Source organism: Rhodovulum imhoffii (genome assembly GCF_003046545.1).
In the GTDB taxonomy this organism is placed as follows: Bacteria; Pseudomonadota; Alphaproteobacteria; order Rhodobacterales; family Rhodobacteraceae; genus Rhodovulum; species Rhodovulum imhoffii.
Genome location: NZ_QAAA01000015.1, coordinates 1 through 55,352, shown reverse-complemented (window position 1 = coordinate 55,352; position 55,352 = coordinate 1). Strand labels below are relative to the sequence as shown.

The window sequence follows — 55,352 nt, the reverse complement described above, 5'->3', positions numbered from 1 at the left end:
GTCTTTGCTAATGCCGTCATCATCGATGTCGATGGCAAAATCATCATCATCGACGAGGTCTTCATCGTCATTGAAAGGAAGTTCGAGCCGCTCATCGAGGATTTCCAGCACTTTTGGCGCGAGCTTTCCGAAAGCGGCGTTGAGGCGGTAGACGCGCCCACTAATTTTATCTCGGTTCTCGTAGATCGACCAGGCAATCGCGCGGCTAGCATTCTGGAGATTGACGTCTTTTTTGGCTATGGCCTTCGGGAGATCGCCAAAGATTTGTTGCCCGTCTTGAAGCAAATCGTACTCGCCAGGTTTCTTGACCCACTCGCTCAAATACAAATCTGCCTCATCGAGAGCTTGCAGGACGTTCTCGATGTCAGGCTTGCTTCGGCGCAGGCGGTCGGCGACCTCCTTGGTGGAACGACCTTTTCCCACCTGGCGGCGGATCAGGCGTGCATCACCGATCCAGTCGTAGTCGAGCTTGGTCTGCGGACGAGCCTGGAGGTCAGCTTCGATGTCATCGATCTCATCTCGCGTCACGTCAGGGGGTAGGACGGCGCATTTGATGTTTGTAAAACGTTCATCGACCGCGCCGTCTTTGCGGGTCTTGAGTTCGCGCATAGCGGCAAGCCTGCGGTTGCCATTGATCACGACACCCGTGCTTGTGATGAGGATAGTCTCGCGCTGTCCATCTTTTTCGAGAACCGAGATGATGGGGGTAACGGACTCCGTCCCTTGCTTGGCAAGTTTGGCAAGAATTTCATGCTGTGCCTGCTGGGCCGTCGTTAGTTCCTGCCCCTTTTCAAAGAAGTCTTTTGCCAGACCCTCGCGCGCGATCTCGGTTTGTTGCGCGCTGAATGTGCGGCAGTTTTCCATCCGATAGACAGGCACGTCTATTGGTAGCGAGATGACCTTGGGCGTGAATGACCCGCTGCGAAAATCGTAAATCGTCTCGCCAAATTCATCCGAGGCTTCAAGGCGCTTGGCGATCATGGCTTCGCGTTCGGCGCGGGGTTTGAGAGTAATCTTGTAGGTCATAGAAATCCCCTTCACTGAAATGCGACGACGAGGATCGGTACTGTGATTACACGGTCGAACAGCTCCAGTTCCTTGATGACGCGCTCGGCATTGGCGATGTTGTCTCCAATTATCTTCGCAGCTTCCCTCGTCGGCAAAGCGAGCGCGGCAGCCTCAATGCGCTCGCTCTGAAAGAGGTATTGAAGCTTCAGAAGATCATACGGCGCGCGACTCATGTTTCCGGTCTGAAGTTGAAACGCCAGATCGTCCTGCATGGCAAAAACACTCAGACCGTGCGCCTGATCGAGATTGACGTTTAGCGCCCATCCCTCGTTAAGGAATTCGTTTTCAACATGCTTTCGTATCTGCGGCGTACAGCGTGGCTCAATCTTTACGGCCGGCGCTTCGAAGACGTCAGTGAGCCACTCCTTTAGGTCGCGCCGTTCCCATTCGGCTCCTGCGCTATGATGATCTTCGTATGTGTAGGCAAGCTTCATAGATCCCCCTATGCTTTGGGATCATAGACAGGTTTGTTCATAGGGCGGGTTCTGAGTGTGCCGGCGCGTAGCTCGTGAATCCGCCTCCAGGCAATGTCGATGTAGGCCCTGTCAAGATCGCATCCGTAGGCGTGGCGGCCATGTTTCAATGCCGCGATCGCAGACGAGCCCACACCGAGATATGGATCAAGCACGCTCTCACCTTCATTCGTCAACGCCAAGACCAAGCGCTCTACAAGTCCTATAGGGAACTGGCAGGGATGATCAGTCTTTTCCACGTGGTTGGATTTGACGTTGGGAATGTCCCAGACATCGGAGGGATTCTTCCCGAGGGGATTGCTCGATAGCTCCCCCTTGTTGGGCCCTTTAAAATGCTTCTTGTTTGGATACTTTGATGGGATGCGAACAGGGTCTAGGTTGAACGTATAGTCCTCAGATTTTGTAAACCAAAGAATTGTCTCGTGCCGGCCCGAGAATCGCTTCTGGCAGTGCAAGCCGTGACCGAATGTCCAGACGATCCGGTTGCGAAGCTGAAGCCCGTGGTTTTTGAAGAGCGGGTAAAGTAGAATATCGAGCGGGAATATCTCGCCGCTATCGATGTGATTGCCAACTTGCCAGCAGATGGATCCCTTAGGCGCGAGGAGGCGAACTGCTTCTGCGATGCACGCGGCTTGGTCTTCGACGTACTTGTCCTGCGACGTGCGCTTCTCGTAAGCCTTACCAATGTTGTATGGCGGGGACGTGACTATCAAGCTCATGGACTCGTCCGGCAGACGACGCATGAACTTCAGATTGTCCTCGCAGGCAATCTCGGCGTTACAGTCCCTTTGTAGGCGATGAACGTCGCTGCCACGATCGTCATCTGTATGAAGCACAGCGATGGCGTTATCTTGCATCATAGAAGAAGTCTCGGTGATTTTGGGCCGCAGCGATGCTGTGGCAAGACGTCGATGTGGGCAGCATCGTCATGATATCTGGTGCCACCCATGAAGAGCAACCCTAGATATGGCGCGGGTTAGGGCGCGCGGGGCCATCGAGAGGACACCCAAACATCCTTAACAGCGCCCAAACAGTGAGGAAGCACTCCTGCCGCACGTGATGATGTGGTTTTGCGGAGTGAGAACGAGGCGCGCACCGTACTGAGTTCAGCTGGTGCCATCGTGCTGCCGCGCCCAGTCGGCTGGAAAGGGTTCAAGCAGCCGCCCCAGTGTCACCTCCGGTCCCTGCTTCCCGTCCAGGATCGCCTCGACGATGCGAGGCGCGAGCAGCGTGAGCCGCAGAACGCGGGTCGTGTAGGAGGGCGCTATGCCCTCCCGTTCGGCCAGTTCGGCGATGGTGGCGTATTCGCCCGATTCGAGCATCCGCTTCCATCGGAACGCACGGGCCAGCGCTTTGACCAGCGTGTTGTCAGTCCGCTGCGATTGCGTGGCGCCGTCGGGCAACTGCATCTCTTTCTTCCCGCCACGCTTCACGATCCGGAACGGAACGTGGAGCGTGACCGTGTCGGGGACCGGGGCCCCGCGGGTCATGCCGCTGCTCCGATGCTGCCAGACAGCATCTCGCGCGCGAGCCCTCCGAGGCCGTCCATCCGGAGCCGGACGTTCAATCCGCCTGTGCCGACGTCGACGCGCTCGACCAGCAGCGCCGCGATGCGGGCCTGTTCTGCGGGGAAGAGTTCGTCCCACAGCGGGTCGAGTTGCTGCAGGGCCGCACGGGCGTCGGCCTCGGTGATGTCGTCTGCGTGGGCGCGCGCGGCCTTCCATGTCCCAGCCACGATCTCGGGTTGGCGGAACACGGCGCGCAGCTGGTCGATGACGGCCGCCTCGATCTCACCGGCCGGCACGCGGCCCACCGGGCACGAACCGGCACCATGTTTCAGCACAGTCTGGCTGACGTAGTAACGGTACAGCCGCCCGCCCTTGCGGGTATGCGTCGGCGAGAATGCTGCACCATCGGGGCCGAACAGCAGCCCCTTCAGCAGCGCGGGCGTCTCGGCGCGGGTGCGCGCGGCGCGCTTTCGCGGGCTCTCCTGCAGGATGGCGTGGACGCGATCCCACGTCTCGCGGTCGATGATCGCGTCGTGCTCGCCGGGGTAGCTCTCGCCCTTGTGGACCGCCTCGCCGATGTAGGCGCGGTTGTTCAGCATCCGGTAGAGGTATTTCTTGTCGACCCGGTTGCCGCGGGGCGTGCGGATGCCGCGCTTCGCGACCTCCCGCGCCAGTTCCGTCCCGGAGCCGATCTCGAGGAAGCGGGCGAAGATCCAGCGGACGTGTTCGGCGTGCTCCTCGTCGATCACCAGCTTCCGGTTCTCGACGCGGTAGCCGTAGGGCGGCACCCCGCCCATCCACATGCCCTTCTTCCGACTGGCGGCGACCTTGTCGCGGATGCGCTCGGCCGTAACCTCCCGCTCGAACTGGGCGAAGGACAGCAGGATGTTCAGCGTCAGCCGCCCCATGGAGGTCGTCGTGTTGAACGACTGCGTCACCGAGACGAAAGTTACGCCGTTCCGGTCAAACACCTCGACCAGCTTGGCGAAGTCCGCGAGCGATCGGCTGAGGCGGTCGATCTTGTAGACCACCACCACATCTACCAGCCCGTCCTCGATGTCCTCCAGAAGGCGCTGAAGGCCGGGCCGGTCCAGCGTGCCGCCCGAGATGCCGCCGTCGTCATACTGATCGCGGACCAGCACCCAGCCCTCAGAGCGCTGGCTTGCGATGAACGCCTCGCAGGCCTCACGCTGGGCGTGGAGCGAGTTGAACTCCTGCTCCAGTCCTTCCTCGGAGGACTTGCGCGTGTAGATCGCGCAGCGCAGTTTCCGGACGATCGGTTTCGTCATGTCCGCGCCCTCCGGTTCTTGAGGCCAAAGAACACCCAGCCGTTCCAGTGCGTCCCGGTGATGGCGCGGGCAATGGCGGACAGCGACTTGTAAGGCCGTCCCTGCCATTCGAAGCCGTCCGAAGTGACGGTGACGACATGCTCCACGCCCTGCCATTCGCGGATCAGCCGCGTGCCGGTGATGGGCATCGTGTCGGCGCGGATGCGGCTTTTCTTCCGGTCGCCGCCATCGAGGTCTTCGCCCAGCCGCTCCAGCCGCCGGATCGTCTCGGGCTTCAGCCCGCCATAGGCCAGCTCCTGGATGCGGTATGCCAGCCGGCTTTCCAGGTAGCGGCGGTTGAAGGGTGGCGGTTCGCTGTCGAACAGGTCGCGCCACTGCGCCTTCAACTCCTGCGTCGTGGCGGTCTTCAGCGCGGCCAGGCGCGCGGGGATGGGATCATGGGTCGTCATGCGGTTCTCCGGTGAGTTGGAGTTGCATGACGGCATGCGCTCGCCGGAGAGTGTAGGCGATTTTCTCCAGTATCATCAGAAGGTTCGCCGCGCTCGCGTAGCTGCAACCGGACCAGCCCGAGCGCCAGCAGGCCGCACAGTTCGGCGCGGCGCTCGGCGGGAGTCATCTGGTCGGGTGGTAGAGGATTGGGGCGTTTCATGAAGGGCGGGTCCGTGAGGTCTCGCCCTTCTCCTACTCACCGCATTCGCGAACCGTCCCACGTGGCCGGGACAGGCACGGGTGGAGGCGCCATGGACTCGACTCTCGGTTGTCCCGTCGGGTAGAACATTATCGGAACACAGATCGCGCTCGCGCGGTGACTCGGTAGTATCGCTTCGGCCAATTTCGGCAGCGCATCGCATCGCGCAAGATGAAGCGGATCGCCGGAAGGCGTTCGGGCTTCCGCCCGTCCGCAGGACCTTCAGGACCAAGAGGAGATAATATGCCGAAGAGGATCAGAAATTTCGTCGATCGTGCTTTTTCGAGAACCGTGGATATCGAATTGCTCCACCGACTGCTGAGCCCCTATTTCGGGCAGATCGAATTCGATTGGAATGAGCTTCCCGACGATGACAAGAAACGCCGCGAGGCGATCTTCAACCTCTTCGCGAGGGCAGACACGCGGTTTCCGGCCAAGCTGCAGTTCGCCCTCTACAACATTTCCACCTTGTCGACCGATGCCGGCGCCCGGATCATCCTGGAGATCGCCACGGAGGCCGGGGTCGACGTTCTGGCGCCCCATCGTGTCGAAGGCGGCGACGACGATTTGCGGTTCACCCCTCGCTTCATTGCGCTGGTTACATGGCTTGATCACGGGGCGATCTTCGATCGGGCGCTCAGTGCCGCGGCATTCCTCGCACATTCCTCCAAGCTCGAGCGCGATGCCGACCGCGAGGATGTCGAGCCGCGCCATCACGAGGCCGGTGTTCAGAGCGACTTCACCGAGGCCGTGCGGCGGCATTTCGCGAGCCGCTACAACGGCCACTATTGCGACGTGCGGTGGTTCGAGGAGGAGGATCTGCTGCGCGTCCTGATCCTGCACGGCTCCAAACCGGAGACGAAGAACGTCGACCAGGAGGGAATCGAGGACACGCTGAAGTTCCGCGAAATCGTCCAGTCGACCATCGAGTATGATCCCCGGCAGGGCTCCATCGCCGTCGGCTCGAAATCGGCCGCCGATGCCAAGAAGCTGGTCAAGTTGTTCGGAGAGCATGTCCTGGGAGACAAGGACATTTTCGAGGCGTCGGCGAAGGAGCAGCTCTACACGCTCGAGCCGCTGCAGAAGTTGGGCGCCGCGTTCAGGTTCCACTTCGACCCCGATGGAGATATCACGCATGTCGCCTTGCGTGAGGTGCGCGTCGACGAGGCCCAAATCACGACGACGGGGCGTTTGCGCCGCTCGCCATGGTTCCTCACGCTTGGCGATTCCCAGAATGCCCTCAAGCGTTTGAAGGACGTCGCGTCGGACCTCGACATTGCCGACCTGCGGATTGTGCATGCCAAGGTCGATGTGACCATCGAGATGGACGACGCGGAGGTGGTGGTTCCTGTCACCATCCGGCCGCCGCGCACCGTCAGCATGCGCGACCATTCCCACGAACGGCTCATTCTCGAGATGCTGGAAGACAATGACATTCGCAAACGCCGCAGAACTGGTCAGGCTGCTGCTGCGGCAGAGTGATCGTCATCCGATCCGCGCCGTCGGCGCTGCCGACCTGAAGCACTACGAGCCCGGTATCGTCCGCTCGCTTCGCAACCGCGGGATCCTCGTGGAGCGGGAGGACCTGCGCGACGACGGCGCTGTGGTCTTCCATGTCGTCGATGATGGGCTGGTCGTCGTCGATCCGGAAACCAGCGAGTGCGAACGCTACGAAGATGCGCTGGATGTCCAGACCTTCGACATCGACATCGCCGCGCTCTGCCGTGCGATCCGCGAGCAGTCGGGGCTGGGCGGGCCCGGCCCAGCGGCGCTCTCGGCCCGGGTCTGGCGGCTCGGCAGGCATGAGGGCCACGGTCGCGCTGCAGAGATCTGCCTCGTGCGGCGGTTGCGCGAGGACGCCGCACAGGAGATCGTTGATCACGTGCGCGGCGCCATCGACGGCGAATCCCCCGTCGCCCTCATCAGTCTCGGCAGTTGCGATCTGCCCACGGCAGTAGCCCGTCAGCTCGAGGCTCTGCGCATGACGGTGGCCCGTGCCGAGGACCTGCTCCGCGACGATCCAGATCTTCCCTTCGCGCTCGATCTCGGCCGGATCCGTGTGCCTACGGGATCGCAAGCGTCGGATGCACGCCTCCAGATCGACCGTATCGGTCGCCGTGTGATCTTCGAAGGCATCGAACTCGGCGTCGAGCCGCGGGACTTCGACGCGTTCGTAATGCTCGCGGAGGAGGCCGTGGCTGCCGGCGGCTGGGTGCCGAAGGACAGTCTCTCGGCCACGCTGCAGGCCAGCACGGGACGGGAGAGCAATCCCGAACAGGTCGACCGCTGCATGAACAGGCTACGCGATGCCTTCCGGAGGAACACGCGTCTGACTGCGGTTCCGGACAACGGGTTCATCGAGCGGAAGTCCAAGGTCGGCGCTCGTCTCACCCTCTCGCCGTCCGAGATCGCGTTCATAGCGTAGACCCTTTCTCCGGCGCCGGGAGGTTTTCGGGAGGTTTTCAGGAGAAGTCCGAGAGATAAACGATTTCAGCATGTTGCACGGTCGGGTCGTGAACGGAAACGACCAGGATCGAACGACATGCACCCACCGATTTCCCCCTCCGACCTTGCCACGCTGATCGACGAGACAGACGTTGCGGCGCGGCGTCTGCACCGTAAGCTGGCGCTCCCTGCCGCCGACCTCGATGATCTCCGCCAGGACCTCCTGATCGATCTGATCTGTCGGCTGCCGGGCTTCGACAAGCGCCGCGGCGCCATCGGCGCCTTCGCCAACATCGTGCTGCGCAACCAGTGCTCGCGCCTCGCGATCCGGCACCACCGGCAGCGCCGAGCGCAGGGCGGCACGATGCTTTCCCTCGACGCGCCTATCGCCGGCTCGGTCGAACCGCTGGGCTGCATCTTGGCGGAATCGGATGGGCTGACCGCCTGGCACGGCCAGGACCGCGATCCGCAGGCGGACATCCAGACCCGCGAGGCTGTGCAGTCCGCACTGGCGCGGTTGCCCGAGGCCGACCGCCGGTTCTGCTGCGCGCTCGCCCATCGGTCCGTGACGGCGCTGGCCTCCGAGGGCTTCGGCAGCCGCTCGGCGCTCTACCGGCGCCTCGCCGATCTCCGTCACGTCCTTACCGCCTACGGGCTCGGTCCCTCCTGGGACGATCTCGCTGCGGCGTGAGTAGAGGCGAAAGGAGGAGATCATGTTCATGGGCAACACCCCCTTCATCACCGTCCGCGCCAGCCGCCCGCTGAGCGAGATCGAGTTCTGCGCGTGGGTGGCGCAGGCCGCGCCCGGCGACCGGCTCGAATACCATCGCGGTTTCCTCGTGCTCGACATCTTCCCGATGCTCGGCCGCCTCGCGGACCGCGAGCGGGAGGAACTGTCGCGGCTCGGATCGCGCGCCTTCTGGGCCGCCGAGCAGGGCCTCGTCCACCTCGTGCAGGAGCGCGTGGGCCCCGACCGCTTCGCCTACATCGCCGTCGCGCGCCCGAAGCCCAAGCATGCCGCCGCTTCGCTGTCGGCGCGGCTGCTCGAGGAGCAGGCGGCGTGACCTCCCACATCCAGACCCCATTCGCCGATCACGGAGACCCGTTCATGCCCTGGCCGAACAACAGCCCCACGCCCGAAGACCTGCCGGGCATCCCCGACGCCGAACTCGCGCAGTTTCCCGTCGAACTGCTCGCCATCCTGCAGCGCGAGACCGAGGAGGCGCTAATGCGCGCCAGGGCGGCGAAAGCCCGGCTCGATGCCGCGCTGACCGTCCGATACGCCACCCGCGCCGCCGAAGAACGGCAGGTCCGCGCCAAGGACACCGGCACCGTCCGCTTCGACGACGGCGATTTCACCGTGGTGGCCGATCTGCCGAAACGGGTGGATTGGGACCAGGACCGGCTCAGCGAAATCGTCGAGCGCATCCGGGCCTCGGGCGACGACCCCGCCCAGTATGTCGACATCGCCATCAAGGTGCCCGAGCGCAAATACGCCGCCTGGCCCGACAACATCCGGGCGGTGTTCGAGCCCGCCCGGACCGTGCGCACCGGCGCGCTGAAGGTCGAGCTTCTGCCGCAGGGAGGCGCGGCATGAGCCTCCGGATCGTCACCGCCGACGAGCGGCTGCGCGAGGCGCAGGGCAAGACCACTATGGCGCTGTTCGGTCCGAGCGGCGCCGGCAAGACCACGCTGCTGAAGACGCTGCCGGCCGAGGAGACCGTCTGCCTCGATCTCGAAGCCGGGCTGAAGTCGGTGCAGGACTGGCGCGGCGACAGCCTGCCGATCCGCCGCTTCGCCGACGCTGTGGACATCGCCTGTCTGATCGGCGGCGCAAACCCCGCGGCCCAGCCCGACGAGCATTTCTCGGAGGCGCACCATGCGCATCTCCGCGGACAGCACCCGGAACTCGCTGCACGGCTCGACGCCAAGCGCATCGTGTTCGTCGACAGCATCACCGACCTCACGCGCCAGGCAATGGCCTGGGCCAAGACCCGGCCCGAAGCGATGTCGGAGCGCACGGGCAAGCCGGACACGCGCGGCGCCTACGGGCTGCTCGCTCGCGAGGTGATCGGGCTCCTCAAGCACCTCCAGCACGCGCCCGGCCGCACCGTGATCTTCGTCGGCATTCTCGAGCGGATCACCGACGAGATGAACCGGACGATCTGGCAGCCGCAGATGGAGGGCGGGAAGGCCGCGCGCGAGCTGCCCGGCATCGTCGACCAGGTGATGACCCTCGGCCTCTTCAGCCCCGAGACCGGCCCCGATGGCGCCACCGCCTGGCGGCACGACCCCGAGAAGGGCGAGACGCGTCGCCTCGTCTGCCGCTCCGGCAACCCGTGGGGCCTGCCCGCGAAGGACCGCTCGGGACGCCTCGACCTGACCGAGCCGGCCGATCTCGGCGCGCTCCTCTCCAAGATCAACCACGCATCGAAAGGATGAACGAGATGACCTTCGACATGAACGACGTGGCGCCGCAGCAGTCCGGCGACCTGATCCCCGACGGCACCTTCGCCAAGGTGACGATGTCCATCCGCAAGGGCGGCACGGACGGGGCGAGCGAGGTGGACTGCGGCCTCCTGAAGCCCTCGAACCAGCCCGGCAGCGACGTGCTGATGCTCGACGCCGAGTTCACGGTGGCCGAAGGACCGCATGCCCGGCGCAAGTTCTGGCAGAACTTCACCGTGCAGGGCGGCAAGCTCGACGAGCAGGGCCAGTCGATCGGCTGGAAGATCTCCAAGAGCCAGTTCCGGGCCATGATCGACAGCGCGCTCGGCCTGAACCCGGAGGACATGAGCGAGGCGGCCAAGGCCAAGCGCGTCCTGCGCGGGCTCGCCGATCTCGACGGGATCACCTTCGTCGCGAAGATCCAGATCGAGCCGAACCGCAACCCCGCCTACAAGGACGCCAACAAGCTCGACCATGTCGTGCTGCCCACCGCGCCCGAGTGGCAGAAGGTGATGGCCGGCGAGACGGTGCCGGCGCAGCCCTCGAACAAGCCCCGGCCGGCCGCCGCGCCCGCGCAGCCCGCAACCCCCGCCTGGGGCCAGTCGCAGCCCGCCGCGGCCCCGGCCGCGCCCGCGTGGTCGTCGCCGGCCTCCCAGCCTGCCGCCCAACCTGCGCCCGAGCCCGCCGCGCCGAAGGCTGCGGGCGGCCCGGCCTGGCTGAACCCGTGAGCCCGGACGAATGGCAGGCGCATGTCACCACGGAGGCGGCCCTTGCGATGGGGCGCTGGCTCGAGGCGCGGGGGCGGCTCGACCGCCCCATCGCGAGCCTCACCCGGCGCGACCTGGAATGCATGGCCTCGAACGCCATCAGCCGCTTCATTGTGCTGGCCTCCGAGCGCCGAACCGCCGCGCCCGACGAGGAGGAGCGAAGCGCGCTCGACCTCCTGCTCATGGGCTGACCCGGGCCGAACTCTGCCGCCGCGTGCCTTGCGCGCTCTGCGGCCGGGAGGCCCGGGGCTTCGGCTACTGCCACGGCCTGCGCTGGGACCGCCACCCCCATCACCGCTTCTGCTCCATGGCCTGCCTCACGGCGGGTTCGGCCAACGCCAAGAGGAACCACGGCATGATCGACAAGACCGACATGGAAACCCGCGCGATCCGCGACGCGCGCCGCGAGCTGGCCGAGGCGCTGACGGAGATGGGGCTGATGGAGCCCTTCTTCGACCGGCCGGCCGAGGACATCGACCGCCTGATCGAGGCCTGCGTCGACGGATTTCAGGCGTCGATGCAGCGCCAGTCCGACGCCGGCGACGTGCCGTTCTGAGGGGGGCGCGGATGCTGGTCGATCTCAACCACCGCTCAGGCTTCGTCTACGGCCGCGCCGCGGATGCCCCGCCGCCGCTCGGCGCCCGGATCAATACGCTGCTCGATGACGCGCTCGTGGCCGAGCGCGCTGGCCAGCGGCCCCGTGACTATCTCGGCGCCAGCCGGATCGGCGAGCCCTGCGCGCGCCGCCTCGTCTATGAAGTGACCCATACGCCGCCCGATCCCGGCAAGGAGATCGAGGGGCGCAGTCTGCGCATCTTCGCCGCCGGCCATGTCTTCGAGGATCTCTCCATCCGCTGGCTGCGGCTGGCCGGGTTCGACCTGCGCACCCAGACCCGCGAGGGCGGCCAGTTCGGCTTCGAGACTGCGGGCGGCCGGATCCGCGGCCATGTCGACGGCGTCATCGTCGCCGGCCCGGAGGTGGGCATCGCCTGGCCGGTTCTCTGGGAGCACAAGGCGCTGAAGGCGTCATCCTGGTCGGACACCGCGAAGAAGGGCGTCCGGCTCTCAAAGCCCGTCTATTTCGGGCAGATGCAGATCTACATGGCCTACATGGGCCTCGGTTCGGCGCTCTTCACCGCGCTGAACAAGGACAGCTGCGAACTCTACCAAGAGCACGTCCACTTCGAGCCCGCGACCGCGCAGGAACTCTCCGACAAGGCGGTCGCTGTGCTGCGCGCCGCGGATGCGGGCGAGCTGCTGCCGCGGATCGCCACGCGCCCCGACTTCTATCTCTGCCGGTTCTGCCCGTTCTCGGCGCGTTGCTGGGGTGAGCCGCGTCTAGGAAACGCTCCGGTGGAGCGTTTCAGCGGCGAACGGCCGGAGGCCACAGCATGACCGTCACACTTTCCGACATGCAGAGCCGCACCATCGCGGCGATCCGCGACTGGTACGAGACCCGCCGCCACGAGCAGCAGGTGTTCCGCGTGTTCGGCTATGCCGGGACCGGCAAGACCACGACCACCGCGCAGGCGATCGAGGCGCTGGAGCTGGCGCCGATGACTCCCGGCGCCCCGGGCGGCGTGCTCTTCGGCGCCTTCACGGGCAAGGCCGCGCTCGTCATGACGCGCAAGGGCACGCCCGCGCAGACGATCCACAGCCTGATCTACCGCGTCTCCGAGGCGACGCCGGAAGAGATCGAGCGGGTGACCGAGGACCTGGCCGAGTTGCGGCGCGAGCTACCCCGCATGGGGCCGGCCGAGCGCGACTTCGCCATGACCCGGATCGCCCAGCTCGAGATGCGGCTTGAGGACATCCACCAGCCGAAGTTCCTGATCAACGAGCAGTCGATCCTGCGCGACGCGGATCTCCTCGTCCTCGACGAGGTGTCGATGGTGGGCGAGGACCTTGGGCGCGACCTTCTCGCCTTCGGCAAGCCCATCCTGGTGCTGGGCGATCCGGGCCAGCTGCCGCCTGTGAAGGGCGCCGGCTTCTTCACCGAGGCCGCGCCGGACGTGATGCTGACCGAGGTGCACCGGCAGGCCGAGGACAGCGCCATCCTGCGGCTCGCCACGCTCGCGCGGCAGGGCGCGCCGATCCCGATGGGCGCGCATGACGACCACGTCTGGAAGATGTCGCGCTTTGATGTCGGCCCGGCACAGATGCTGCGCGGCGGACAGGTGCTCTGCGGCACCAACGCGACGCGGCGCTGGCTCAACACCGCCATGAAGCGCGCGGCCGGGTTCGAGGCCGACTATCCGACAGGCCACGGCGAGAAGATCATCTGCCTGAAGAACCGCCACGATCTCGGGCTGATCAACGGCATGTTCCTGACGCTGAGCGACGTGCGCCAGGATCCCGACGACGCCTTCGCCTTCAGCGCCATGGTCGAGACCGAGGACGGTGAGACCATCGCTGGACGGCAGAGCTTCTGGCGCGGCGAGTATGCCGACCACATCGCCTACAACCCCGAGCGCGGGCGGCGGGAATGGCAGATCAAGCGCGGCCTCATCGAGAGCAGCTGGGGCTACGCCATCACCTGCCACAAGGCGCAGGGCTTGCAATGGGAGAACGTGGTCGTCTTCGACGATGGCTTCGGTCGCTCGGCGGCCGACAGGAACCGCTGGCTCTACACCGCGATCACGCGGGCCGAGCGGGGGCTGGTGATCCTTGCTTGACCTCAACGACGCCCTCCCGCCCGCAACAGAGGCGCCGCGCTACGATCTCGACCTGATCGTCGAGCGCCTGCGCGAGACCGCCGCGCACTGGGTGCCCGACCTCTTCCCGCGCGGCCGCCGCTCCGGCGACGAGTGGCGGCTCGCCAACATCCGGGGCGACGCGCCACGGAACACCGGCTCCTGCGTCATCACGCTGCGCGGAACGCATGCCGGGGACTGGATCGACTTCGACGGCAACCATGGCGGCGGGCCGATCAGCGCGATCGAGGAAGCGACCGGGCTCGATGGTCGCGCACTGATCGCGCGCGCTGCGGAGATTGCGCGCGTCACCCCCGGCGCGCCCGAGCGGCGGGCGCCAGCAACGCCGCCGACGCCGAGGCGCGACGCCACCCGAGAGGTCGCGCATATCCTGTCGTCGGCCCAGCCGCTCGCGGGGACGCCGGCTGCGAACTACCTCGCGGGACGCGGTCTGGATGTCCCCACTGGGGCTGATCTGCTCTTCCATCCCGACCTGGCGCATTACGAGACGAAGGCTGGCTATCCGGCCCTCGTGGGCCAGGTGCGCGACCGGAATGGCGACGTCATCGGGCTGCATCGGACGTGGCTCGCGGCAGACCCCGACGGCGGCATCCGCAAGGCGCCGCTCGACAAGGCGAAGAAGATGCTGGGCCGCGTGGCCGGTGGCGCCGTGCGGCTCGCGCCCCTCGGCGACGGCGAAAGGCTGGCGCTCTCGGAAGGCATAGAGACCGGCCTCGCGGCCATGACCGCCTGTCCCGATCTGCCGGTCTGGGCCACGCTCTCGACCTCGGGCCTCGAGCAGGTCGAGCTGCCGCCGGCCGCCACGCGCATCGTGATCCTCGCCGACAACGACGCCTCGGGCGCCGGCCTGCGCGCCGCGGATGCCGCTGCGCGACGGCTGCGCGCGCAGGGGCGCGACGTCGCCATCGCCGTGCCGCCCGAAGAAGGCCAGGACTTCAACGACCTCCTGCTGAGCGACGGCCCCGCGGCCGTGGCGCGGGTGATCGCCGCCGCGGAGTCGGTCGTCGAGGCCGAGACGGTGATGCAGATCGGGCAGCACCGCCCGCTCAACTATCAGGGCTCGGGCGACACGGTCCCAACGCTGCGCGCCGACGAGGGCGATCTGGCGCGTGCGAACGAGCAGGTCTGGAGCCTGCTCATGGCCTCGAACCGCTGTCCATGGCTCTTCCGCCTGGCAGGCCAGCCCACATGGGTCGTCCCCGACGACGAGGGCCGGCCCGTCGCCACCGCGCTCAACGAGGAGAAGCTCCGCCACATGCTTGCGCGGCTTGCCCGCTGGGTGCGCGTGAACGCCAAGGGCGAGCCGATCCCGGCGCCGCCGCCTTTGCCAGTGGTCAAGTCGGTCCTCGCCACGCCCGATCCCGCGCTTCCCGTGCTGACTGGCATCGTGAACACGCCGGTCTTCGGCCGGAACGGCACGCTGCTCACCACTCCCGGCTATCATCCTGACGCGCGGCTGCTCTACGTCCCGGCGCCCGGCTTCGCAGTGCCGGACATCCCCGCCAAGCCAACCCCGGCCGAAATCGCCGCGGCGCGCGCGCTGATCTGCGAGGATCTGCTCGGGGACTTCCCCTTCACCGGCGATGCCGAGCGCTCCCACGTCGTGGCGCTCCTGCTGCTGGGCTTCCTGCGCGGCATGATCGACGGGCCCACGCCGCTGCACCTGATCGAGAAGCCCGCGCCCGGCACCGGCGCCACGCTGATGGTCGACGCCATCACGGGCATCCTGACCGGCGCGGGCGCCAGCGTCATGACCGAGGGGCGCGACGACGAGGAATGGCGCAAGCGCGTGACCGCGAAGCTCCGCCAGATTCCCTCCATCGTGCTGATCGACAACCTGCGCACCACGCTTGACAGCTCGGCGGTCGCCGCGGCGCTCACGGCGCCCTTCTGGGAGGACCGCATCCTCGGCCATTCCGAGATGGCGCGCTTGCCGATCCGCTGCCTCTGGATCGCCACCGGCAACAACCCGGAGTTCTCCAACGAGATGGCCCGGCGTCTCGTGCGCATCCGGCTCGATCCGCACACCGACCGCCCCTGGCAGCGCTCCGACTTCCGCCACCCCGACCTGATGGTCTGGGTGCGCGCCAACCGTGCCCGGCTCGTCGCGGCCTGCCTGACGCTCTGCCAAGCGTGGATCGCCGCCGGCCGGCCGCGCGGCGGGCGCAGCATCGGCTCCTTCGAGAACTGGGCGCATGTGCTCGGCGGCGTGCTCGAGGTCGCAGGCATCCCCGGCTTCCTCGGCAATCTCGAGGAGATGATGGAGTCCTCCGACAGCGAGGGCTCCGCTTGGAACGCCTTCATCGGCGCCTGGTGGGACAGGTTCGGCACCGCCGAGGTGACGGCCGCCGAGGTCTACGACATCGCGCTCTTCTGCGATCCGCCGCCGCCGATGAGCGGCGCCAACGAGCGGGCCCGCAAGACGAGCTTCGGGATGTCGATCGGGCGCATGCGGGACCGCGTGTTCCGGCTCGGCGATCTCCGCGTCCGGCTGGTGAAAGCCGGCACGTACCGGCGCGCCACGAAGTGGCAGCTGAAGGTGACCGAGGAGGAAAGATCCTCGGCAGCAGCCCGCCGCAGCGCCGAAGCGTGTGAGGCTCGGGCCGGTGGTGTGAGCCTCGAAAACGAAGGCTCACACGCGCAAGGCCCTGATACCAAACAGAAATGTGAGCCTTGTGAGCCTTGTGAACCTTTTTCCACCCTTACGCGTGCGTGCACGCGCGTGCGCACGAAAGGAGATGCCGGAAAAGGTTCACAACCCTCACAAGGTTCACAAAGCGGCGTCGTTTCAACGGGTTGCGGGTGTGAGCCTTCATGTGAGCCTTCCGCGGCAGGCTCACAGGCCTCACCGCGCCCCGACTGGCTGCGGGAGCTCGACCGATGAGCCTCGCGCGCCGCCCCCATCCCTCCATCGAGCAGCAGACAGGAAAGGAGCCCCCGATGGCCCATGCATCTCTCACCCCATCGCCCGCGATCACGCCTGCCGGCGGCACGCCGGTCCTTCTCGCCCTCGACCTTGGCACGACCACGGGCTGGGCGCTCCGCGCCGCGGACGGGCTGATCACCAGCGGCACGGTGTCGTTCCGGCCGAGTCGCTATGACGGCGGCGGCATGCGCTATGTCCGTTTCCGCGCCTGGCTGGAGCGTCTGGCCACGGATGCCGGGCCCATCGGCGCGATCCACTTCGAGGAGGTGCGCCGGCATGTGGGGACGGACGCGGCGCATGTCTTCGGTGGCCTGCTCGCCACCCTGACCGCATGGGCCGAGACGGCTGGGGTGCCCTATCAGGGCGTCCCGGTGGGCACGATCAAGCGCCACGCAACCGACAAGGGGAACGCGCCGAAGGAGGCGATGATCGCGGCGGCCCGCGCCCGGGGCTTCAGCCCCGCGGATGACAACGAGGCTGACGCCATTGCCATCCTGTTCTGGGCGATCGAGACGGCGGGAGGCGTGGCATGAGCAGGATGCGCTACACGCCAAAGGGCTATGGCGGCCGCCGCCGCGACCCGGAGCAGGTCAAACGCGAGGGCTGGCACGAGCAGCGGATGCTGGCGGTCTCGCTGGACGACCAGCGTCTCACCTGGCCGGAGCGAGAGTTGATCCGCCAGCTCGGGGACAAGCTCTACGGCAAGCCGCCCGCGGTTCGGGAGGTGCGCCATGACTGACTGGACCACCGCGCAGCTGCAGGACCGTCTCGAACTCGCGGCCGACGTCTTCGCCCAGATGCCCGCGGTGAAGCCGCAAGGCTACTTCAACGCCTGGCCCGAGTACTTCCACAGCTTCGCCGATCAGGTCGGCCAGGAGCCGCAGATGCGCCGGCCCCGGCCGAGCCCACGCCAGATCACCGAGGCCGAGGAGGCGATGCTGTGGCTGCGCTGGCTCGAGAAGGACGATGCACGCCTCGTCTGGCTGCGCGCCAACCGGACGCCGTGGAAGCCCATCTGCTGGGAGTTGGGCATCAGCCGCGCCACGGCGAACCGGCGCTGGCAGTACGGTATCGCCGTGATCGTGTGGCGGCTGAATGGAAAGCGCGTGCCCCGGAATAGGTCGATGGCCCACGTGGTTGATGGCGCTCCAGGCGGTGCCCGCCAACAATAACTTTGGCCGCCGTTCTAGTAGTCGAAGATATCGTCGAGATCGGAGTAGAAACCGTATTTTGGAGCTTCCACATTCTCGAGGCCGAAAGTGTAGAAGTGCTTTCGGGCGGCGCGCCAGCCGCGAACGAGGCTGGGCATTCTCGCTTCTGGCTTTGGGTCACCCCTCCACGCAGCGGGATCCAACCATTCGCCGGTTGCGAGCTGCCGATTTGAAGGTGTTGGGCAGTTCAAACCGTACTTCGAAGACAGGATGTGGTTGCGGGTTCGCGTGGCGCGACGAACCATGCTCAGTATCCAGCCATCCATTTGCTTCAGCGGGGCGGGGTCGTCGAGCAGGCAATAGAAACCCATCAATCCTTTCATCTTCGGAAGACGCTTCCCCTGGTGGATGAAGGCCTCAATCTCTGCTTCCGCCAGTCCGCCGTAGAGCGAGCGCCGTAATTCATAGATCAGGCCGAGCAGATCCCAGTCATAAACCGGGGCACTGGTGCTGCACCTACTCTTGTCAAAACCCGCAGCCAGATACTGGATGAGATAGATGTTCGCCAATCGCGAAACACGCGTCTTGAGCCGTTTGATGGTCTTCTCGGGAACGGTCAGTCCAGCGGGCGCGAACCGATAGCCAAGGTAGTCGAAGTGTGGGAGTGTCCTAACCTCCTGCGCTCTTTCCGAAATCACGGCAATACCAGGCGACTTCTCGGAGTTCACCTTGAGACCGCTGATCCTGCAATGGTCGAAGAAGCACTTCTCGATCAATTGGGCCTGCGAATAGTCGGAACAGAGTGCCACGACGTCGTCCGCAAATCGCACAAACCGTCCGGCCGCTGCGGTCAGTTCGACATCGAGGTCGTGGTTGGCGAGGTTCGCCAAGAGCAGCGACACGGATGATCCCTGCGGAGTACCCTTGTGTCTTCGTTGAAATTTACCCGTTCCATATTGAGCATGGTCCGCAAACTGGTGGTGCATGAAACGCTCGAAGATATGCCGCTCGTGCGGCGTAAGGCTAACTTGCCCCGAATCCGCAACCTTTCCCTTGAGATAGCCTGCGGGAATATTGTCGAAGTACTTCTCGAAATCGATCTGGACGGCAAAGAGCTTCCCGCGGTGGTCGAACTCACGGAGCGCGAGAATGGCATCGAAAACGTTCTTGTCAGGGTGATAAGCGAAGGACGCAGGAGACAGTCGTTTCAGATTTCTGTCACGCGCTCGCCGGAGCACCACGTTGGCCAACGCGGCGTCGGGGATCGCGAAAGCCATCACCTCACGCTTGGAGCCGTCAGGTTTCGGGATCTGGTAGCAGACGGCCGGAATGGGTTCGTAACAGTTGTTCAGCACCTTGTGCCAAATGGTCTTGGCAAGGAAGTTCGCGTTCCTCGAGCAGTACTTCGGGTCGAAATGCTTTGAAATTGGAGCCTTCGGTTTCCTCGAGGAAGGACCTGCTGGGAGCCCGGTACGTTTCGTGAAGCGCTGCTGATACTGCGCTTCGAGTTTCTTCGACTTCTCTTCCTTTTCAAACGCTCGCTTCGCAAGCCTTTTGATTTCAGCCTTAATCGCGTTCTGCATCAATCTTCCCGGCTAGGTCGGCGGCGAGGGCGGAGAGTCAGGGAGTCCGACAAGAAGATCGATCCCATCGTCGCGCTCATCTCTGCTGTCTTGGACAGGAAATTTGCACGCCATCAGCGACACGGTCGCCCGGTACTTTGCCCTCGCCGCCTCGGCTACTACGCCAGTACAGCAAGGGTTAACTGCCGATCGAAGCAGCGTCAACGTCGAGAGGATTGCGCGGTGCGATTTTTGACAGACCTGTCAAGGCCGTATGGCTCTGTGAGACAAATTCTTGCGAGACACCGGACGGCGAGACGGATCGCACTTCTGAAGGTATCCATGACGATATACTCGGGGTCGTGCGCTCGGGCGAACCGACGCTGATCTCGAGGTGGCCACCGGGGCTGGCTTCCGGGGTCCAGTCGGGGTCCATACCGCCAACCCATTGAATTCAATGGTTCCTTCCTGGCGACTATGTATGCTGGCGGGCTTGGCGCGATAATTCGCCAGCGACAGGGTCGAATTTTTGGGAAGCCACCCGGACCCCGGATCCACCCGAACCCCGCGCAAAACCCAATGAACGCTGGCCTCTGGGCCGGATGCCCCGGACGTCGCTGGACCCCGCCTGGAGTCCAGCGCGGCATCCGGAGTCCGGACTCCGGCCGGCATCCACCTCATCGACGGAAACCACCCGCCCATGACGCTGAGCTTCGCCCCCGAGCGGATCGAGACCTGGCCGCTGGCCAAGCTCCAGCCCTACGCGAAGAACGCGAAGGTGCATGGCGCGGACCAGGTGGCGAAGATCGCCGCCAGCATGGCTGAGTTCGGCTGGACCGTGCCCTGCCTTGTCGGCGAGGACGGCGAGCTGATCGCGGGCCACGGGCGCGTCCTGGCTGCGACGCAGCTCGGGCTGACCGAGGCGCCGGTGATCGTGCTGGGCCATCTGACCGAGGCGCAGCGCCGCGCCTACCGGATCGCGGATAACAAGCTCACGGAACTCGGCAGCTGGGACGAGGCGCTGCTCTCGGCCGAGCTGCAGGACCTGCTCGCGGACGACTACGACCTGTCGCTGGTCGGGTTCTCGGACGGCGAGCTGGACAAGCTGCTGGCCTTCGATCCGGACGGGGGCGGTGAAGAAGAAGGTGGCGCCGGGGGCTCCGTGCCGCCGGTGACCATCCCCGAACCGCCGCGCAACCCGGCGTCGCGCACCGGCGATCTGTGGATCCTCGGCGACCACCGCCTCCTCTGCGGGGACTCGACCTCGCATGACGACGTACGTCGCCTGATGAACGGCGAGCGGGCGGTGCTCTTCGCGACCGACCCGCCATACCTCGTCGACTACGACGGTTCGAACCATCCGACCCGGAACAAGGACTGGAGCCAGTCCTACGGCGTCACCTGGGACGACAGTTCGCAGGGCGCGGAGCTCTACGACGGCTTCATCTCGGCGGCCGTGGCGGAAGCCATCGCCGAGGATGCCGCCTGGTACAGCTGGCACGCCTCGCGCCGCCAGGCGATGCTGGAGGCTTGCTGGGAGAAGGCGGGCGCCTTCGTCCATCAACAGATCATCTGGGTGAAGGACCGGGGTGTCCTCACCCGGTCGCATTACCTGTGGAAGCACGAACCTTGCTTCATGGGCTGGCGTCGCCCGAACCGGCCGCCGAAAGTCGCCGAGCAGACGCTGCCCTCGACCTGGGTGATGCCCAGCTTCGCCAAGGACGAGCGCCCGGACCACCCGACGCCGAAACCGCTCGATGCATTCGGCATCCCGATGCGCCAGCACGTGGCGCGCGGCGGCCTCTGCTACGAGCCGTTCTCGGGATCGGGCTCGCAGATCATGGCGGGTGAGGCCAATGGCCGGCGCGTCTTCGCGATGGAGATCAGCCCAGCCTATGTCGATGTCGCCGTCGAGCGCTGGCAGGCCGGGACCGGCCGCGAGGCGATCTTGGACGGCGATGGCCGGACCTTCGCCGAGGTGAAGGCCGAGCGGCTGGGCGAGCCCCCGGCGGCGGCCGAGGGGGCCCACGCGGCCTGACGACGTGGATGGCGTGGCTCTATTTTCCTCCGGCCTGCCTGCCGGGGACGACGACGCGTGCCTCTTCGGCCTCTCGCTCTGCTCCGGCGCCGGTGGCCTCGACCTCGGGCTGCACCTCGCGCTCCCCGGATATCGCACTGTGGGTCATGTCGAGCGGGACGCCTACGCCGCGGCCATCCTCGTGGCGCGGATGGAAGACGCGGCCCTGGATCCGGCGCCTGTCTGGGACGACGTTGCCACCTTCGACGGCCGCCCTTGGCGCGGCGCGGTGGATATCGTCACTGCGGGCTATCCGTGCCAGCCGTTCTCCGTCGCTGGCAAGCGCCGGGGCGCGGACGACCCGCGCCACCTCTGGCCCCATGTCGCCCGGATCGTCGGCGAGATCGATCCGCCCTTCGTGTTCCTCGAGAATGTCGCCCATCATCTCCGCCTCGGCTTCCCCGAAGTCGCCGGCGGACTGGTCGGCATGGGCTACAAGCTTGCGGCAGGCCTCTTTACGGCGGCGGAAGTCGGCGCGCCCCACAAGCGCGAGCGGCTCTTCATCCTCGCCCACCGCGAGCGCGACCACCTGGCCGACCCCTCGCGCCTGCTCGGGGACGCGCTCGAGTGGCGGGAACCGGACGGAGATGATGCGTCTCTGGCCGACGCCGCTGGCCGGCGACAGCAAGGGGACGCGGAACCGGACGAGCCATCGCAGCGCGACGGCGCGCCCGCGCAACGACGGGTCCACGCTCTGCGACGCGACGCGGATGTGGATGACGCCGACGGCGCGGGATCACAAGGATGGCGCGACGAGCCTCGCGAACACGCCGGTGAACGGGCTGCTTGGCCGCCAGGTCCTGGTGACGCCGATGGCTGGCGAGAATTCCTGCGACACGCCCCGGACCTTGAACCCAGCCTTCGTCGAGGCGCTGATGGGCTGGCCCACCGGGTGGACCGGCTTCGGCTCTGTGGCAACGGCGTGGTCCCGCTGGTCGCAGCGCATGCGCTCCGAACTCTCGCTGCTCAACTGTTGGCCGATGGATGAGGACGTGGCATGAAGCAGAGCCGGGGCATGTCGCTGGTCGAGGCCGCCGCCAACGTGGCGGTCGGCTATGGCGTTGCGGTGGTGACGCAGATCCTGATCTTCCCTGTCTTCGGGCTGCACACGACGCTGGCGCAGAACCTGAAGATGGGCGCGGTGTTCACGGTGGTGAGCATTGCGAGATCCTATCTTCTGCGACGACTGTTCGAAGCGATCCGGGTCGCGTCGAGGAACGACCGAGCCACCTAGCGGGGAGCCGACGGTCAGTTTCGAAGTTGTCGCTATCCCGTTCATATCCTATGGTTTCTCGAAGTGTAGGATGGGCATGAGGAACAGTTTCCCGTCCAGGCCAATCGACGGGATCGAGATCTTGAAGGATACAGACGACCAGACGCCGAATACCGACACCTTGCCGGATGGCCTTGAGGCCCTGCGGCGGGAACTGAGCTTGTCGGACGTGATGGGTCTGATCGAGCGCACCGCGCAATGGGTCGACCTGAAGACGTTCAGGTATCTTCCAGTCTGGTACCCGGAGCATGCGCGACGTGCGCTGTTCTACAAAGCCAACTGGTCCGAGCCGCAGATGAACCGAAACCGCCAGACCGGTGTCACTATCCACAAGTCCGAAGGAAACGTGCATGCGAACAAGGCGCTGACGCTTGCCCTCGGCCTTCGGGCCGGAGAACGGCCAAACTGGTCGTGCTGCCATATCTGGGGCATCGACGACGCCTTCTACCAGGTCAGCAACGCAGTGGTTCAGGACCGACGCTTCTTCTCCTGCGTCGCGAACATGGTTCTGCTGCCGACGCCCTTGAAGGCGTTCACGGACGTCATGACCGACGTAAAGATGATGCTTCGCGTCTGTGCGCTGCACCTCTACGGCTGGTCCTGCGACCACGACGACGTAGCGGACATCGCGGGTCAGGTTGCCGACTGGGCGAATTGGGACGCCTATCCGGAGAGCTGGCCCAAACCGGGTCGGACGACGCTCCCGCTGGGCACGGCCAAGTTCTCGCCTCGGGTCAAGGCGGCGGCAGACCGCAGGAAGGCCGCAATTCGTAAGGATCTGGCATCCGCTGGTCCGCACTATCCGCGGGAAGAGGTCCGCAAGGTGTTCGATTACTGGAACATCTCGCTCTGAGAGAAGGAAGCCGCCGCCCCAAGCGGGACGGCGGCATCGGGCCGTGGTGTTCTGCGGCTCTAGTCGCTGGGCAGGCTGTAGACCCGACCGCGGCCCTCGACCTTCTCCGAGGTGACTTCGAGTCCGAGCTTCTTCTTGAGCGCGCCGGCGAAGGCGCCTCGGACCGTGTGCGGCTGCCAGCCCGTTGCGGCCACGATCTCGTCGATGGTCGCGCCGCCGTCGGCGCGGAGCATTTCGATCAGCTTCGCCTGCTTCGTGCCCGTGCGCGGCGTGCGCGCCTTGGGCGCGCGGTCGTCCCCGGCGGGGGTGTCTAGCGGGGGCTCTGCACTCGGCGCCTCGTCGGCGCCCGTGGGCGCGCTGTCGCCGCTCTCCGGCTCGACCCCGATGGCGGCGAGGCCCGCGTCCGTGATGTGCAGGAGGATGGCCCGCCCGTCCTCATCGTTGCGCCAGACGCGGTTGAGCGCGGCGTCGGCCTTGGCCCGGCTGTCGGTGATGGTCTCGGCGATCAGTCCTCGGGAGAGCAGCGCGCCGACCACCTTGGTGGCGGCGCCGCCGCGGAGCGAGCCGGGGAGCGGCAGAACGTTGCGGTCCTCGTTCTGGGCAGCGCGTGACAGGATGATCGTCTGGGTGTCGGAAAGCTTGGTCATGGGGTCGTCTCCATATTCGGGCCCGCGACATGCGGCGCCTTCTACGACCCCGAGCCGCGCAGTGCGCGCGGCGGGAGTTCCGGCAGTGCCGGAGATCAGCGGGCGTGTTCGCCCTCGCCGAAGGCGCTGTCGGTGATGCGCTTCAGGAGGCTCGCGTAGTGTTCGAGGGTGCCGACATGGCCCCAGTCCACGTCGTCGGGATGGCAGTTGAAATGGTCGTCGCTGAGCGCCTGCAGGCGGGCGAGCATCGCGTCGATCTCGGCCTTCTTACCGATGAAGGCGCTCAGCGCGGCTTCCTTGTTGCGCCGGGCCTTCTCGGCGCGGAGTTCGTGGCGCGGGGTGGTGATCGGGTTCAGGCGAGTCGTCATCGTTGTGGCTCCGTGGTGAGTTGCATCGTCCTTGTGGGAGGGACGTTCGCTCTGTCGCGGAGGCTTATCAACTCGATAAGCACCTGACTTTGAATGATAATCGGGGCTGGCGATGCAGGGCATGAGCGAGCGCCAGTACGCTGCCCATGTCGGGCTGTCGCGCGGCGCGATCCAGAAGGCGAAGGCCGCCGGCCGACTGGTCATGAACGAGGATGGTAGCATCGACGCCGCGGCCTCGGACCGGCTGCGCGCGGAAGCGACCGATCCGTCGAAGACCAGGAAGGCGCCGAAGGAGCCGAAGCTCAAGCCCGTGCCCGAGGCGGCTGTCTCGGCCGTCGGCGACACGCTGCGGGAACAGGGCATGGCCGCGCCGGTCACCGGCGGCGGCACGACCTTCCTGCAGGCGAAGACGGCGCACGAGGTGCTGAAGGCGCAGGAGCGGCGCATCCGGCTCGCGAAGCTGAAGGGCGAACTGGTCGACCGCGACCGCGCCACGGCGCTGGTCTTCCGGCTCGCGCGCGAGGAACGCGACGCGTGGGTCAACTGGCCGGCGCGGGTGGCTGCGCTGATGGCGGCGGAGTTGGAAACGGAGACGGCGGCCATGCAGAAGGTTCTGGAGGCCCATGTCCGCGCCCATCTCGAGGAACTCGCCCAGCCCCGGATTGCCCTCTGAGGATATCGCGGCCTTCGATGGGGCGGAGGCGCTGCTCCGGGCTTGGGGCCGCGGCCTCACGCCCGATCCCTGGCTGACCGTCTCGGAATGGTCTGACACGCACCGCTGGCTGAGCTCGCGCGCGAGCGCCGAGCCCGGCCGGTACCGCACCGAGCGCACGCCCTACATGCGCGCGATCATGGACGCGCTCTCGCCCGGCGATCCGACGCAGCGGGTGGTGTTCATGAAGGCCGCGCAGGTCGGCGCGACCGAGGCGGGCAACAACTGGATCGGCTTCGTGATCCACCACGCGCCGGGGCCGATGCTCGCCGTCCAGCCGACGGTGGAACTGGCCAAGCGAAACTCGCGCCAGCGGATCGACCCGCTGATCGAGGAGAGCCCGGCGCTGAAAGAGCGTGTCCGCCCGGCGCGGGCGCGCGACAGCGGCAATACGCAGCTGTCGAAGGATTTTCCCGGCGGCGTCCTGGTGATGACCGGCGCCAACTCGGCCGTGGGCCTGCGCTCGATGCCCGCGCGCTACGTCTTCCTCGACGAGGTCGACGCCTATCCGGCCTCGGCAGACGAGGAAGGCGACCCGGTCGGGCTCGCTGAGGCGCGCTCGCTGACCTTCGCGCACCGGCGGAAGGTGTTCCTGGTCTCGACGCCGACGATCCGCGGCGTCAGCCGGATCGAGCGGGAATACGAGGCGAGCGACCAGCGGCGCTTCTTCGTGCCGTGCCCGCATTGCGACACGATCCAGTGGCTGCGGTTCGAGCGGCTGCGCTGGGAGAAGGGCAAACCGGAGACGGTGGCGTACCACTGCGATTCCTGCGAGGAGCAGATCGAGGAACACCACAAGCCGGCGATGCTGGCCGCGGGCGAATGGCGGGCGACCGCAGAGCCTCGCGACGCGCGGGCGGTGGGGTTTCATCTCTCGGCGCTCTATTCGCCGCCGGGGTGGAAGAGCTGGGCCGACATCGCGCGCGACAAGGAGACGGCGGCGGGGTCGGACGAGGCCGAGCGGGTGTTCCGCAATACCGTTCTCGGCGAGACCTGGACCGAGACCGGCGATGCGCCGGACTGGCAGCGGATCGCCGAGCGGCGCGAGGACTGGCCGGCGGGGACCGTTCCCGCGGGTGGGCTGTTCCTGACCGCCGGCGCGGACGTGCAGAAGGACCGGATCGAGGTCGATGTCTGGGCCTGGGGCCGTGGGCTGGAAAGCTGGCTGGTCGATCACGTCGTGATCGAGGGCGGCCCGGCGCGCCCCGAGGCGTGGGAGGCGCTGACCGATCTGCTCGGCCGCGGCTGGCGACATGCCGGCGGCGCGGAGTTGGGCCTTGCAAGGCTCGCCATCGACTCGGGCTACGAGACGGCCGCGGTCTATGGCTGGGCACGTTCGGTCGGCTTCGCGCAGGTGGCGCCGGTGAAGGGACTCGAGGGCTTCAACCGTTCGAGCCCGGTGTCGGGGCCGACCTTTGTCGACGCGACCGCGGGCGGCAAACGCCTGCGCCGGGGCGCGCGGCTCTGGACCGTGGCCACCTCGACCTTCAAGGCCGAGACCTATCGCTTTCTGCGGCTGGCCCGGCCGACCGCGGAAGAGCTGGAGGAAGGCGCTGCGTTCCCGCCTGGCACGGTGCATCTGCCCGGCTGGGCGGACACCGAGTGGATCCGGCAGCTGACGGCCGAGCAGCTGGTGACGGTGCGCAACCGCCGCGGCTTCGCCAAGCTCGAATGGCAGAAGCTCCGCGAGCGCAACGAGGCGCTGGACTGCCGGGTCTATGCCCGCGCCGCCGCCTGGATCGCGGGCGCGGATCGCTGGCCCGAGGCGACATGGGCCGATCTGGAAGCGCAGCTGGGCGTGCCGAGCGGGATGGACAGTCCGGCCGGTCTGATCGGGCGGCCCGAAGCGGGCCCGCAAGGCAAGCGCCGCTCCGACTGGCTCGGGCGGCGGGAAGGATGGTTCTGAACATGGCGGACTGGACGGAAGCGGAGCTCGCGGCGCTCAGGCGCGCCTATGCGAGCGGCACGACGCGCGTCAGCTATGACGGCAAGACCGTGGACTACGGCTCGGCCGAGGATCTGCTCGGGCGCATCCGCACCATCGAGCGCCAGATCGCCGGGACCACGGCGCGGCCCATCGCGGGCTTCGCCGGCTTCTCGCGCGGGGATCGCTGATGGTCTCGTGGCTCGACAGGGCCATCGCGAGCGTCGCCCCGCGCACGGCCACGCGTCGCGTACTGGCGCGGCAGGCTTTCGAAGGGCTCGCCCGCTCCTACGAGGGTGCGGCGCGCGGCCGACGCACCGATGGCTGGCATGCGCCGGGATCGTCGGCCGACGCCGAGATCGGCCGTGCCGGGGCGCTGCTGCGGGACCGGATGCGGGACCTGGTTCGGAACAACCCGCATGCCGCGAAAGCGGTCTCGGTGCTCGTGAACAACATCGTCGGCGCGGGCATCATGCCGCGCGCCGCGAGCGGCGACGCCGCCCTCGACCGCGAGGTGGACCGGCTCTTTGAGATCTGGGCGCGGGGCTGCGATGCGGACGGGCAACTCGACTTCTACGGGCTGCAGACCCTCGCCTGCCGCGAGATGGTGGAGGCCGGCGAGGTGCTGGTCCGCCGCCGCCCCCGCCGCCCCGGCGACGGAATCATGCCGCCCGTCCAGCTGCAGCTGCTGGAGGCCGACTTTCTCGACGCGACCCGCAACGGCGCGCTCGGCGCGGGCCAGGCGGTGCAGGGCATCGAGTTCGACGCGCTCGGCCGGCGCCGGGCCTATTGGCTCTTTGGCGCGCATCCGGGCGACGCGAGCCTCAGTCTGACCGGCGGTCTCACCAGCCGGGCGGTGCCCGCGACCGAGATCGCCCATGTCTACGAGAAGCAGCGCACGCAGGCGCGGGGCGTGCCCTGGGGCGCGCCGGTCATCCGTGCCTTGCGCGATCTCGACGACTACGAGGTGGCGGAGATCGTGCGGAAGAAGACCGAGGCCTGCGTCACCGCCATCGTCTTCGGCGACGAGGAGGCGCAGCAGGGCATCGCGCCCGCGGTGGTCGACGCTGACGGCAACCGCGTCGAGCAGTTCGAGCCGGGCCTCATCGCCTATGCCCGCGGGGGCAAGGACATCCGGTTCAACCAGCCGGCGGCCACCGGGGGCTATGGCGAATACAAGCGGGCAAGCCTGCACACGATCTCTGCCGGCTTCCGGGTGCCCTACGAGCTGCTGACCGGCGATCTCAGCCAAGTGAACTACTCGTCGATCCGCGCCGGCCTCGTGGAGTTCCGCCGAATGATCGACGCGGTGCAGTGGCAGCTCTTCATCCCGATGTTCTGCGCGCCCGTCTGGCGCTGGTTCACCGAGGCCGCATGGGCGGCAGGCCAGATCCCAACGCCAGACGTACCGGTCGAATGGTCGCCGCCGAAGTTCGAGGCTGTCGATCCGCAGAAGGACGCCATGGCGAACCTCTTGTCGATCCGCTCTGGCACCATGACGCTTGCAGAGGTGATCGCGCGACAGGGGCGCAACCCCGACGCCGTGCTGGCCGAGATCGCCGCCACGAATGCCAAGCTCGACGATCTTGGTCTGGTGCTCGACAGCGATCCACGGCGTGTCACCAAGACCGGCAGCACGCAGACAAGCGACCCGACAAACGAACCGGCCGACGACGAGCCCACCGCCGATCCGGAAACCGACCCGGCACAGGCCGAGCCCGACCAACAGGACTGACCCATATGGACACGATGATCGAAATCCCGGCCTTGCGCCGGATGGCGGAGCTTGCGCCGAACTCAGCCGATATCGACGCTCGCACCGTCGAGGTGATCTGGTCGGCGGGTGCACGGGTCCGCCGGTCGACCCTGTTCGGGGAACCCTATGACGAGGAACTGAGCCTCGAGCCAGACCATGTGCGGCTCGACCGTCTGAACGCCGGCGCGCCGTTTCTGAAGGTGCATGAGGTCGACACGCTGGATGCCGTTATTGGCTCGGTCGTTCCCGGCTCGGCCCGCATCGAAAACGGTCGCGGCGTTGCGCAGGTGCGCATCTCTGAACGCGCCGATGTTGAGCCGATCTGGCGTGACATCCAAGCGGGCCACATCCGTGCCGTGTCAATCGGCTACCAGGTTCACCGCTTCGAGGTGTCGAAACCAGAGGCCGCCCGCGAGCTTTGGCGCGCGGTGGATTGGACGCCCTTCGAGGTCTCCGCCGTGCCCGTTGGCGCGGACCCCGCCGCGGGCTTTCGCGCGCAATCCCCCCTTCACGACTGCGTCCTTTATCGCCGGGACGTCCCATCCACCCAAACAGGAGCCATCCCGATGACGGACAAATCCAATGATCCGGCGAGCGACGCCGAAACCCAAGCGCAAAAGCCGACCGAGCCAGTTGAAACCGAGGGCACCACGATGACTGAACCGAAACCGGCTGCGCCTGATCCGAAAGACGCTGCCGCCCAGACCCGCGCGCAGCCCAAGCCGCAGAAACCCGATGTCGCTCCTGCACCCGACACCGAAGCGGTCGCGACCCGCGCGCGCGAAACCGAGCGTGACCGCGTTTCCACGATCTACGATCTGGCGGGTCGCCTGAACCTCGAGCGCAGCTTTGCCGAGGAGCTGGTGAAACGCGGCACGGACGTCGATGAGGCCCGTCGCCTGATCCTCGAGCAGGTCGCCGCCAAATCCGAAGAAACCCGGACCTTTAGCCAGGTGTCGATCCCGCTCGGCGGCCGCGATGAGCAGGTCACCCGCCGCGATGCCGTCGCGAACGCGCTGCTGCACCGCTACAGCCCAACGCTCTTCCAGCTGGAGGATGCAGCCCGGCAGTATCGCGGCATGACACTCATGGAACTGGCCCGCGAAAGCCTCGGCAATGCGGGCGTGAACACCCGCGGCCTGTCGCGCGACGAGGTGGCCACGCGGGCGCTACACTCCACCTCGGACTTCCCCGAGATCCTCTCGGCCGTCACCAACAAAACCCTGCGACAAGCCTACGAGGCCTATCCCCGGACCTTCATGCTGTTCTGCCGCCAGGTGCTCGCCACCGACTTCAAGGCCATGCATCGGGTCCAGCTCGGCGAAGCGCCGCAGCTGCTGGAGGTGAGCGAAAGCGGGGAGTTCAAGCGTGGGACGCTCGGCGAGAGCAAGGAGAGCTACCGGGTCAAGACCTATGGCCGGGTGGTCGCGATCACCCGCCAGACGCTGATCAACGACGATCTCGACGCCTTCACGCGCATCCCGGCGATGTACGGCAACTCCATCGCACAGCTGGAATCCGACGTGGTATGGGGCATCATCACAGCCAACCCGGCGATGGCCGACGGCAACGCGCTCTTCCACAACAGCCACAAGAACCTGGCCGGCACCGGCGCCGCGCTCGATGTGACCAGCGTCGGCACGGCCCGCGCCGCCATGGCCAAGCAGACCGGGCTCGACAAGAAGACGGTGCTCAATGTCCGGCCCGCCTTCCTGATCGTTCCCGCCTCGCTGGAACTGAAGGCCGAACAGCTGGTCGCCCAGAACCTGGTGCCCGCCGCGACCGCGAGCGTGGTGCCGCAGTCGATCCGCACGCTCGCGCCGATCAGCGAGCCCCGCCTCGACGCCGCCAGCGAGACCGCGTGGTACCTGGCCGCGAGCCCAAACCAGATCGACACCATCGAGTACGCTTATCTCGAGGGCCAGCAGGGTGCCTACATCGAGACCCGCAACGGTTTCGATGTCGACGGCGTCGAGATCAAATGCCGCCTCGACTTCGGTGCCAAGGCCATCGACTGGCGCGGCCTCTATAAAAATCCTGGGGCATAGGATCGGCGACCCCCATGACGATCGATGATCGACAGGGCGCTGTGCCGGTGCCGGGGTTCCCCGGATATCACATCAACCGCACCGGTCAGGTCTGGAGCGCGCATCGCAAGGGTAGGATCCCACGCGGTGCGCGCTCTCGCTGGCTGGACCAGAAAGACTGGACTGTTCGACAGCCGTGGTGTGACCCCGAAGGCTATCTGCACCACACACTGGTGCGTGGCGGCAGAGGTGCCCGGCAGCGGATTGCTCTGCATATTCTCGTCGCGGCTGCCTTTCTGGGGCCGCGACCAGACGGGCTGGTCGTCGCTCACCTCGATGGCGACAAGTCGAACAACTGCGCCCAGAACCTCGCCTATGTTTCGCAGCGCGAGAACATCGAACACAAGCGTGAGCACGGCACGATGCTGTGCGGAGATCGCTCGCATCTGTCCCGCATGACCGACCACCAATGTCTGCGCATGCTTGATTGCCTGGACGTTGGCTATTCCCGGCGAGAGGTCGCCGGGGCTTTTGGCGTCAGCGTCGCGCATGTGGCCGCGCTGAAAACCGGCCGCATTCGAAAACACCTCAGAGCCAAACGGCACCTATGAGAAAGGAAATCTCCCATGGCCAAAAACTACGTCCAGCCGGGCAACACCATCACCCTGACCGCGCCTTATGCCGTGACCTCCGGCGACGGCCTGCTCGTTGGCTCCATCTTCGGCATCGCATCCGGGGACGCCGCCCTCGGCGAGCCCGTCGAGACCTCGCTCGTCGGCGTATTCGACCTCACCAAGGTCGGTTCGCAGGCCTGGACCGTCGGCGCCAAGGTCTATTGGGACGACACCAACAAGCGCACCACGAGCGTGGCCACATCGAACACGTTGATCGGCGTGGCGACCGAAGCCGTGGCAGGCGGGGCCGGTGACACCATCGGCAGGGTGCGCCTGAACGCGGCGTTCTGATGACAGCGTTTGACGCCATCGTTGATACGCTCTTTGCCGATCCGAACATCGGTCGTGAAGCAGTCTACATCGCTGATGGCGGCGCGCCTGTCCTAATACACGTCGTCTCCCGTCAGGCGGATGCGATTACCGACTTCGCCGATGCCCGGCTCTGGTCCGAGACCACTCGGATTGACCTGCGCGTGGCCGATGTCGCGAACCCGCGCCCCGGCGACCGCTTGGAGATCGACGGGGACGCCTTCCTCATACATGGCGAGCCCGTTCGCGATCGCGAGCGGTTGGTCTGGACTGTGGACCTGCGCCCAGCATGAAACTCAAGCTCGACATCACACCCGATCTCATCGCCGCAATGGCCGCAGAGGTGAAGGCGGGCGAGAAGGCCGTCACCGCCGCCATGCGCGAGGCCGGGACCGGGTTGAAGTCTTCGTGGCGCATGCAGATCACCGGCGCGGGGCTCGGGAGACGGCTCGCCAACTCGATTCGCAACCAGACCTTCCCGCGCGCAGGCGAAAGCCTCGATGCCGCCGCGCTGGTCTGGTCGAAAGCGCCGGTCATCGTCGGCGCCCACGACACTGGTCCGCTGATCCGCTCGAAAGATGGGTTCTACCTCGCGATCCCGACCGAAGCCGCGGGCCGAGGCCTGCGCGGTCGCCGGATCACCCCGGGCGAATGGGAGCGGAGGCGCGGGCTGCGCCTGCGCTTCGTCTATCGTCGCCGAGGACCCAGCCTGCTGGTCGCCGACAAGGCCCGCATCAATAAGCGCGGTCAGGCGGTGGCATCGCGCTCAAAGACCGGCCGCAACCAGGTCACCGCCCCAATCTTCTTGCTGGTCCCGCAGGTCAAGCTGCCGAAGCGCCTGGACTTAGATCGCGATGCCGAGCGGGCCCTCGATGGCGTGCCGGGGTTGATCGTCGCGAACTGGGTGGAGGTGCGGACTTGATGCCGATTGGCTCTTCAGCCCAGCGTTGCGCGCACATTCGCCATTGGGATGAAGACGCGCTCGGGGTTTTCAGGGTCGCCGAGCGGCTGGAAGCCGAGTTCTTCGTAGAAGCTCCAGCGGCGTTTGAAGTGATCGTCCTTGAGCACATCGAGGACGATGGCTGCGGCTCCCATCTCCTCAGTTATTTGCAAACTGCGCCGCATGGCGTCGACAACAAGGGCGGTTCCGAGCCCTTTGCCTTGCATGTCTTCGCGCACGGCAACCGCGCGGATGTAGATGACCGGGATGTCGGGCACACAGGCGCGCTGCCACTTCTTGGGTCCAAGATCCGCTCGGACGGCCATCGCGCCGAGAGTGTAGAAGCCCAACACGGCAGGATCGTCGCCAGCTGTGGCAATCCATGCGGCGACCATTCCGGTCTTGATCTGGTCCGAGAGTGACGACTTCAGGAAGTTATCTATTGGGCCAAAGCCACAAGAGAAGGCGCTGCGGTCATGCAGCGCCTTGTCGAATTTGGCGATTGTGAGGGCGGGCGTTTCCGCCCCCGTTCTGTCAGCGGTCTCAGTCGGCATCCTTCAGGAGGCCCTTCGACGCTTCCGCAGCACGTGCCAGACCGGGCACAACCTTTCCCGGTGCCTCTACAGCGGCCTTGAAAGATTCAAACGCGTCGATGGGCAGAATGGAGAGAGACATGCGCTGTTCCACTTCATGCGCGCGCGCGAGCGCCGCCTGACGAATGAAGTCAGCTTCCTGCAGGCCAGTGGCAGCAGCTGCAGCCTTGATGCGCTCTTCATCAGCACGGTGCATGCGCAACTCTTTGCGCGCTTCCATCTTGCCCGGCGTAGGTGCGGTGGTTTCGATCGCAAACATAATCGGTCTCCTTCGCCGATTTATGTACGGTATAACGCCGTACATGTCAATGATCATCCTGGGGATGATCAGCATCGGTCGCACCGGAAAGATCATGTTCACCACGATGATCAACATGATGATGATCGCCTCGATCATCCCAAGAAAGCCCGAATAGCATAATGCCCACCCCCCGCGAAACCATCCTCGCCGCGCTGCACGCACGGCTCTCGGCGCTGGCCGCTAAAGTCCTGCGGGGCGACGTACTGCCCGAGCGCGTCCCGGCCGACGGCCTGCTGATCCTGCGCGATGGCGAGCCGGGGGAGCCGGAAGTGACCCTCTCGCCGCCCGCCTACCACTACGAGCACCGGGCGGAGATCGAGGCGGTCGTCCAGGGTGATGACCGCGATGAACTGTTCGACAATCTCTGCGCCAGCGTTGGCGCGGCGCTCGCCGCTGACCGCACGCTGGGCGGGCTCTGCGACTGGGTCGAAGCGGAAGCGCCGCGGCCGGTGGACTTGGCCGTAGAGGGCGCAGCGAGCCTCAAGGCGGCGGTCATTCCTGTCGTCTTGCATTATTCAACTGACGACCCGCTTGGCTGACGCCACCGCCGTGCGGGTGCTGCGTTCGGCGGGACGACAGTCCACTGGACTGTCGTCTGATCCGCCTCACTCCACGGCCGACCCGCTCGGCTGATCCCGACAACCCGAGGAGAACACCATGGCACGAGCCCAGGGGGCGCGGGCGCAGATGGCGCTTGCGTTCGAGACAACCTATGGAACACCGCCGGTGGGCGGTTTCACCAAGATGCCCTTTGCCAGCACCTCGCTCGGCGCAGAGCAGCCGCTGCTGAACTCGGAGCTTCTCGGCTACGGCCGTGACCCGCTGGCGCCGATCAAGGACGCGGTCACGGCCGACGGCGATGTCGTCGTGCCGCTCGACGCCGAGGCCTTCGGCTTCTGGCTGAATGCGGCCTTCGGCGCGCCCACCACCACGGGCACCGGCCCCTGGACGCACGAGTTCCAGTCCGGTGCGTGGACGCTGCCGAGCCTCTCCATCGAGACCGGCATGCCTGAGGTCCCGCGCTACGCGATGTATTCCGGCTGCGTTCTCGACCAGATCACCTGGCAGATGCAGCGCTCGGGGCTCCTGACCGCGACCGCCCGGCTGGTGGCGCAGGGCGAGACGGTGGGAACAACCACAAATGCCGGCACCCCGGCTGCGCTAGAGCTGAAGCGGTTCGGCCATTTCAACGGGTCGATCACGCGCAATGGCTCGGCCCTCGGCAACGTGGTCTCGGCCGAGATCACCTATGCCAACAACCTCGACCGAATCGAGACGATCCGCTCGGACGGGCGCATCGATGGGGCGGATCCGTCCATTGCGGCGCTCACGGGTAGGATCGAGGTGCGCTTCGCCGACCAGACGCTGGTGACGCAGGCGATCAACGGCGAGGCGTGCGAGATGGAATTCGCCTACGTCCTGCCCTCGGGCGAGAGCTTCACCTTCACCGTGCACGCCGTCTACCTGCCGCGCCCGCGGATCGAGATTTCCGGGCCGCAGGGGGTGCAGGCCACCTTCGACTGGCAGGCCGCCCGCGACAGCGTCGTCGGCCGGATGTGCACCGCCACCCTCGTGAACGATGTGGAGACGTATTGATGCTCACGCTCGATCTGACCAACGCGCCGCGCTGGCTTGACCTCACTCCCGGTGTCCGGGTGCAGTTGCGCCCGCTGACCACCGCGCTGATGGTGGCGACGCGCAGTGATCCGGCCCTCGAGGCGGTACCGGAGGACGCCTCCGACGAGGAGCGCGCCGTCGCTTTCGCGAAATCACTGGCGCGGCGTGCCGTGCTCGCCTGGGACGGCATCGGCGACGCCGACGGCAACCCCATCGACCCAAGCCCGGAGGCCATCGACGCGCTGCTCGACGTCTGGCCGATCTTCGAAGCCTTCCAGTTGACCTATGTCTCCAAGGGCCTGCTGCTGGAGCAGGAAAAAAACGCCTCCGCGCTCTCGCCGAATGGTCCTTTGGCGGGGGCGAGCGATACTGCCAAGCCTGCGCGCAAGCGTGCAAAGACTGCCCGGCGCGGCTGAACCGGCCACTGACCCATGAGGGCTGGCAGGTCTGGGACCTGGTAGGCCGCCTCGGCGGTCAGCTGCGTGTGCTGCCCGGCGCGGTGATGGGCTGGGACATGTCCGCCGCGCTGGCGCTCGGTGACGCCCTCGGCGTGCCGCCGCTCGCCACTGCCGAACTGCTGCCCGTCATCGAAGCGGTGATGGTCGCAAAACTCAACGAACAGATGGAACGCCCCAATGGCTGAAAAGCGTGTATCCGTCCGCCTCGCCGCGGTCGGCGGGCGACAGGTGCGCGCCGAACTGGAAGGCGTGGGCGAAGCTGGGTCGCGCGGTTTCGGAAGGCTGAGCCGGGAGATGGAAGCGGCCAACGCGAGGCTCGTAGCCTTCTCGCGGCGTGTGAGGGTCGCGGCAGCCGCGGCCGTCGCCGCAGCCACGGCCGCGGGCGTCGCCATGGTGCGTTCCGGCCTGCAGACGGTGGATGCGCAGGCAAAGCTCGCGCAGTCGCTTGGCACCACCGTCGCTTCGATCCAGACCCTCGAGCGTGCGGGCGAGCTGGCGGGCGTGTCGATGTCCGGCATTGAACAGGCCACCAAGGATCTGACGCGTCGTCTCAGCCAGGCGGCGGCCGGGACCGGTCCCGCTGCCGACGCGCTGGATCGGCTGGGTTTGTCAGCGAGTGACTTGATTGCCCTGCCGCTGGACCAGCGCGTGGCTGCTATCAACGCCGCTATCGAGAGCTTCGTGCCCGCCGCCGAGCGCGCGGCTGTCGCGGGCCAACTCTTCGGCGAGGAAGGCTCCATCGCCATGAGCCGGATCGACACCGCGACGTTGCGCCAGGCGACGGAGGACGTGCGCGCTTTCGGTGTGGTCGTCTCCGAACAGGATGCCGACCAGATCGAGCGAACCAACGATGCCATCTCCCGGCTCGGGCTGATCTGGCGCGGGCTGTCCAACCAGCTCGCCGTCGCAGCGGCGCCTGCGCTCGAAGCCGTCGCCGACGCCATGGCGGCGGTCGCCAGCCGGACCGGGCCCCTCGGCATCGCGATACGCGGTCTCTTCGACAACATTGGCCGCCTGACCACCTACGCCGCCACCTTCACGGCCTTCCTCGCGGGACGCTGGGTCGCCGGGATGGCCGCTGCCGCGCTCTCCGTCCGTGGCCTCGCCACCGCTCTCGTCGTCCTGCGTGGCGCATTGATCCGCACCGGCATCGGCGCGCTGATCGTTGGTGCGGGAGAGCTTGTCTATCAGTTCACCCGCCTCGTCTCCCGCGCGGGCGGCTTCGGCGAAGCCATGTCGCTCCTGAAGGACCTCGCGGTCGAGGTCTGGGAGCGGATCAGGATGGGCGCCGCTGCAGCGGGTGCCGCGGCCACGGCGATGTTCTTCGACCTGAAGGCCGACTCCGCATCCGGCATGCAGAGCGCCATCGAGAGCGTCGTCGGTTTCGGCAATACGGCGGCGAACACGTTCGAGGGCGCCTACGAGGCGATCAAGGCGATCTGGGGTCTGCTGCCCGCCGCCATCGGCGATCTTGCGTTCCAGGCGGCCAACAGTCTGGTCGACGGTGTCGAGGCCATGCTGAACGGCGTGGTCTCGCGGATCAACACGTTCATCGGCGGGATCAATCAGGGCCTGGAAGCGCTCGGGTCTGAACGAAGGATCTCGATTATCCCGGATCTTGAGCTGGGCCAGATTGAGAACCGGTTTGAGGGAGCCGCGACCGCCGCAACGACAGCCGCGCAGACGGCGTTCGACCGGGCCTTCGAAGACAACCCGCTGACCGCGCCCGATCTCGGGCTCACCCAGGCGGCCAATACTGCACTGGCCACAGCCAACAGGTATCGCGGTGCCGCACGGGATTTGGCCGAAGGCGCGCGTGCGCCACTCGCGAGCTGGCAGGCCCTCCGTGATGCGGTGCAGGGTAGCGCCGAGGGTGGCGCAGACGCGCTGACTGAGGCCACGACCGCGGCGGAGCGGTTCGAGACCGCGCTTGATGGTGCCGGACAGGCGGCGACCGATGCCGGCGCTGCCGCCGGGGCTGCAGCTGCTGCGGCCGAGCCCAATGTGGAGACCGCAGTCACTGGCTGGCAGGCGGTCACGGCCGCGCTGTCCGACTACGCCAGCAAGGCGCGTGAGATCGGCGGTGATATCGGCCAGAGCCTCGTCGGCGCCTTCCAGTCCGCCGAGAACGCCGTGGGCGAGTTTGTTAAGACCGGGAAGCTGAACTTCCGCGACCTCGTCACCTCTCTGCTGGCCGATCTCGCCAAGCTGGTGGCGCGGCGGTTCATTCTGGGACCGATCGCCAATGCGCTTTCCGGCGCGCTTGGGGGTGCGGGCGGGATTTTCGCGAACATCTTGCATGCAGGCGGCATGGTAGGTGCCTCCGCGCCAGGCCGGATGGTCCCGGCCATGGCTTTCGCCGCTGCGCCTCGGATGCATGGCGGCGGTATGGCTGGACTTCGCCACGACGAGGTGCCCGCGATCCTGCAGCGCGGCGAGCGCGTGTTGTCGCGCCCTGAGGCCCAGAGCTACGGCGCGGGCGGCGGGGTCAACGTCACTATAATGGCGCGCGACGCCGAGAGCTTCCGGAAATCGCGCACGCAGGTTGCGGCCGACATCGCCCGCGCCGTGTCGCTCGGGCGGAGGGGCATGTGAGTGCGACCCCGCAAGTGGGAACCGGTTGCGGGTGCCAGAGCACGAACCAAGGAGAAACTTGATGGCGTTTCACGAGGTCCGGTTTCCCGACAATATCAGCCGGGGCGCACGCGGCGGGCCGGAACGCCGCACCCAGATCGTCGAACTGGCCAGCGGCGACGAGGAGCGCAACGCCAGCTGGGCCAACTCGCGCCGCCGCTACGATGTCGCTTACGGCATCCGCCGCGCGGACGATCTCGCGGCCGTCGTGGCGTTCTTCGAGGCGCGGAACGGCCGCCTGCACGGCTTCCGGTTCAAGGACTGGGCCGATCACAAGTCCTGCCTTCCCTCGGGCACGCCGTCGCCCACCGATCAGTCGATTAGTACAGGCGACGGCACCACGACCGCCTTCCAGCTGATGAAGCACTACACGTCCGGCGCGCAATCCTGGACGCGCGCCATTGCGAAGCCGGTGGTGGGAACCGTGCGTATCGCCCTCGGTGGCGTCGACCAGCCCTCGGGCTGGTCGGTCGACACCACGACCGGCGTCGTCACCTTCAGCGCTGCGCCGGGCGCTGGCATCGCCGTCACAGCGGGCTTCCAGTTCGACGTACCCGTCCGCTTCGACACCGACGTGCTCGACGTGACGCTTGATCTCGAGCGGCTGGGCTCGATCACCTCCATCCCGCTTCTGGAGATCCGGCGATGAAAAACATCAATCCCGATCTGCAAGCGCATCTCGACGATGGGACAACAACGCTCGCCTGGTGCTGGCGGATCCTTCGCGCGGACAGCGTGACCTTTGGTTTCACAGACCACGACCGGACACTCAGCTTCGATGGTAGCGACTTCGAGCCGGAAAGCGGCCTGACCGCGTCCGAGGTTCGCTCCGGCTCCGACCTGTCGGTCGACGCGCAGGACGCGGAGGGCGTGCTGACCTCGGACCGGATCACCGAAACCGACATACTCGATGGCCGCTGGGACAACGCCGAGGTCGAGGTCTGGCGGGTCAACTGGGCCGACACCGGCCAGCGCGTGCTGATGCGGCGGGGAGCCATCGGGCAAATCCGGCGTGGGCGTCTGGCCTTCGTCGCCGAGGTCCGCTCGCTCGCGCATGTGCTCGGTCAGACAGTCGGGCGGACCTTCCAGGCGACCTGCGACGCGGCGCTCGGGGATCCGCGATGCGGCGTCGATCTAGAGGACCCCGCGTATAAGGCGACGGGCGCCGTGATCGACCTACTGCGGAATCGGGCCTTCACCGCCTCGGGGCTCAGCGGCTTCACCTCCGGCTGGTTCACCTTCGGCACCATCGAATGGACGAGCGGCGCGAACGCGGGGCGTCGAGCCGAGGTTCTCGGCCATGACGTGACCGACGGCATCGCAGTCCTCACACTGCTCGAAGCCCCGGTTCGTGCGATCGTCGAAGCTGACGCATTCACCATCCGCGCGGGCTGCGACAAGCGGATCGAGACCTGTGGCGCGAAGTTCGCCAACACCGCCAACTTCCGCGGCTTCCCGCACATCCCGGGCCAGGACGCAGTTCTCCGCTACGCCACGAAGGATGGCGGCCACGAGGGAGGTGTGTTGTGACGCAACTCCTCGCATCGGCCGACCCCGCAAGCGTCGTCGCCGTCGCACGCTCCTGGCTCGGCACGCCGTACCACGACCAGGCGAGCCTGCGCGGCGTCGGCTGCGATTGCCTCGGGCTGGCCCGGGGCGTCTGGCGCGAAGTGGTCGGACCCGAGCCGTTCCCGATCCCGCCCTACAGCCGCGACTGGGGCGAGACCGGCCCGCGAGAGGTGCTGGCGGAAGGCGCGCGCGCCCTGATGATCGAGGTACCTTCCGCAGATGCCGGTCCCGGCGCGCTGGTGCTGTTCCGCATGATGCCGCGCGCCATCGCCAAGCATGTTGGAATCCTTACCGGCCCTGACAGTTTCCTCCACGCCTACGAGCGGCTCGGCGTGATCGAGGAACCGCTCACCCAATCCTGGCGGCGGCGCATCGTCTTCGCCTTCCTGTTCCCGCTGCGCTGAGACCCCGACATGGCCACCCTCGTTCTCGGTGCCGCAGGTGCCGCCATTGGCGGCAGCATCGGCGGCGCAATCCTTGGCGTCAACGCTGCCACCATTGGTGGCTTCATCGGCTCCACCATCGGATCGGTCGTCGACAGCTGGATCATCTCGTCACTGGCGCCGACCCAACGGATCGAAGGCGCGCGGATGGACAATCTGCGCATCACCTCGGCCACCGAAGGAGCGGTGATCCCGCGCCTCTATGGCCGCATGCGGATCGGCGGCAACATCATCTGGGCGACGGATTTCCGCGAAGAGACCAAGACCACCACGCAGGGGGGCGGGAAAGGCGGCGGGGGTGGCGGCAAGGTCAAAACCACCGAGTATTTCTACTATGCTAGCTTCGCGGTCGCACTCTGCGAGGGGCCGATCACCGGCATTGGTCGGATCTGGGCCGACGGCAAGCTGCTGGACACCGCCGGGATCACCTGGCGCTGGTATCCGGGCGACGAGAGCCAGACTGCCGATCCGTTTATGTCCGCGAGGATGGGCGCGGCGAATACACCAGCCTATCGCCGCACCGCCTATGCAGTGTTCGAGGATCTGCCGCTCGGCAACTACGGCAATCGCATCCCGCAGCTGAGTTTTGAGGTCTTCCGCCCGCTCGCCGATCCAGACACGGCAGAGGGCCTGACGCGAGCGGTCACCATGATCCCGGCATCAGGTGAGTTCGCCTATGCCACGCAGGGCATCCGGAAGGGCGGCGGCGGGTCGTCCGAGCCCGAGAACCTCAACGCACTGACTGACACCGCCGACATGGTGGTGGCGCTGGACCGACTGAAGGCCATGGCCCCAAAGGTCGAAAGCGTTTCGCTGGTCGTGGCTTGGTTCGGAGACGATCTGCGCGCGGGAAACTGCAAGGTGCGGCCCGGCGTCGAGGTGACCGCGAAATCGACCACGCCGTCGACCTGGTCCGTGAATGGCGTCAGCCGGGCGAAGGCCTTTCTGGTCAGCCGCGACGATCAGGATCGCCCCGTCTATGGCGGCACGCCCGCTGATTTCGCGGTGGTCCAGGCGATCCAAGAGATGAAGGCGCGCGGGCTGCGGGTCACTTTCTATCCGTTCATCCTGATGGACGTTCCGCCGGACAACGCGTTGCCGAATCCGTATTCCGACAATGCCACCGAGACCGGCCAGCCCGCGTTCCCTTGGCGAGGCCGGATCACCTGTTCCCCGGCTGCTGGCTACACCGGGACCGTGGACAAGACTGCCACGGCCGCAAGCCAGGTCGCGGCTCTGTTCGGCGCGGCCACGCCCGCGAGCTTCAACGTTTCGGGTCAGTCGGTTTCGTGGACCGGGCCATCCGACGACTGGGGTCTGCGCCGCATGGTGTTACACTATGCTCATCTCTGCGCGGCGGCGGGCGGGGTCGACGCGTTCCTGATCGGCACCGAAATGCCTGGGCTGACGACGATCCGCTCGGGCGCGGCCACCTATCCGGCCGTGCAGGCATATCGGGACCTTCTCGCGGATGTGCGGTCGATCCTTGGGTCCGGCACGAAGATCGGCTATGCGGCCGACTGGTCGGAATACTTCGGGCACCAGCCGGGTGACGGCAGCGGTGATGTGTTCTTCCATCTCGATCCGCTCTGGGCCGATCCGGAGATCGATTTCATTGGGATCGACAATTATATGCCGCTGTCGGACTGGCGGGACGGGTTCGAGCATGCGGACGCGGCCGAGGGCTGGCCCGCGATCTACGACCGGGCCTACCTGCAGGGGAACATCGTGGGCGGCGAGGGCTTCGACTGGTTCTACGCCAGCGCGGTCGACCGCTCCGCGCAGGTCCGTACGCCGATCACAGACGGTGCGGCCAGCAAGCCGTGGGTCTTTCGCTACAAGGACCTCCGCGCCTGGTGGTCGAATGCGCATTACGATCGCCCCGGTGGGGTGGAGAGCGGCACGCCGACGGCGTGGGCGCCGCAGTCCAAGCCGATCTGGTTCACCGAGCTGGGCTGCCCGGCCATCGACCGCGGCACGAATCAGCCGAACGTCTTCTTCGATCCCAAGTCGTCGGAGAGCTTCACGCCGCATTTCTCGCGGGGCTGGCGCGATGACGCCATCCAGCGCGCCTATCTCGAGGCGACATACCTCTGGTGGGGCGAGGCTGCGAACAACCCGGTCTCGTCCGTCTACGGCGGGCGCATGGTCCATGTCCCCGAATGCGCCGCCTGGACCTGGGACGCGCGGCCCTATCCGTTCTTTCCGGCGCTGACCGACGTCTGGACCGACGGCGCGAACTGGCGGCTGGGGCATTGGTTGACCGGACGCCTCGGGGCAGTGTCTTTGGCGGCGCTGGTCCGGCATCTCTGTCTGCGCGCAGGATTGCCCGAGGAACGGATCGACGTTACCGGCCTCTGGGGCGCGGTCGAGGGCTACGCCATCGGCGCGCTGGAGAGCCCGCGGGCCTCGATCACCACGCTGTCGCACCATTTTGGCTTCGACGCGGTCGAGACCGAGGGCGTGATCCGCTTCGTCATGCGCGGCAGGGCGGCGGTGGCGAGCGTTTCGCCGGACGATCTCGTCGCCGCGCGCGAAGGCGAGGTTCTCGAGCTGACCCGTGGCCAGGAGACGGAGCTGCCGCAGGCCCTGAAATGGAAGGTCGCTCGCGCCGACGAGGATTACGAGGCCGCGCAGGTCGAGGCCCGGCGCATCACGGTCGACACGAAGCGGATCGCCTCCGAGTCCTTCCCCATGGCAGTGCCGCCCGAGGAGGCCGAGCGCCGCTGCCGCCGCGCGCTGATGGAAGCGTGGACCGGGCGAGAAACAGCAGCGTTTCGTCTGCCGCCGTCGCGACTGGCGCTTGATCCGGCCGATGTCGTGACGCTCGCCCATGACGGGCAGCACACCCCGCTGCGGTTGGTCTCCATTGCGGATGCTGAGGCGCGAGGCATCGAAGCCGTCCGCCAGGATCGCGAGGCCCACGACCTGCCACCCGGATCGCCAAGACCGTCCTCGCTCTCAAAGACCGTAGTGTTCGGCGCACCCGAGGTGCTGTTGATGAACTTGCCACAGCTCACGGAGGATCAGCCCCAGCACCGGCCGTTGATCGCTGCCCATGCCGTTCCCTGGCCGGGCGAGATGGCCGTGTTCCGCAGTCCATCGACGGACGGGTTTGAGCTGCTGACCACATTTGGCGGTCGTGCCCGGATGGGGACACTGGTCTCGGACTTCTACGCAGGGCCGACGTCGCGCTTCGACCTCGGCAACGTGCTTAATGTCGATCTGCTCACCGGCACGCTGGAAAGCGTCACTGACCTGACCCTGTTCGGCGGGGCGAACGCGCTCGCCATCGAGAGTGCGTCAGGTGTTTGGGAGATCGTCCAGGCAGGCGCGGCGGAACTGATCGGCCCAGGCCGGTATCGCCTGACCAGACTCCTGCGGGGCCAGCGCGGCACCGAAGGCGCCATGGGAAATCCGACGCTCGCTGGGGCGCAGGTGGTAGTACTCGACGACAGCCTTGCCTCCTTGCCGAGCGCCGAAGCCGATCTCGGCATCCCGTGGAACTGGCGCGTCGGCCCCGCAAGCCGGTCGGTCAGCGACGAGACCTATGTCGCGCAGGCCTTCGCGCCGGCGGGCATCGGGCTGCGGCCGTTCTCCGTCGCCCATGTAGCGCAGCCTTGGCGCACGCCGCACTCGCCCGGCGATTTCACCATCCGCTGGACACGCCGGTCTAGGGCTCTTGCTGCCGACAGCTGGGGTGCGGTCGAGGTGCCGCTGGCCGAGGAATCCGAGACCTACGAGGTCGAGATCCTCGACGGCGCTGCCGTGAAACGGCCGCTGAGCACCGCCACCACCAGCGCCATTTACACCGCCGCCCAGCAGACCGCCGACTGGGGCGCGCTGCTCCATGCCGGCGACACGCTCGACATTCGCATCTTCCAGCTCTCCGCCCTCGTCGGGCGAGGCGCGCCCAAGACCGTGACGCTGAGCTTCTGAGGTGGCGCAATGAGTTCTGGCCGGTTGCGCACTCTCCGGCGTAGGCTCGGGACATGCGCCCCGAAGACGAAGACAGGATTGCCGCCCAGCTTGCCAGAGTGATGGCCGTGGCCTGCGTGCGCAACACACAGCTCGAGACCCTGCATGCCGGCCTGACGCCGGTCTCGCAAGCTGGTGACGGCAGCGACGTTGTCGTGGTGGACGCTGCAGGAAGACGCATTCCGTGGTCCGAGGTCTCGCGGATCAGTGACGACGAGATGCGCGCGCTGATGCGCGAGATCGTGGACCGGCTCTACACCTTCCATCTGCGGATCGACGATCCCGCTTTTCGGGCCGAGATTGATCGCTGGGCCGCGATGACCGCGAAGTGGGACGCGCCGAAGCCTGACCCGGTTCTCTCGGCCATTCCGGCAGACAAACCCGAACGCGGGTAGCCCACCACCGCCCGCCGCCGCGCCACTGTTCGCCGCCTGCCATGCAGGCGGCGTTCCTCGTTCTGGAGACCGCCCATGTCCGACGCCACGACCCATCTCCTGCTGCCCTACATCCTGGCGGCGCAGGCCCAGAAGCATGTCACCCACAACGAGGCGCTGCGGCTGCTCGACGGGCTCGTCCAGCTTTCCGTTCTCGACCGGGACCTGACCGCGCCGCCCGGCTCGCCCGCCGATGGCGACCGCTACATCGTCGGGTCGGGCGCGACCGGCGACTGGGCGGGCTGGGACCTGAACGTCGCGCTCTGGACCGACGGCGCCTGGCTGCGCCTGCCACCGCGCACCGGCTGGCGGGCGTGGGTCGAGGATGAGGGCCTGCTGCTGGTCTACGACGGCGCGGGCTGGATCGGGACCACGCCCGCGGCGCTGCAGAACATGGCGTTAATGGGGCTGGGGACGACGGCAGATGCGTCGAACCCGTTCTCGGCCAAGCTGAACGCCGCGCTCTGGACGGCGAAGACCGTGGCTGAGGGCGGGACCGGCGATCTCTTCTACACCATGAACAAGGAGGCTGCGGGCGACGATCTCGGCCTGACGCTCCAGACCGGCTTCGTGACCAAGGCGCTGGTCGGCCTCTTTGGCTCGGACAGGTTCCGGCTGGCGGTCTCGGCCGACGGCAGCACCTTCTTCGACGGGCTCAGTGTCGACAACGCCACCGGCATCGTCGACCAGCCCCGGCTGCCCCGGTTCAAGGCGTATACCAACTACGACAACTACGTCGGCGTCGGGACGTGGACGAAGATCGGGCTGAACAACACCGACTATAACGATCAGGGGGCGTTCGACGCCGCGAACAATCACTTCGTCGCCCCAGTGGACGGCACCTACCTCTTCGGCGCGACGCTGCTCTACAAGATCAACGCCAGCGCCACGGCCCGCATGCGCGGGCGGCTTGTGCTGAACGGCACGACCGAAATCCGCGGCTCCCTCGGCGAAATCTCCGCCACCCATGTCTCGCTCGCCACCGCGATCTGGCTGCAGACGATGGTCCCGCTAACAGCGGGCGATACCGTCGAGCTGCAGGGGTATTTCCGGGTCGCGGACGGCTACTTCGCGGCCGACCACACGTCCTTCTGGGGCTGCAAGATCGGCTGAGCGGCGGAAGGAGAATCCCGATGACACCACCCCGATCCGAGGGCTTCGTGCGCATGCCGGACGCCGAGTTCGAGGCGATCCTGACGAGGGCGGCCGAGGAAGGCGCGAAGCGCGCGCTCGCCGATGTCGGCCTCGACGGCGACGAGGCCGCGCTCGACATCCGTGATCTGCGCTCCCTGGTCGACTGCATCCGCCTGGTGCGCCGCACCGCCATGCAGACCGCCGTCCGCATGATCACCACCGGGGTCATGCTGGCGCTGCTCGCGGGCATCGCCATCAAGCTCAGGATCTTCGGCGGCGGCCCGTAGTCGCTCACCATTCCGCATTCATCAATTCATCAGCCCGCAATGACCCGCCCTCGAGGCGGGTTCTTTGTTTTCGGAGGACCCCGTGAACACGACCTTCCACCGTCACTGGCGCGACGTGCCTGAGGGCACCTGGCGCTGGCCCAACTTCTCCCCCGCCGAGATTGCCTGCCGGGGCACAGGCAAGCTGCTCGTCAACGGGCCCGCGCTCGACAAGCTGCAGGCGCTGCGCGACCGGCTGGGCAAGCCGCTGATCGTCCGCTCCGCGTATCGCAGCCCCGAGCACAACCGCGCCGTGGGCGGCGCGACCCGCTCCAAGCACCTTGACGGCGCAGCCTTCGACATTGCCATGGCGAACCACGACCCGGTGGCGTTCGAGGCTGCGGCGCGCGAGGTCGGGTTCCTCGGCTTCGGCTTCTACCCGCGCTCGGGCTTCATGCATGTCGACCTCGGCCCCGCGCGGCAGTGGGGCGAGCGGTTCCCGGTACGGGCGACCGCATTTGCATCCGAGACGCCGCCCGCGCGGGAGGTGCTGGCCGACAGCCGCACGATGAAGGGGGGTGGCGCGGCGGGTGTCGCGACACTGGGTGCCGCGGGTGTTGAGGTCGCGCAGAGCTTGTTGGCCGAGACCCAGACCGCCATCCTGCCGCTGGTGCCGTATCTCGACACGTTGCGCTGGGTGTTCATCGCGGTGGCGCTCGGCGGGATCGGGGTCGCCATCTACGCCCGGCTCGACGACTGGAAGCGGGGGCGGCGATGATCGGGGGGCTCCTCGCCGGGATTGCCGCGAGCCCATGGATGCGGGCGGCGCTGCGTTACGGAGCCATCGCGCTTGCAGTGCTCCTGTTCCTGCTTTCGCTTCGGCACTCCGGGGAGCGAGCGGGACGCCTCGCCGAACGCCTTGAAACCATGGAGAAGGCCAATGACGTCCAACGTCGGATGCTGGAAGCGGCGGCTCGCCGTCCTCGCGATCGCAACGAGCTTGCTGAGCGGTTGCGGGACGCTCGGTTTTGAGCCCGGCGTTGCTGCCGTTTGCCCGCCCGTGGTCGAGTATAGCCGCGAACTCCAGACGCGCGCGGCGGACGAGCTGGGACTGCTGCCAGGCGGATCCGCCATCGCGGAGATGCTGAGCGACTATGCCGTGATGCGGGCGCAGGCGCGGTTTTGTGTGGCTGCGTCCAGTCCCTTATCAGGCGTTGGTCCGGCCCGTCCTCACATTGCCGCCACCGGCCGAATAGAGCTACCAAGGCATGTCCCAAACATTGCGTCTTGACCTGACCTTGGGGGGGGGGGGGAGAATAAACATGCAGAGGTTGAAGATTCGTTAACATGCAGCCTGACGTGGTGTTACTCGTGATCGACGGGAAGAAATTTCCAGCGAGCATCGACGAATGCACGGACGAGACCGCCGCCGACGTGCCGCTAGAAGACTTATCCCAATTGGCCAAATAGAAAGCCGCTACGCATCCTCTAGTAATGTGACAGCCAACAAATGAAGGAGTATCTCGCCCATGAACCATATAGGATTGAGCCTCGGCCCTCTGGGCTACAAAGTCATCGAGCTTCCCCCGATCTCTAAAGAAGCCAAAGATCACTTCTCCGAACTTCCTGAGGATCCGTACTACAAGGAACGTTGGCGCCAATTCTCGCAGTACATATTGTTTTTCGAGAATAATCACTGGGCTTGTCGGGTGCTCGAACATCGCCCGTTCATCCAGGCCAAAGCATACAATCAGAAGGTTGGAGGGATCCGCAGAGCATTTGAGCCGATTTCCGGCGTCGATCCGACCCCGCAATTTGCATCGATCGCGAATGAGCTTCAATTCGACACGAACAGTGTTTTCCAGGTAAATCTACACCAATGGCGAACCCGGGTGAGCGAAATTTACCAAGGAAAGACTATTCCTGAAGGACCGCATCGCGACGGCCATCACATTACGAGCGTGACAGTCTGGGAGCGCCATAACATAATCGGCGGTGAGTCAACGCTCTACCAAGTCGGAAAGACTGAGCCGTTCTTCGAGCAAATACTGCAGCCAGGCCAGTGCCTCGTGATGCGTGATGAGGACATGGTTCACGGCGCCCGGGACATCCAAGCGGCATCGCCGGAGGGCGGTTGTCGCGACATCTGGGTCATCTCGATCAATCCTTGGGCGGACCGCCGCTACGGACAGGAGTTCGAGGCCTTCGCTACGGCCGAGACGACGAGCCTCGCTGCGGAATGACGCTTAATTCTCCGGACAAATTCGTCGGCGAAGGTGCGACTGAGCCCTTCGCCGACATCGCCCCCGCAGAGGCGGACACGATCGCCGCACGCCACGGCACGCCAACATTCGTCTACGACGAGGCGCGCTTCTCCGCGTCTGCCGAAGCCCTGCGGCGCACTTGGGAAGCGGCGTTCCCTAATTCGTCGATCTACCTGTCCTACAAGACGAACTACCTGCCGTCGCTTTGCCGAACGGCGCATCTTTTGGGCCTCGGCGCGGATGTCGTCTCGGGCTACGAGCTTGAGCATGCGCTGCTGCTTTGCCAAGGTAAGCCAGTCGTTTTCAACGGCCCTATGAAGCGGCGCGAAGAGTTGGTGCGCGCCGTGCAGGCCGGGGTGGTCGTCAATATCGACCTTCTCGAGGAGGTCGATATCCTGGCGGAACTGCGGCGCGCCGGCGAGATCCCCGAACCGAGGCTAGGGCTGCGGGTGAGCCCGGGCCTGCCCGTCTTCACTTCGGCCGATCAAAGCTTCACCCAGGCTCACAGAGAGCGGCAGCGCACGGGCAAGTTCGGCTGGCCTCTCGATGGCGGGCTGGCGGCGGCAGCAGCAGCCTGGATCGCGGAGAAGGGGTTCAGCATCAGATCGCTCCACGCGCATCTGAATTCGCAGATCACCGAGACGGATCTTCATGTGGCAGCGCTGCGTCCCGTCCTTGACTTCGCCCGCGAGCTGCGCGCTGCGAAGGCGCCGCTGGAGGAGATTAATGTCGGCGGTGGGTTCGGCGTGCCGGGCATGCAGCGGCAGCGCCGCGGGTGGTGGTCGGAATGCAAGGCCCACATGGGAGAGACACCGCCCGAAAGCGACGAGCAGGTCTTCGACATGACCCGCTTCGTTGCTGAGCTGCGGTCGGAGATCGCCGCGCGGAAGCTGGACGATCTGCGTGTCAGCTGCGAGCCGGGGCGCTACCTGATGTCCGACTGCATCGCCCTGCTAAGCCGCGTCGCCGGCATCAAGGACCTGCCGGAACGCCGGTGGGCGGTGCTCGACGCGGGCCTGCACATCATGCCGACGGCGGCGTTCGGCGAGCGGCGCCGACTTCGGTTCTTCCGGGCGGACAAGGAACTGCCGGTCCGGACGGACGCCCCCTTGGCCTCGCTCGGCGGGCCACTTTGTTACGAGGGCGACGTCCTCATGGCAAGCGCGCGCGTTCCCGGCGGCCTCATGGCCGGGGACCTCGTCCTGATTTCAGACGCCGGGGCCTACACCGTCTCCCGGTCGACCAATTTTAACCAGGCCCGAGCCGCCGTGGTCGCCCGAAACGGGGCGGACGGGCGGGAGATCTGGAGGAGAGAGAGCTACCATGACATCTTCACGTTCAACGTTACCGAGTGACGCATTCGGACGTCCGGACGGAGCGCCGGTGTTTCTCTGGGCGACGCCCCGTTCGGTGTCGACCGCATTCGAGCGGGTGATGAAGAACAGTCCCAAGCTTGACGTGGTGCACGAGCCCTTCACCGACGCCTATTATTTCGGACCTGACCGCCGGTCTTCGCGCTACGGCGACCGAGATGCAGCCGAATTCGTGGCCGACCGCATTGAGATCGAGACCTCCATCCGCAACCGTCGGTCGGGCGTGCGGGCCTTCGTCAAGGAGCTCGCCTTCCAGGGCGAGCCGTATGTCAGCGACGCCATGCTGTCAGAGGCGCGGCAGCTGATCATCACGCGCCATCCCGCGGCGGTTTACGCGTCGCTGATCAAGCTGAAACCCGACTTTACCGAGGAAGAGTTCGGCTTCACCGCGCTAAGCCGCCTGTACAGGCGGCTCCGAACCATAGGGGTTGACCCCGTCGTGATCGACGGCGACGTGTTCAGGGCAGAGCCCGAAGCCACGACCAGATGGGTGTGCGAGGCAATTTCCGTGACCTTCGATCCCGACATGCTCCGCTGGTCCGATGGCCGTATCCGCTCCTGGAGCAGCGGCGAGAAGAAGTCACAAGCAATCTGGCACGAAACGCTGGAGCGGAGCCGCACGGTCTTAAAGCCAGACCCGTCACCTCCCGAAATCGAGGTCCACGCGCGACATTCCGCATGGTATGAACGAGCACTTATGGTCTATGGGATTTTGACGAATTGTGTTTCCGGCAGGAGTGAAGCGCCCTATGACAAGAACCCTCTGTCTCTTTCCTGACCTGCACGGAATTGCGCGGGGAAAACTTGCCAATCGCGCGGTCGAAAGCAGTATGACGATCGGGTTTTCTCCCGGAGTGTTTGCAAAAGATATCTACGGCCATCCGCATCTCTTCGACGAGTTCGTGATTCCGGTCGGAGCTTCCGACATGACGATTGACGTGATCGGGACCGAGGTGCGGCCGTTCGCACGGGCGGCTCAGGTTGATCTTTTCGGTGCCGATGCACTGGTCATCGGCCGCGCGAAGGCGACCGATGGAACCCCGCACCGGTTCGATATCAGGGCGGTTCTCGAGCGTCGCCTTTCCGCAAGCCAGGGGGCGCGTGACATCCGCATCGGTGCCGAACTCGAGTTCTATCTCCTCGGAGATCGGGACGACCTGCCCGCCGACGGGCAAGCCTACGCTTTCGGCGGGCTCGCAGGAAATCAGCATTGCATCTCGGCGATCCTCCATGCACTCGATGCCGCTGGCATTGAGTGGCTCGACCTCTCACAGGAGAACGAGGTAGATCAATACGAGATTTCGCTGAGACATACTCCTCCGCTGGAACAGGCTGATCGCGTTTTCCTTGCCCGCATTATCATCCGGCATGTGGCCGCGAGCTTCGGGCTTCGGGCGACCTTTATCGCCGTGAACGCGATGAACCAATCGCCGAGCAATCTGCACCTGCACATTTCCTGCGCGTCACTCAGTGTAGACAAGCTGGCCCATGCAATCCAGGGAACTCTGGGCCCCGCTTTCTCGATCTATCGGCCGAGCAGGAACAGCCGGTACACCGAAGAGATCGAGTCCTTCGCGTCGCGTAAGGCGGATATCGAGGAAGGGAGCCGTTTTGCGGCCATCCGCATTATTCGCGACGGCCCGGAAGAGCGCATCGAGTTGCGGACGCCGACATCCGATACCAACCCCTACTTTACTATCCTCACGGTGGTGTCTGCCATTCTCAAAGCGCAGCGAGGCGCCGCGCCTGCCGGTGCGGCGCTCGATTTCAGCATAGAGTCATCTCTTGCGACGTATCTGGCCAGCGACCTCGCGACGCAAGTCTTCGATCCCGAGGGATTGCGTCTGTACGGCAAGTTGAAGCGTGCGGAGGAAGGCAGTGCCAAAGCTTTCGGCGGGTTCGACGCCGAGCGGGCAGCGCTGCTTAGGGTTCTGTGATGGGTGAGTTCCAGGCGAGTCTTCTTGCTGCTCTCGCGCTTCAGGCGACGGCGATGAGCGTTCCGGGCCAGAACCATTTTCTCATTCTATCGGCCTCGCAGCAGGGAGCGCTCGTACGTGGCCTCATTGTTGTCGGGATCGCGACCGCTGGCGTGGTCTTCTCGAGCGGCGCCGCGGTCGCCATCTATTTCTCCGGACAAGCATTCAGCGACAGGATCTTTAGCATTCTTGGACTGTTGGGGAGCGGTTTCCTCGTCTATTTGGGGGGGAAGTCCATTCGCTCCGCGCTGCGCAGACACACCCCAGAAGGCGGGTCCGCTGCCCCCACTTTGAGCCTGAGTCGCGCCTTCTCCTCGGGCTTTCTAGTGAATATTTCGAATGCAAAGTCAGTCCTCTTCTTTGGTGCGGTCTTTGCCACCAGCCTCCCTCTCGCAACGATGTCATTCGGAGATCTCGCCTTCGTCGTGCTGGCTTTTTTCCTCAACTCGTTGCTCGTTCACGGCGCGGTTTCGGCCCTCCTGGCCACGGGAGCAGTCCGGCGCTTCACCGATCGGCGCCGGCCTCTCATTCTCCTGGCCTCGGGCTGCCTATTTCTGGTGTTCGCTATACTTTCGGCCCTGCACATCATCGGGGCTTGAGCCCGACGCGCAGATTTAGAGCCGGAGGGTACCAGCCGGACTTTCAGCGTTCCTCGCTCTCAACCGTCATGCATCGCTGCAGCGAACGGCGACACCATGGTGTTTGCGCGCCATGATCTTGGGGTTTGTCGCCTGCGACTGCTCGGCGGTTCAGCTCGACGTAATCTAACGGTCCAAACGGATCGCTGCGCCGCTGGGGTTCCGCCAGCCTAGGTAGGTGCCGTACCCAGATTCTTTGACCTTCCCTGAGCGGGGTGCAAAAATGTAGGCGATCCCTATCGCATTGATATTCTGTCGTTATATCGGGTGTCTCGAAACCCGGCAAGATGAAATCAGCGCTATTTCTCCGTTCGGATGTTTTCGCTCAATCATGGCACTCACGCCGCATCGCGGGTGTAGGATGTGATGATGCCGCCAAGCTGGCGGTTGCGGCGGATTGGGCCGTCACGGACGGGCCGGAAATCGACCTGCAGCACATTGTTGCCGATACCGCGTCCACGATGCGGGCGCTCGGTGTTGTAATGGCGCAGCCAGGTCCGCAGGATGTAATCAAGCTGCGACCGGCTGAAGCAAACGAAGAAATCCAGACATTCGCGCTTGATGGTCGCTATGAAGGACTCCGCGAAGGCATTGGCGTCGGGCGCCCTGTGCGGGATCTGGATGACCCTGGCACCTTCCGATGCCCAGACGGTATCAAAGCTGGCGCTGAACTTGGTGTCGGCGTCCCGGATCAGGAAACCCGGCGCGATTTCCTGATTTTCGCACCACATCAAGGTGTTGCGGGCCTGCTGCGTCATCCAGGTCGAGTCCGGGGCATAGGTCGGGGCGCTGCAATAGACGCGGCGGCTGCCAAGATGGATGAAGATCAGCACATAAGCTGTCCTTGGCCCGCGCAGCGTGAACACAGTCTTGGTGAAAAAATCGCAGGCGATCATGGTTTCCATATGTGCCCGGATAAATGTGGTCCAAGGAAGAGCGGGCTTCTTTCTGCGTCGCTCAGGGCTTGGGTGGATGCCCGCCTCGTTCAGGATACGTTTGACGGAATTGGCACCGGCATAAAGCCCCAGCTTTTTCAACTCGCCCGCGATGCGCTTGTAGCCCCAGAGAAGGTTTTCGGATCCGATGCGAAGGACGACATCGCGCAACTCCTGCGTCAGGCGCGGCCGTCCCACGGGCTTGAAGGGGCGTCCGCTGTTCATTTGCGCGAGCCAGCTCCTATAGGTCGCGGGCTTTGCCACTTCCAGAAGGCCATCGATCTCATGCCCGCACTCAGCCCCGATGCGCATGAGTTCAGCTTTTTCGACGGGCGACAGGATAACCCTTTGCGCCGGGATGCGGGCCCGCAAGATCGCGATCTGGGCCTTGAGCAGCCTCAGTTGAGCGTTGTGTCGCGGCAAAAAGAACTGGCTCAGGAAGACCAGAAGGAGGGTGAGTGTCGATTTCATCTTGCCGGTCTTTCCCACGGGCTTTAAAAAATGCTGCTATGCCAACGTGATGGGCCTCGCTTACATTTTGGCACCCCTCTCAGGGAAGGCCCAAAACGCCGAAACCGGCAGGTGGCTGTGATCACCCCGGGTCGAGGATGGGCCACTGCCTAGTCGCAGCACCCACGCACAACGCTTCGAGCGCAGTTGGCTGCCAGTCGCGATTGCACCAAATGACGATTCAACCCATTATTCGCGCCAATGAAAACAATAGCTTAGGCAGTAGAGAAGGTTGGATATCAGGCCCATTCCCTCCGCCACCCACCATTTTCATACAGTTGCGTTCAGACCTATTCAGCGCCATAAAACGCTGTTTTTGTTTGATTATCTGTATTCGTGTTGATCTTCAGATTTCTTCGATTACACTCATTTCTGTTCATTGGGTGGTATAAAACGTGGTATATTCATGGCCCTGCATAGCGGCAAGCTGACCAAGAATTTGGTGCGAACGCTTGGTCCCGGTCGGCATGGCGACGGGAACGGCCTCTATCTCGTGGTGGACCCGAGCGGCGCACGGCGCTGGATTGTGCGCGTCACGGTTAAGGGGCAGCGGAATCGGGAAGGCAAACCCCTGCGCACCGATTTTGGTTTGGGCGGCGCGGACATCGTGACACTGAACCAAGCGCGTGACCGCGCCCTTGAATATCGCCGCATGGCGAAGCAAGGCCTCAACCCGCGCTACAATGTCCGCCAAGAGGTGCCTTGCTTCGAGGAGATCGCCCAGCAGGTTCACATCGAGCGCCTGCCGACATGGAAGAACCCCAAGCACGGGCAGCAATGGATCAACACGCTCGCCGAATATGCCTTCCCGAAGATCGGGCGTTTGCCGGTGTCGGAGGTCGGGCAGCCCGAGGTGTTGCAGGTCCTGCTCCCGATCTGGACCGAAAAGCACGAAACGGCCAAGCGCGTTGCTCAACGGATCAAGGCGGTGCTGGATGTTGCGAAGTCGAAGGGCTTCTACACCGGCGAAAGGCGCAGGCTCTGGAGATTGAGAAGCTGAAGCACCAGCTTTCGGGTCACCAGCGGCACCGTTTCGGGTCGAGATCGGAATCCGCCGACCAACTCAACTTGCAGCTTCGACTTGAAGAAGAGGAAACCGCGGCCGCGTGCACCGCGCCGCCTGAAGAGGTTACTGATCCAGAGCCCAAGCAAAAGCCGAAGCGCAAACCATTGCCACCGTCCTTGCCGCGCAATGAGGAAATCATGAGCCCGGGCGAGACCTGCAAATGCGGCGGTGACCTGCGCACCATCGGCGAGGACGTGACCGAAGAGCTGGAATATATTCCCGGCCGCTTCGTGGTGAACCGGATCGTCCGTCCGCGCATGGCATGCAAGTGCTGCGACAGGATCGTTCAGGCACCCTTGCCCTCGCGCCCGATCGAGCGTGGCCGCCCCGGAGCCGGGCTGCTGACGCATGTGCTGGTCAGCAAATACGCGGATCATTGTCCGTTGTACCGCCAGTCACAAATCTTCGCCCGCGAAGGCATCGACCTGGATCGCTCTGCTCTGGCGGGTTGGGTTGGTCAGTCGACAAACATGCTGGGAAAAGTGGCTGCCAAGGGGGGGCGCCGTCTTGCCGAAGCGCGCACTGACGTCCCCCCACTTTCACATCAGAGGAGTCGAAACATCA

Annotated in this window: 61 protein-coding genes and 1 pseudogene (1 of these 62 running past the window's edge); 50 read left to right on the top strand and 12 right to left on the bottom strand. The window is 65.8% G+C overall.

The features are described from left to right. From C8N32_RS11500 to C8N32_RS11475, 6 genes are all read right to left on the bottom strand, one after another. Positions 1-1,026, bottom strand: partial view of a hypothetical protein gene (locus tag C8N32_RS11500; protein WP_107893132.1) — the 5' portion only. 306 nt of this gene lie to the left of the window's left edge; the window shows 1,026 of its 1,332 coding nt (coding positions 1-1,026); the start codon lies at positions 1,024-1,026; its stop codon lies beyond the left edge, outside the window. 11 nt (positions 1,027-1,037) lie between these two features. After that, positions 1,038-1,502, bottom strand: coding sequence for a BglII/BstYI family type II restriction endonuclease (locus tag C8N32_RS11495; protein ID WP_107893131.1), 465 nt, complete (start codon positions 1,500-1,502; stop codon positions 1,038-1,040). Between the two features lie 8 nt (positions 1,503-1,510). After that, entirely contained in the window at positions 1,511-2,398 is an 888-nt protein-coding gene (locus C8N32_RS11490) for a DNA-methyltransferase (protein WP_242509418.1), read from the bottom strand. A gap of 249 nt (positions 2,399-2,647) precedes the next feature. After that, complete coding sequence (locus C8N32_RS11485; RefSeq protein WP_107893129.1) at positions 2,648-3,031, bottom strand: hypothetical protein; 384 nt, start codon at positions 3,029-3,031, stop codon at positions 2,648-2,650. Then, entirely contained in the window at positions 3,028-4,338 is a 1,311-nt protein-coding gene (locus C8N32_RS11480; RefSeq protein WP_107893128.1) for a recombinase family protein, read from the bottom strand. Before C8N32_RS11480 ends, C8N32_RS11485 begins: the two co-directional genes overlap by 4 nt. After that, entirely contained in the window at positions 4,335-4,787 is a 453-nt protein-coding gene (locus C8N32_RS11475) for a DUF2924 domain-containing protein (protein ID WP_107893127.1), read from the bottom strand. Before C8N32_RS11475 ends, C8N32_RS11480 begins: the two co-directional genes overlap by 4 nt. Before the next feature lie 482 nt (positions 4,788-5,269). Here C8N32_RS11475 and C8N32_RS11465 point away from each other — a divergent pair, with 482 nt between their 5' ends. The 15 genes from C8N32_RS11465 (at position 5,270) to C8N32_RS11395 (ending at position 17,498) form a co-directional block, all read left to right on the top strand. After that, entirely contained in the window at positions 5,270-6,508 is a 1,239-nt protein-coding gene (locus C8N32_RS11465) for a hypothetical protein (RefSeq protein ID WP_107893125.1), read from the top strand. After that, a complete protein-coding gene (locus tag C8N32_RS11460; RefSeq protein ID WP_107893124.1) occupies positions 6,456-7,451 on the top strand; it encodes a hypothetical protein in 996 nt (331 codons plus the stop codon). The genes C8N32_RS11465 and C8N32_RS11460 overlap by 53 nt, the downstream gene beginning before the upstream one ends. A gap of 117 nt (positions 7,452-7,568) precedes the next feature. Further along, positions 7,569-8,162 (top strand): sigma factor, encoded by a 594-nt coding sequence (locus C8N32_RS11455; RefSeq protein ID WP_107893123.1) that lies wholly within the window; start codon positions 7,569-7,571, stop codon positions 8,160-8,162. A gap of 22 nt (positions 8,163-8,184) precedes the next feature. Then, positions 8,185-8,535, top strand: coding sequence for a hypothetical protein (locus C8N32_RS11450; RefSeq protein WP_201132293.1), 351 nt, complete (start codon positions 8,185-8,187; stop codon positions 8,533-8,535). Between the two features lie 44 nt (positions 8,536-8,579). Further along, entirely contained in the window at positions 8,580-9,068 is a 489-nt protein-coding gene (locus tag C8N32_RS11445; protein WP_107893122.1) for a hypothetical protein, read from the top strand. Further along, the gene (locus C8N32_RS11440) at positions 9,065-9,913 is read left to right on the top strand and encodes an ATP-binding protein (RefSeq protein ID WP_107893121.1); all 849 of its coding nucleotides are present in this window, start codon (positions 9,065-9,067) and stop codon (positions 9,911-9,913) included. The genes C8N32_RS11445 and C8N32_RS11440 overlap by 4 nt, the downstream gene beginning before the upstream one ends. Next, on the top strand, positions 9,910-10,647 hold the full coding sequence (locus C8N32_RS11435; protein ID WP_242509419.1) for a hypothetical protein: 738 nt from the start codon (positions 9,910-9,912) through the stop codon (positions 10,645-10,647). Before C8N32_RS11440 ends, C8N32_RS11435 begins: the two co-directional genes overlap by 4 nt. Next, on the top strand, positions 10,644-10,877 hold the full coding sequence (locus tag C8N32_RS11430) for a hypothetical protein (protein WP_107893120.1): 234 nt from the start codon (positions 10,644-10,646) through the stop codon (positions 10,875-10,877). Before C8N32_RS11435 ends, C8N32_RS11430 begins: the two co-directional genes overlap by 4 nt. A 164-nt stretch (positions 10,878-11,041) precedes the next feature. After that, a complete protein-coding gene (locus tag C8N32_RS11425; RefSeq protein WP_242509420.1) occupies positions 11,042-11,242 on the top strand; it encodes a DUF6511 domain-containing protein in 201 nt (66 codons plus the stop codon). 11 nt (positions 11,243-11,253) lie between these two features. After that, complete coding sequence (locus C8N32_RS11420) at positions 11,254-12,081, top strand: PD-(D/E)XK nuclease family protein (protein ID WP_107893118.1); 828 nt, start codon at positions 11,254-11,256, stop codon at positions 12,079-12,081. After that, positions 12,078-13,361 (top strand): ATP-dependent DNA helicase, encoded by a 1,284-nt coding sequence (locus C8N32_RS11415; RefSeq protein WP_107893117.1) that lies wholly within the window; start codon positions 12,078-12,080, stop codon positions 13,359-13,361. Before C8N32_RS11420 ends, C8N32_RS11415 begins: the two co-directional genes overlap by 4 nt. Next, the gene (locus C8N32_RS11410; protein WP_107893116.1) at positions 13,354-16,284 is read left to right on the top strand and encodes a DUF7146 domain-containing protein; all 2,931 of its coding nucleotides are present in this window, start codon (positions 13,354-13,356) and stop codon (positions 16,282-16,284) included. The genes C8N32_RS11415 and C8N32_RS11410 overlap by 8 nt, the downstream gene beginning before the upstream one ends. Then, entirely contained in the window at positions 16,281-16,859 is a 579-nt protein-coding gene (locus C8N32_RS11405) for a crossover junction endodeoxyribonuclease RuvC (RefSeq protein ID WP_425319739.1), read from the top strand. Before C8N32_RS11410 ends, C8N32_RS11405 begins: the two co-directional genes overlap by 4 nt. Beyond that, positions 16,856-17,065 carry a hypothetical protein gene (locus tag C8N32_RS11400; RefSeq protein WP_241094982.1) on the top strand — a complete coding sequence of 70 codons (210 nt, stop codon included), beginning with the start codon at positions 16,856-16,858 and terminating at the stop codon, positions 17,063-17,065. The genes C8N32_RS11405 and C8N32_RS11400 overlap by 4 nt, the downstream gene beginning before the upstream one ends. Continuing rightward, complete coding sequence (locus tag C8N32_RS11395; protein WP_107893114.1) at positions 17,058-17,498, top strand: DUF6362 family protein; 441 nt, start codon at positions 17,058-17,060, stop codon at positions 17,496-17,498. The genes C8N32_RS11400 and C8N32_RS11395 overlap by 8 nt, the downstream gene beginning before the upstream one ends. 14 nt (positions 17,499-17,512) lie before the next feature. Here C8N32_RS11395 and C8N32_RS11390 read toward each other — a convergent pair whose 3' ends face one another. Then, on the bottom strand, positions 17,513-19,060 hold the full coding sequence (locus C8N32_RS11390) for a reverse transcriptase domain-containing protein (protein ID WP_107893113.1): 1,548 nt from the start codon (positions 19,058-19,060) through the stop codon (positions 17,513-17,515). A 679-nt stretch (positions 19,061-19,739) separates the two neighbouring features. On the opposite strand from C8N32_RS11390, the gene C8N32_RS11385 reads away from it, so the two are divergent. The 5 genes and pseudogenes from C8N32_RS11385 to C8N32_RS11370 all read left to right on the top strand — a co-directional run bounded on the left by C8N32_RS11385 (position 19,740) and on the right by C8N32_RS11370 (position 23,242). Beyond that, positions 19,740-21,077, top strand: coding sequence for a site-specific DNA-methyltransferase (locus C8N32_RS11385; RefSeq protein ID WP_107893112.1), 1,338 nt, complete (start codon positions 19,740-19,742; stop codon positions 21,075-21,077). Positions 21,078-21,081: 4 nt separating this feature from the next. Next, positions 21,082-21,585: pseudogene (locus tag C8N32_RS15340) on the top strand (DNA cytosine methyltransferase); the annotation flags it as partial. A 241-nt stretch (positions 21,586-21,826) separates the two neighbouring features. Continuing rightward, positions 21,827-22,117, top strand: coding sequence for a hypothetical protein (locus C8N32_RS15335; protein WP_242509425.1), 291 nt, complete (start codon positions 21,827-21,829; stop codon positions 22,115-22,117). Continuing rightward, the gene (locus C8N32_RS11375; protein ID WP_107893110.1) at positions 22,114-22,350 is read left to right on the top strand and encodes a DUF7220 family protein; all 237 of its coding nucleotides are present in this window, start codon (positions 22,114-22,116) and stop codon (positions 22,348-22,350) included. The genes C8N32_RS15335 and C8N32_RS11375 overlap by 4 nt, the downstream gene beginning before the upstream one ends. A gap of 121 nt (positions 22,351-22,471) precedes the next feature. Continuing rightward, positions 22,472-23,242: a hypothetical protein gene (locus tag C8N32_RS11370; RefSeq protein WP_242509421.1), complete on the top strand. Its 771-nt coding sequence runs from the start codon at positions 22,472-22,474 to the stop codon at positions 23,240-23,242. A gap of 59 nt (positions 23,243-23,301) precedes the next feature. Here the strand turns inward: C8N32_RS11370 and C8N32_RS11365 are convergent, their stop codons facing one another. Together C8N32_RS11365 and C8N32_RS11360 are read right to left on the bottom strand one after the other, a co-directional pair. Continuing rightward, positions 23,302-23,889, bottom strand: a complete 588-nt coding sequence (locus tag C8N32_RS11365) for a DUF3489 domain-containing protein (protein ID WP_107893109.1) — start codon at positions 23,887-23,889, stop codon at positions 23,302-23,304. A 95-nt stretch (positions 23,890-23,984) separates the two neighbouring features. Further along, positions 23,985-24,257: a hypothetical protein gene (locus tag C8N32_RS11360; protein WP_107893108.1), complete on the bottom strand. Its 273-nt coding sequence runs from the start codon at positions 24,255-24,257 to the stop codon at positions 23,985-23,987. A 112-nt stretch (positions 24,258-24,369) separates the two neighbouring features. On the opposite strand from C8N32_RS11360, the gene C8N32_RS11355 reads away from it, so the two are divergent. From C8N32_RS11355 to C8N32_RS11315, 9 genes are read left to right on the top strand one after another with little or no spacing between them, the layout of a single operon-like run. Then, positions 24,370-24,930 (top strand): hypothetical protein, encoded by a 561-nt coding sequence (locus C8N32_RS11355; protein ID WP_107893107.1) that lies wholly within the window; start codon positions 24,370-24,372, stop codon positions 24,928-24,930. Beyond that, entirely contained in the window at positions 24,881-26,875 is a 1,995-nt protein-coding gene (locus C8N32_RS11350; RefSeq protein WP_107893106.1) for a phage terminase large subunit family protein, read from the top strand. The genes C8N32_RS11355 and C8N32_RS11350 overlap by 50 nt, the downstream gene beginning before the upstream one ends. Continuing rightward, positions 26,866-27,084, top strand: a complete 219-nt coding sequence (locus C8N32_RS11345) for a phage head-tail joining protein (protein ID WP_207186903.1) — start codon at positions 26,866-26,868, stop codon at positions 27,082-27,084. Before C8N32_RS11350 ends, C8N32_RS11345 begins: the two co-directional genes overlap by 10 nt. After that, positions 27,084-28,628: a phage portal protein gene (locus tag C8N32_RS11340; RefSeq protein WP_201132295.1), complete on the top strand. Its 1,545-nt coding sequence runs from the start codon at positions 27,084-27,086 to the stop codon at positions 28,626-28,628. The genes C8N32_RS11345 and C8N32_RS11340 overlap by 1 nt, the downstream gene beginning before the upstream one ends. A gap of 5 nt (positions 28,629-28,633) precedes the next feature. Further along, positions 28,634-30,697, top strand: coding sequence for a prohead protease/major capsid protein fusion protein (locus C8N32_RS11335; RefSeq protein WP_107893104.1), 2,064 nt, complete (start codon positions 28,634-28,636; stop codon positions 30,695-30,697). A gap of 14 nt (positions 30,698-30,711) precedes the next feature. Beyond that, entirely contained in the window at positions 30,712-31,287 is a 576-nt protein-coding gene (locus tag C8N32_RS11330; protein ID WP_107893103.1) for an HNH endonuclease signature motif containing protein, read from the top strand. Positions 31,288-31,302: 15 nt separating this feature from the next. Continuing rightward, positions 31,303-31,641, top strand: coding sequence for a DUF2190 family protein (locus tag C8N32_RS11325; protein ID WP_107893102.1), 339 nt, complete (start codon positions 31,303-31,305; stop codon positions 31,639-31,641). Further along, a complete protein-coding gene (locus C8N32_RS11320; RefSeq protein WP_107893101.1) occupies positions 31,641-31,952 on the top strand; it encodes a head-tail joining protein in 312 nt (103 codons plus the stop codon). The genes C8N32_RS11325 and C8N32_RS11320 overlap by 1 nt, the downstream gene beginning before the upstream one ends. Beyond that, positions 31,949-32,581 (top strand): DUF6441 family protein, encoded by a 633-nt coding sequence (locus C8N32_RS11315; RefSeq protein WP_107893100.1) that lies wholly within the window; start codon positions 31,949-31,951, stop codon positions 32,579-32,581. The genes C8N32_RS11320 and C8N32_RS11315 overlap by 4 nt, the downstream gene beginning before the upstream one ends. 14 nt (positions 32,582-32,595) lie before the next feature. On the opposite strand, the gene C8N32_RS11310 is transcribed toward C8N32_RS11315, so the two are convergent. Then, positions 32,596-33,153: a GNAT family N-acetyltransferase gene (locus tag C8N32_RS11310; RefSeq protein ID WP_107893099.1), complete on the bottom strand. Its 558-nt coding sequence runs from the start codon at positions 33,151-33,153 to the stop codon at positions 32,596-32,598. Continuing rightward, a complete protein-coding gene (locus C8N32_RS11305; RefSeq protein WP_170106792.1) occupies positions 33,143-33,451 on the bottom strand; it encodes a type II toxin -antitoxin system TacA 1-like antitoxin in 309 nt (102 codons plus the stop codon). The genes C8N32_RS11310 and C8N32_RS11305 overlap by 11 nt, the downstream gene beginning before the upstream one ends. 161 nt (positions 33,452-33,612) lie before the next feature. On the opposite strand from C8N32_RS11305, the gene C8N32_RS11300 reads away from it, so the two are divergent. From C8N32_RS11300 to C8N32_RS11205, 19 genes are all read left to right on the top strand, one after another. After that, positions 33,613-34,032: an acyl-CoA transferase gene (locus C8N32_RS11300; protein WP_107893097.1), complete on the top strand. Its 420-nt coding sequence runs from the start codon at positions 33,613-33,615 to the stop codon at positions 34,030-34,032. A 118-nt stretch (positions 34,033-34,150) separates the two neighbouring features. Next, a complete protein-coding gene (locus C8N32_RS11295) occupies positions 34,151-35,089 on the top strand; it encodes a phage tail tube protein (RefSeq protein ID WP_107893096.1) in 939 nt (312 codons plus the stop codon). Further along, positions 35,089-35,526 (top strand): hypothetical protein, encoded by a 438-nt coding sequence (locus C8N32_RS11290; RefSeq protein WP_107893095.1) that lies wholly within the window; start codon positions 35,089-35,091, stop codon positions 35,524-35,526. The genes C8N32_RS11295 and C8N32_RS11290 overlap by 1 nt, the downstream gene beginning before the upstream one ends. Before the next feature lie 98 nt (positions 35,527-35,624). Continuing rightward, positions 35,625-35,753, top strand: coding sequence for a DUF7697 family protein (locus C8N32_RS15500; RefSeq protein ID WP_274610725.1), 129 nt, complete (start codon positions 35,625-35,627; stop codon positions 35,751-35,753). Then, the gene (locus C8N32_RS11280; protein ID WP_107893093.1) at positions 35,746-38,163 is read left to right on the top strand and encodes a phage tail tape measure C-terminal domain-containing protein; all 2,418 of its coding nucleotides are present in this window, start codon (positions 35,746-35,748) and stop codon (positions 38,161-38,163) included. The genes C8N32_RS15500 and C8N32_RS11280 overlap by 8 nt, the downstream gene beginning before the upstream one ends. A 61-nt stretch (positions 38,164-38,224) precedes the next feature. Then, on the top strand, positions 38,225-38,851 hold the full coding sequence (locus C8N32_RS11275; protein WP_107893092.1) for a DUF2460 domain-containing protein: 627 nt from the start codon (positions 38,225-38,227) through the stop codon (positions 38,849-38,851). Next, on the top strand, positions 38,848-39,732 hold the full coding sequence (locus tag C8N32_RS11270) for a DUF2163 domain-containing protein (RefSeq protein WP_107893091.1): 885 nt from the start codon (positions 38,848-38,850) through the stop codon (positions 39,730-39,732). Before C8N32_RS11275 ends, C8N32_RS11270 begins: the two co-directional genes overlap by 4 nt. Next, positions 39,729-40,175, top strand: coding sequence for an NlpC/P60 family protein (locus tag C8N32_RS11265; protein WP_107893090.1), 447 nt, complete (start codon positions 39,729-39,731; stop codon positions 40,173-40,175). The genes C8N32_RS11270 and C8N32_RS11265 overlap by 4 nt, the downstream gene beginning before the upstream one ends. Before the next feature lie 9 nt (positions 40,176-40,184). Further along, complete coding sequence (locus tag C8N32_RS11260; protein WP_107893089.1) at positions 40,185-44,153, top strand: baseplate multidomain protein megatron; 3,969 nt, start codon at positions 40,185-40,187, stop codon at positions 44,151-44,153. A gap of 53 nt (positions 44,154-44,206) precedes the next feature. Continuing rightward, the gene (locus tag C8N32_RS11255; protein WP_170106791.1) at positions 44,207-44,587 is read left to right on the top strand and encodes a hypothetical protein; all 381 of its coding nucleotides are present in this window, start codon (positions 44,207-44,209) and stop codon (positions 44,585-44,587) included. A 75-nt stretch (positions 44,588-44,662) separates the two neighbouring features. Further along, the gene (locus tag C8N32_RS11250; protein WP_107893088.1) at positions 44,663-45,739 is read left to right on the top strand and encodes a DUF2793 domain-containing protein; all 1,077 of its coding nucleotides are present in this window, start codon (positions 44,663-44,665) and stop codon (positions 45,737-45,739) included. Positions 45,740-45,759: 20 nt separating this feature from the next. After that, on the top strand, positions 45,760-46,047 hold the full coding sequence (locus tag C8N32_RS11245; RefSeq protein ID WP_107893087.1) for a DUF6127 family protein: 288 nt from the start codon (positions 45,760-45,762) through the stop codon (positions 46,045-46,047). An 82-nt stretch (positions 46,048-46,129) separates the two neighbouring features. Further along, on the top strand, positions 46,130-46,804 hold the full coding sequence (locus C8N32_RS11240) for a YcbK family protein (protein WP_107893086.1): 675 nt from the start codon (positions 46,130-46,132) through the stop codon (positions 46,802-46,804). Further along, the gene (locus C8N32_RS11235) at positions 46,801-47,058 is read left to right on the top strand and encodes a hypothetical protein (protein ID WP_107893085.1); all 258 of its coding nucleotides are present in this window, start codon (positions 46,801-46,803) and stop codon (positions 47,056-47,058) included. The genes C8N32_RS11240 and C8N32_RS11235 overlap by 4 nt, the downstream gene beginning before the upstream one ends. A 497-nt stretch (positions 47,059-47,555) precedes the next feature. Beyond that, positions 47,556-48,269, top strand: coding sequence for a 2OG-Fe dioxygenase family protein (locus C8N32_RS11225; RefSeq protein ID WP_107893084.1), 714 nt, complete (start codon positions 47,556-47,558; stop codon positions 48,267-48,269). After that, positions 48,266-49,645: a diaminopimelate decarboxylase family protein gene (locus C8N32_RS11220; protein ID WP_107893083.1), complete on the top strand. Its 1,380-nt coding sequence runs from the start codon at positions 48,266-48,268 to the stop codon at positions 49,643-49,645. Before C8N32_RS11225 ends, C8N32_RS11220 begins: the two co-directional genes overlap by 4 nt. Then, a complete protein-coding gene (locus C8N32_RS11215) occupies positions 49,614-50,441 on the top strand; it encodes a sulfotransferase-like domain-containing protein (RefSeq protein WP_274610726.1) in 828 nt (275 codons plus the stop codon). The genes C8N32_RS11220 and C8N32_RS11215 overlap by 32 nt, the downstream gene beginning before the upstream one ends. Then, positions 50,413-51,600, top strand: a complete 1,188-nt coding sequence (locus tag C8N32_RS11210) for a type I glutamate--ammonia ligase (protein WP_107893081.1) — start codon at positions 50,413-50,415, stop codon at positions 51,598-51,600. The genes C8N32_RS11215 and C8N32_RS11210 overlap by 29 nt, the downstream gene beginning before the upstream one ends. Next, positions 51,600-52,238, top strand: coding sequence for a LysE family translocator (locus C8N32_RS11205; protein ID WP_107893080.1), 639 nt, complete (start codon positions 51,600-51,602; stop codon positions 52,236-52,238). The genes C8N32_RS11210 and C8N32_RS11205 overlap by 1 nt, the downstream gene beginning before the upstream one ends. A gap of 377 nt (positions 52,239-52,615) precedes the next feature. Here C8N32_RS11205 and C8N32_RS11200 read toward each other — a convergent pair whose 3' ends face one another. Next, entirely contained in the window at positions 52,616-53,683 is a 1,068-nt protein-coding gene (locus C8N32_RS11200) for an integrase core domain-containing protein (RefSeq protein ID WP_107893079.1), read from the bottom strand. A gap of 445 nt (positions 53,684-54,128) precedes the next feature. On the opposite strand from C8N32_RS11200, the gene C8N32_RS11195 reads away from it, so the two are divergent. Continuing rightward, positions 54,129-54,722 (top strand): tyrosine-type recombinase/integrase, encoded by a 594-nt coding sequence (locus C8N32_RS11195; protein ID WP_107893078.1) that lies wholly within the window; start codon positions 54,129-54,131, stop codon positions 54,720-54,722. Further along, positions 54,704-55,352 (top strand): IS66 family transposase zinc-finger binding domain-containing protein (locus C8N32_RS11190; RefSeq protein ID WP_244905918.1); only part of this gene is annotated, 649 nt, incomplete at its 3' end. The genes C8N32_RS11195 and C8N32_RS11190, both read left to right, overlap by 19 nt.

Coding starts and splice junctions, on each gene's coding strand:
- C8N32_RS11495 (WP_107893131.1), bottom strand. CDS start 1,502: ATGAAGCTTGCCTACACATACGAAGATCATCATAGCGCAGGAGCCGAA.
- C8N32_RS11490 (WP_242509418.1), bottom strand. CDS start 2,398: ATGCAAGATAACGCCATCGCTGTGCTTCATACAGATGACGATCGTGGC.
- C8N32_RS11485 (WP_107893129.1), bottom strand. CDS start 3,031: ATGACCCGCGGGGCCCCGGTCCCCGACACGGTCACGCTCCACGTTCCG.
- C8N32_RS11480 (WP_107893128.1), bottom strand. CDS start 4,338: ATGACGAAACCGATCGTCCGGAAACTGCGCTGCGCGATCTACACGCGC.
- C8N32_RS11475 (WP_107893127.1), bottom strand. CDS start 4,787: ATGACGACCCATGATCCCATCCCCGCGCGCCTGGCCGCGCTGAAGACC.
- C8N32_RS11465 (WP_107893125.1), top strand. CDS start 5,270: ATGCCGAAGAGGATCAGAAATTTCGTCGATCGTGCTTTTTCGAGAACC.
- C8N32_RS11460 (WP_107893124.1), top strand. CDS start 6,456: ATGACATTCGCAAACGCCGCAGAACTGGTCAGGCTGCTGCTGCGGCAG.
- C8N32_RS11455 (WP_107893123.1), top strand. CDS start 7,569: ATGCACCCACCGATTTCCCCCTCCGACCTTGCCACGCTGATCGACGAG.
- C8N32_RS11450 (WP_201132293.1), top strand. CDS start 8,185: ATGTTCATGGGCAACACCCCCTTCATCACCGTCCGCGCCAGCCGCCCG.
- C8N32_RS11445 (WP_107893122.1), top strand. CDS start 8,580: ATGCCCTGGCCGAACAACAGCCCCACGCCCGAAGACCTGCCGGGCATC.
- C8N32_RS11440 (WP_107893121.1), top strand. CDS start 9,065: ATGAGCCTCCGGATCGTCACCGCCGACGAGCGGCTGCGCGAGGCGCAG.
- C8N32_RS11435 (WP_242509419.1), top strand. CDS start 9,910: ATGAACGAGATGACCTTCGACATGAACGACGTGGCGCCGCAGCAGTCC.
- C8N32_RS11425 (WP_242509420.1), top strand. CDS start 11,042: ATGATCGACAAGACCGACATGGAAACCCGCGCGATCCGCGACGCGCGC.
- C8N32_RS11420 (WP_107893118.1), top strand. CDS start 11,254: ATGCTGGTCGATCTCAACCACCGCTCAGGCTTCGTCTACGGCCGCGCC.
- C8N32_RS11415 (WP_107893117.1), top strand. CDS start 12,078: ATGACCGTCACACTTTCCGACATGCAGAGCCGCACCATCGCGGCGATC.
- C8N32_RS11405 (WP_425319739.1), top strand. CDS start 16,281: ATGAGCCTCGCGCGCCGCCCCCATCCCTCCATCGAGCAGCAGACAGGA.
- C8N32_RS11400 (WP_241094982.1), top strand. CDS start 16,856: ATGAGCAGGATGCGCTACACGCCAAAGGGCTATGGCGGCCGCCGCCGC.
- C8N32_RS11395 (WP_107893114.1), top strand. CDS start 17,058: ATGACTGACTGGACCACCGCGCAGCTGCAGGACCGTCTCGAACTCGCG.
- C8N32_RS11390 (WP_107893113.1), bottom strand. CDS start 19,060: ATGCAGAACGCGATTAAGGCTGAAATCAAAAGGCTTGCGAAGCGAGCG.
- C8N32_RS11385 (WP_107893112.1), top strand. CDS start 19,740: ATGACGCTGAGCTTCGCCCCCGAGCGGATCGAGACCTGGCCGCTGGCC.
- C8N32_RS15335 (WP_242509425.1), top strand. CDS start 21,827: ATGTGGATGACGCCGACGGCGCGGGATCACAAGGATGGCGCGACGAGC.
- C8N32_RS11375 (WP_107893110.1), top strand. CDS start 22,114: ATGAAGCAGAGCCGGGGCATGTCGCTGGTCGAGGCCGCCGCCAACGTG.
- C8N32_RS11365 (WP_107893109.1), bottom strand. CDS start 23,889: ATGACCAAGCTTTCCGACACCCAGACGATCATCCTGTCACGCGCTGCC.
- C8N32_RS11360 (WP_107893108.1), bottom strand. CDS start 24,257: ATGACGACTCGCCTGAACCCGATCACCACCCCGCGCCACGAACTCCGC.
- C8N32_RS11355 (WP_107893107.1), top strand. CDS start 24,370: ATGCAGGGCATGAGCGAGCGCCAGTACGCTGCCCATGTCGGGCTGTCG.
- C8N32_RS11350 (WP_107893106.1), top strand. CDS start 24,881: ATGTCCGCGCCCATCTCGAGGAACTCGCCCAGCCCCGGATTGCCCTCT.
- C8N32_RS11345 (WP_207186903.1), top strand. CDS start 26,866: ATGGTTCTGAACATGGCGGACTGGACGGAAGCGGAGCTCGCGGCGCTC.
- C8N32_RS11340 (WP_201132295.1), top strand. CDS start 27,084: ATGGTCTCGTGGCTCGACAGGGCCATCGCGAGCGTCGCCCCGCGCACG.
- C8N32_RS11335 (WP_107893104.1), top strand. CDS start 28,634: ATGGACACGATGATCGAAATCCCGGCCTTGCGCCGGATGGCGGAGCTT.
- C8N32_RS11330 (WP_107893103.1), top strand. CDS start 30,712: ATGACGATCGATGATCGACAGGGCGCTGTGCCGGTGCCGGGGTTCCCC.
- C8N32_RS11325 (WP_107893102.1), top strand. CDS start 31,303: ATGGCCAAAAACTACGTCCAGCCGGGCAACACCATCACCCTGACCGCG.
- C8N32_RS11320 (WP_107893101.1), top strand. CDS start 31,641: ATGACAGCGTTTGACGCCATCGTTGATACGCTCTTTGCCGATCCGAAC.
- C8N32_RS11315 (WP_107893100.1), top strand. CDS start 31,949: ATGAAACTCAAGCTCGACATCACACCCGATCTCATCGCCGCAATGGCC.
- C8N32_RS11310 (WP_107893099.1), bottom strand. CDS start 33,153: ATGCCGACTGAGACCGCTGACAGAACGGGGGCGGAAACGCCCGCCCTC.
- C8N32_RS11305 (WP_170106792.1), bottom strand. CDS start 33,451: ATGTTTGCGATCGAAACCACCGCACCTACGCCGGGCAAGATGGAAGCG.
- C8N32_RS11300 (WP_107893097.1), top strand. CDS start 33,613: ATGCCCACCCCCCGCGAAACCATCCTCGCCGCGCTGCACGCACGGCTC.
- C8N32_RS11295 (WP_107893096.1), top strand. CDS start 34,151: ATGGCACGAGCCCAGGGGGCGCGGGCGCAGATGGCGCTTGCGTTCGAG.
- C8N32_RS11290 (WP_107893095.1), top strand. CDS start 35,089: ATGCTCACGCTCGATCTGACCAACGCGCCGCGCTGGCTTGACCTCACT.
- C8N32_RS15500 (WP_274610725.1), top strand. CDS start 35,625: ATGTCCGCCGCGCTGGCGCTCGGTGACGCCCTCGGCGTGCCGCCGCTC.
- C8N32_RS11280 (WP_107893093.1), top strand. CDS start 35,746: ATGGCTGAAAAGCGTGTATCCGTCCGCCTCGCCGCGGTCGGCGGGCGA.
- C8N32_RS11275 (WP_107893092.1), top strand. CDS start 38,225: ATGGCGTTTCACGAGGTCCGGTTTCCCGACAATATCAGCCGGGGCGCA.
- C8N32_RS11270 (WP_107893091.1), top strand. CDS start 38,848: ATGAAAAACATCAATCCCGATCTGCAAGCGCATCTCGACGATGGGACA.
- C8N32_RS11260 (WP_107893089.1), top strand. CDS start 40,185: ATGGCCACCCTCGTTCTCGGTGCCGCAGGTGCCGCCATTGGCGGCAGC.
- C8N32_RS11255 (WP_170106791.1), top strand. CDS start 44,207: ATGCGCCCCGAAGACGAAGACAGGATTGCCGCCCAGCTTGCCAGAGTG.
- C8N32_RS11250 (WP_107893088.1), top strand. CDS start 44,663: ATGTCCGACGCCACGACCCATCTCCTGCTGCCCTACATCCTGGCGGCG.
- C8N32_RS11245 (WP_107893087.1), top strand. CDS start 45,760: ATGACACCACCCCGATCCGAGGGCTTCGTGCGCATGCCGGACGCCGAG.
- C8N32_RS11235 (WP_107893085.1), top strand. CDS start 46,801: ATGATCGGGGGGCTCCTCGCCGGGATTGCCGCGAGCCCATGGATGCGG.
- C8N32_RS11225 (WP_107893084.1), top strand. CDS start 47,556: ATGAACCATATAGGATTGAGCCTCGGCCCTCTGGGCTACAAAGTCATC.
- C8N32_RS11220 (WP_107893083.1), top strand. CDS start 48,266: ATGACGCTTAATTCTCCGGACAAATTCGTCGGCGAAGGTGCGACTGAG.
- C8N32_RS11215 (WP_274610726.1), top strand. CDS start 49,614: ATGACATCTTCACGTTCAACGTTACCGAGTGACGCATTCGGACGTCCG.
- C8N32_RS11210 (WP_107893081.1), top strand. CDS start 50,413: ATGACAAGAACCCTCTGTCTCTTTCCTGACCTGCACGGAATTGCGCGG.
- C8N32_RS11205 (WP_107893080.1), top strand. CDS start 51,600: ATGGGTGAGTTCCAGGCGAGTCTTCTTGCTGCTCTCGCGCTTCAGGCG.
- C8N32_RS11200 (WP_107893079.1), bottom strand. CDS start 53,683: ATGAAATCGACACTCACCCTCCTTCTGGTCTTCCTGAGCCAGTTCTTT.
- C8N32_RS11195 (WP_107893078.1), top strand. CDS start 54,129: ATGGCCCTGCATAGCGGCAAGCTGACCAAGAATTTGGTGCGAACGCTT.